This window comes from Sodalis sp. dw_96 (assembly GCF_018449575.1).
Classification (GTDB): Bacteria; Pseudomonadota; Gammaproteobacteria; order Enterobacterales; family Enterobacteriaceae; genus Acerihabitans.
Map to the genome: position 1 here is coordinate 1 of NZ_JAAVUT010000012.1, position 56,212 is coordinate 56,212.

General features: G+C 51.0%; 59 protein-coding genes and 3 pseudogenes (1 of these 62 cut by a window edge). 33 read left to right on the top strand and 29 right to left on the bottom strand.

Going from position 1 to position 56,212, the window contains the following annotated elements; genetic code table 11:
* Positions 1 to 808 (top strand): annotated as a pseudogene (locus HB631_RS17305) (hypothetical protein); the annotation flags it as partial.
* 1 nt (position 809) lies between these two features.
* Here the strand turns inward: HB631_RS17305 and HB631_RS17310 are convergent.
* Both HB631_RS17310 and HB631_RS17315 read right to left on the bottom strand, forming a co-directional pair.
* Positions 810 to 1,220 (bottom strand): hypothetical protein, encoded by a 411-nt coding sequence (locus HB631_RS17310; RefSeq protein ID WP_213992428.1) that lies wholly within the window; start codon positions 1,218 to 1,220, stop codon positions 810 to 812.
* Positions 1,217 to 1,441, bottom strand: a complete 225-nt coding sequence (locus HB631_RS17315; protein ID WP_213992429.1) for a hypothetical protein — start codon at positions 1,439 to 1,441, stop codon at positions 1,217 to 1,219. Before HB631_RS17315 ends, HB631_RS17310 begins: the two co-directional genes overlap by 4 nt.
* Positions 1,442 to 2,357: 916 nt before the next feature.
* Between HB631_RS17315 and HB631_RS17320 the strand changes: the two genes are divergently transcribed.
* The 7 genes from HB631_RS17320 (at position 2,358) to HB631_RS17350 (ending at position 10,696) form a co-directional block, all read left to right on the top strand.
* The gene (locus tag HB631_RS17320) at positions 2,358 to 3,512 is read left to right on the top strand and encodes a Fic family protein (protein ID WP_213992430.1); all 1,155 of its coding nucleotides are present in this window, start codon (positions 2,358 to 2,360) and stop codon (positions 3,510 to 3,512) included.
* 340 nt (positions 3,513 to 3,852) lie between these two features.
* Positions 3,853 to 4,800, top strand: a complete 948-nt coding sequence (locus HB631_RS17325) for a Gfo/Idh/MocA family oxidoreductase (protein ID WP_213992431.1) — start codon at positions 3,853 to 3,855, stop codon at positions 4,798 to 4,800.
* 392 nt (positions 4,801 to 5,192) lie between these two features.
* Positions 5,193 to 6,098, top strand: a complete 906-nt coding sequence (gene gnd / locus HB631_RS17330; protein ID WP_213992432.1) for a phosphogluconate dehydrogenase (NAD(+)-dependent, decarboxylating) — start codon at positions 5,193 to 5,195, stop codon at positions 6,096 to 6,098.
* Entirely contained in the window at positions 6,098 to 6,640 is a 543-nt protein-coding gene (locus HB631_RS17335) for an SIS domain-containing protein (protein ID WP_213992433.1), read from the top strand. Before gnd ends, HB631_RS17335 begins: the two co-directional genes overlap by 1 nt.
* 84 nt (positions 6,641 to 6,724) lie before the next feature.
* Positions 6,725 to 8,035: an MFS transporter gene (locus HB631_RS17340; RefSeq protein WP_213992434.1), complete on the top strand. Its 1,311-nt coding sequence runs from the start codon at positions 6,725 to 6,727 to the stop codon at positions 8,033 to 8,035.
* Positions 8,036 to 8,125: 90 nt separating this feature from the next.
* Positions 8,126 to 9,613, top strand: a complete 1,488-nt coding sequence (locus HB631_RS17345) for a gluconokinase (RefSeq protein ID WP_213992435.1) — start codon at positions 8,126 to 8,128, stop codon at positions 9,611 to 9,613.
* Between the two features lie 213 nt (positions 9,614 to 9,826).
* Positions 9,827 to 10,696 carry a MurR/RpiR family transcriptional regulator gene (locus HB631_RS17350; RefSeq protein WP_213992436.1) on the top strand — a complete coding sequence of 290 codons (870 nt, stop codon included), beginning with the start codon at positions 9,827 to 9,829 and terminating at the stop codon, positions 10,694 to 10,696.
* A 34-nt stretch (positions 10,697 to 10,730) separates the two neighbouring features.
* Here HB631_RS17350 and HB631_RS17355 read toward each other — a convergent pair whose 3' ends face one another.
* Positions 10,731 to 12,386, bottom strand: a complete 1,656-nt coding sequence (locus tag HB631_RS17355) for a UbiD family decarboxylase (protein WP_213992437.1) — start codon at positions 12,384 to 12,386, stop codon at positions 10,731 to 10,733.
* Positions 12,387 to 13,128: 742 nt separating this feature from the next.
* Between HB631_RS17355 and HB631_RS17360 the strand changes: the two genes are divergently transcribed.
* From HB631_RS17360 to HB631_RS17395, 8 genes are all read left to right on the top strand, one after another.
* Positions 13,129 to 14,052 carry an ABC transporter substrate-binding protein gene (locus HB631_RS17360; protein ID WP_213992438.1) on the top strand — a complete coding sequence of 308 codons (924 nt, stop codon included), beginning with the start codon at positions 13,129 to 13,131 and terminating at the stop codon, positions 14,050 to 14,052.
* 82 nt (positions 14,053 to 14,134) lie between these two features.
* A complete protein-coding gene (locus HB631_RS17365) occupies positions 14,135 to 15,019 on the top strand; it encodes an amino acid ABC transporter permease (RefSeq protein WP_255557079.1) in 885 nt (294 codons plus the stop codon).
* Entirely contained in the window at positions 15,016 to 15,780 is a 765-nt protein-coding gene (locus tag HB631_RS17370) for an amino acid ABC transporter ATP-binding protein (RefSeq protein ID WP_275955695.1), read from the top strand. The genes HB631_RS17365 and HB631_RS17370 overlap by 4 nt, the downstream gene beginning before the upstream one ends.
* A 47-nt stretch (positions 15,781 to 15,827) precedes the next feature.
* Positions 15,828 to 16,304: a hypothetical protein gene (locus HB631_RS17375; protein ID WP_213992440.1), complete on the top strand. Its 477-nt coding sequence runs from the start codon at positions 15,828 to 15,830 to the stop codon at positions 16,302 to 16,304.
* A gap of 37 nt (positions 16,305 to 16,341) precedes the next feature.
* Entirely contained in the window at positions 16,342 to 16,767 is a 426-nt protein-coding gene (locus HB631_RS17380) for a DUF3830 family protein (RefSeq protein ID WP_213992441.1), read from the top strand.
* A gap of 306 nt (positions 16,768 to 17,073) precedes the next feature.
* Entirely contained in the window at positions 17,074 to 17,232 is a 159-nt protein-coding gene (locus HB631_RS17385; RefSeq protein ID WP_213992442.1) for a hypothetical protein, read from the top strand.
* A 226-nt stretch (positions 17,233 to 17,458) separates the two neighbouring features.
* The gene (locus tag HB631_RS17390) at positions 17,459 to 18,127 is read left to right on the top strand and encodes an MFS transporter (RefSeq protein WP_213992443.1); all 669 of its coding nucleotides are present in this window, start codon (positions 17,459 to 17,461) and stop codon (positions 18,125 to 18,127) included.
* Positions 18,124 to 18,330, top strand: coding sequence for a hypothetical protein (locus tag HB631_RS17395; protein WP_213992444.1), 207 nt, complete (start codon positions 18,124 to 18,126; stop codon positions 18,328 to 18,330). Before HB631_RS17390 ends, HB631_RS17395 begins: the two co-directional genes overlap by 4 nt.
* Before the next feature lie 154 nt (positions 18,331 to 18,484).
* On the opposite strand, the gene HB631_RS17400 is transcribed toward HB631_RS17395, so the two are convergent.
* From HB631_RS17400 to HB631_RS17425, 6 genes are all read right to left on the bottom strand, one after another.
* Positions 18,485 to 19,672, bottom strand: a complete 1,188-nt coding sequence (locus HB631_RS17400; RefSeq protein ID WP_213992445.1) for a crosslink repair DNA glycosylase YcaQ family protein — start codon at positions 19,670 to 19,672, stop codon at positions 18,485 to 18,487.
* A gap of 611 nt (positions 19,673 to 20,283) precedes the next feature.
* Positions 20,284 to 20,574 (bottom strand): hypothetical protein, encoded by a 291-nt coding sequence (locus tag HB631_RS17405; protein ID WP_213992446.1) that lies wholly within the window; start codon positions 20,572 to 20,574, stop codon positions 20,284 to 20,286.
* A gap of 147 nt (positions 20,575 to 20,721) precedes the next feature.
* Entirely contained in the window at positions 20,722 to 21,993 is a 1,272-nt protein-coding gene (locus HB631_RS17410; RefSeq protein ID WP_213992447.1) for a HipA domain-containing protein, read from the bottom strand.
* A complete protein-coding gene (locus tag HB631_RS17415; protein ID WP_213992448.1) occupies positions 21,983 to 22,321 on the bottom strand; it encodes a helix-turn-helix transcriptional regulator in 339 nt (112 codons plus the stop codon). The genes HB631_RS17410 and HB631_RS17415 overlap by 11 nt, the downstream gene beginning before the upstream one ends.
* Positions 22,322 to 22,486: 165 nt before the next feature.
* Positions 22,487 to 23,305: an NAD(P)-dependent oxidoreductase gene (locus HB631_RS17420; protein WP_213992449.1), complete on the bottom strand. Its 819-nt coding sequence runs from the start codon at positions 23,303 to 23,305 to the stop codon at positions 22,487 to 22,489.
* Entirely contained in the window at positions 23,302 to 23,754 is a 453-nt protein-coding gene (locus HB631_RS17425) for a MarR family winged helix-turn-helix transcriptional regulator (RefSeq protein ID WP_213992450.1), read from the bottom strand. Before HB631_RS17425 ends, HB631_RS17420 begins: the two co-directional genes overlap by 4 nt.
* 716 nt (positions 23,755 to 24,470) lie before the next feature.
* Between HB631_RS17425 and HB631_RS17430 the strand changes: the two genes are divergently transcribed.
* From HB631_RS17430 to HB631_RS17440, 3 genes are all read left to right on the top strand, one after another.
* Positions 24,471 to 24,806 carry a DUF5375 family protein gene (locus HB631_RS17430; protein ID WP_213992451.1) on the top strand — a complete coding sequence of 112 codons (336 nt, stop codon included), beginning with the start codon at positions 24,471 to 24,473 and terminating at the stop codon, positions 24,804 to 24,806.
* A 279-nt stretch (positions 24,807 to 25,085) separates the two neighbouring features.
* Positions 25,086 to 25,658, top strand: a complete 573-nt coding sequence (locus HB631_RS17435; RefSeq protein ID WP_255557092.1) for a DUF6088 family protein — start codon at positions 25,086 to 25,088, stop codon at positions 25,656 to 25,658.
* On the top strand, positions 25,651 to 26,673 hold the full coding sequence (locus tag HB631_RS17440) for a nucleotidyl transferase AbiEii/AbiGii toxin family protein (RefSeq protein WP_213992453.1): 1,023 nt from the start codon (positions 25,651 to 25,653) through the stop codon (positions 26,671 to 26,673). The genes HB631_RS17435 and HB631_RS17440 overlap by 8 nt, the downstream gene beginning before the upstream one ends.
* Before the next feature lie 183 nt (positions 26,674 to 26,856).
* Here the strand turns inward: HB631_RS17440 and HB631_RS17445 are convergent.
* Together HB631_RS17445 and HB631_RS17450 are read right to left on the bottom strand one after the other, a co-directional pair.
* A pseudogene (locus HB631_RS17445) lies at positions 26,857 to 27,249 on the bottom strand (type II toxin-antitoxin system death-on-curing family toxin).
* Positions 27,246 to 27,467: a type II toxin-antitoxin system Phd/YefM family antitoxin gene (locus HB631_RS17450; protein WP_213992454.1), complete on the bottom strand. Its 222-nt coding sequence runs from the start codon at positions 27,465 to 27,467 to the stop codon at positions 27,246 to 27,248. The pseudogene HB631_RS17445 and the gene HB631_RS17450 overlap by 4 nt, the downstream one beginning before the upstream one ends.
* Positions 27,468 to 28,183: 716 nt before the next feature.
* Between HB631_RS17450 and HB631_RS17455 the strand changes: the two genes are divergently transcribed.
* The 3 genes from HB631_RS17455 (at position 28,184) to HB631_RS17465 (ending at position 30,672) form a co-directional block, all read left to right on the top strand.
* Entirely contained in the window at positions 28,184 to 28,654 is a 471-nt protein-coding gene (locus HB631_RS17455; RefSeq protein ID WP_213992455.1) for a GNAT family N-acetyltransferase, read from the top strand.
* Between the two features lie 918 nt (positions 28,655 to 29,572).
* A complete protein-coding gene (locus HB631_RS17460; protein ID WP_213992552.1) occupies positions 29,573 to 29,761 on the top strand; it encodes a hypothetical protein in 189 nt (62 codons plus the stop codon).
* A gap of 455 nt (positions 29,762 to 30,216) precedes the next feature.
* On the top strand, positions 30,217 to 30,672 hold the full coding sequence (locus HB631_RS17465) for a hypothetical protein (RefSeq protein ID WP_213992456.1): 456 nt from the start codon (positions 30,217 to 30,219) through the stop codon (positions 30,670 to 30,672).
* Positions 30,673 to 30,794: 122 nt separating this feature from the next.
* Here HB631_RS17465 and HB631_RS17470 read toward each other — a convergent pair whose 3' ends face one another.
* Positions 30,795 to 31,658 (bottom strand): YicC/YloC family endoribonuclease, encoded by an 864-nt coding sequence (locus HB631_RS17470; protein WP_213992457.1) that lies wholly within the window; start codon positions 31,656 to 31,658, stop codon positions 30,795 to 30,797.
* A gap of 127 nt (positions 31,659 to 31,785) precedes the next feature.
* Between HB631_RS17470 and rph the strand changes: the two genes are divergently transcribed.
* Positions 31,786 to 32,502: a ribonuclease PH gene (rph, locus tag HB631_RS17475; protein WP_213992458.1), complete on the top strand. Its 717-nt coding sequence runs from the start codon at positions 31,786 to 31,788 to the stop codon at positions 32,500 to 32,502.
* 47 nt (positions 32,503 to 32,549) lie between these two features.
* Entirely contained in the window at positions 32,550 to 33,191 is a 642-nt protein-coding gene (gene pyrE, locus HB631_RS17480) for an orotate phosphoribosyltransferase (protein ID WP_213992459.1), read from the top strand.
* A gap of 55 nt (positions 33,192 to 33,246) precedes the next feature.
* On the opposite strand, the gene slmA is transcribed toward pyrE, so the two are convergent.
* From slmA to coaBC, 3 genes are all read right to left on the bottom strand, one after another.
* Positions 33,247 to 33,843 (bottom strand): nucleoid occlusion factor SlmA, encoded by a 597-nt coding sequence (slmA, locus tag HB631_RS17485; protein ID WP_213992460.1) that lies wholly within the window; start codon positions 33,841 to 33,843, stop codon positions 33,247 to 33,249.
* Between the two features lie 157 nt (positions 33,844 to 34,000).
* The gene (dut, locus tag HB631_RS17490) at positions 34,001 to 34,459 is read right to left on the bottom strand and encodes a dUTP diphosphatase (protein WP_213992461.1); all 459 of its coding nucleotides are present in this window, start codon (positions 34,457 to 34,459) and stop codon (positions 34,001 to 34,003) included.
* The gene (gene coaBC, locus HB631_RS17495; protein ID WP_213992462.1) at positions 34,437 to 35,651 is read right to left on the bottom strand and encodes a bifunctional phosphopantothenoylcysteine decarboxylase/phosphopantothenate--cysteine ligase CoaBC; all 1,215 of its coding nucleotides are present in this window, start codon (positions 35,649 to 35,651) and stop codon (positions 34,437 to 34,439) included. The genes dut and coaBC overlap by 23 nt, the downstream gene beginning before the upstream one ends.
* 183 nt (positions 35,652 to 35,834) lie before the next feature.
* On the opposite strand from coaBC, the gene radC reads away from it, so the two are divergent.
* The 4 genes from radC (at position 35,835) to mutM (ending at position 38,056) form a co-directional block, all read left to right on the top strand.
* Positions 35,835 to 36,518 (top strand): DNA repair protein RadC, encoded by a 684-nt coding sequence (radC, locus tag HB631_RS17500; RefSeq protein ID WP_255557081.1) that lies wholly within the window; start codon positions 35,835 to 35,837, stop codon positions 36,516 to 36,518.
* Positions 36,519 to 36,756: 238 nt separating this feature from the next.
* On the top strand, positions 36,757 to 36,993 hold the full coding sequence (rpmB, locus tag HB631_RS17505; protein ID WP_132924257.1) for a 50S ribosomal protein L28: 237 nt from the start codon (positions 36,757 to 36,759) through the stop codon (positions 36,991 to 36,993).
* Between the two features lie 11 nt (positions 36,994 to 37,004).
* Complete coding sequence (gene rpmG, locus HB631_RS17510) at positions 37,005 to 37,172, top strand: 50S ribosomal protein L33 (protein WP_026738454.1); 168 nt, start codon at positions 37,005 to 37,007, stop codon at positions 37,170 to 37,172.
* Between the two features lie 74 nt (positions 37,173 to 37,246).
* Positions 37,247 to 38,056, top strand: a complete 810-nt coding sequence (gene mutM / locus HB631_RS17515; RefSeq protein WP_213992463.1) for a bifunctional DNA-formamidopyrimidine glycosylase/DNA-(apurinic or apyrimidinic site) lyase — start codon at positions 37,247 to 37,249, stop codon at positions 38,054 to 38,056.
* A 1-nt stretch (position 38,057) separates the two neighbouring features.
* On the opposite strand, the gene coaD is transcribed toward mutM, so the two are convergent.
* The 7 genes from coaD to HB631_RS17550 form a co-directional block, all read right to left on the bottom strand.
* Positions 38,058 to 38,540 (bottom strand): pantetheine-phosphate adenylyltransferase, encoded by a 483-nt coding sequence (coaD, locus tag HB631_RS17520; RefSeq protein ID WP_213992464.1) that lies wholly within the window; start codon positions 38,538 to 38,540, stop codon positions 38,058 to 38,060.
* Entirely contained in the window at positions 38,537 to 39,313 is a 777-nt protein-coding gene (locus HB631_RS17525) for a glycosyltransferase family 2 protein (RefSeq protein ID WP_213992465.1), read from the bottom strand. The genes coaD and HB631_RS17525 overlap by 4 nt, the downstream gene beginning before the upstream one ends.
* Entirely contained in the window at positions 39,314 to 40,582 is a 1,269-nt protein-coding gene (waaA, locus tag HB631_RS17530) for a lipid IV(A) 3-deoxy-D-manno-octulosonic acid transferase (protein ID WP_213992466.1), read from the bottom strand.
* A 131-nt stretch (positions 40,583 to 40,713) separates the two neighbouring features.
* Entirely contained in the window at positions 40,714 to 41,844 is a 1,131-nt protein-coding gene (locus HB631_RS17535) for a glycosyltransferase family 4 protein (RefSeq protein ID WP_213992467.1), read from the bottom strand.
* Positions 41,841 to 42,917 (bottom strand): putative lipopolysaccharide heptosyltransferase III, encoded by a 1,077-nt coding sequence (gene rfaQ / locus HB631_RS17540; protein WP_213992468.1) that lies wholly within the window; start codon positions 42,915 to 42,917, stop codon positions 41,841 to 41,843. Before rfaQ ends, HB631_RS17535 begins: the two co-directional genes overlap by 4 nt.
* Before the next feature lie 63 nt (positions 42,918 to 42,980).
* Complete coding sequence (locus HB631_RS17545; RefSeq protein WP_213992469.1) at positions 42,981 to 43,982, bottom strand: glycosyltransferase; 1,002 nt, start codon at positions 43,980 to 43,982, stop codon at positions 42,981 to 42,983.
* A 136-nt stretch (positions 43,983 to 44,118) separates the two neighbouring features.
* Positions 44,119 to 45,216 (bottom strand): glycosyltransferase, encoded by a 1,098-nt coding sequence (locus HB631_RS17550; protein ID WP_213992470.1) that lies wholly within the window; start codon positions 45,214 to 45,216, stop codon positions 44,119 to 44,121.
* A gap of 217 nt (positions 45,217 to 45,433) precedes the next feature.
* Between HB631_RS17550 and HB631_RS17555 the strand changes: the two genes are divergently transcribed.
* Both HB631_RS17555 and HB631_RS17560 read left to right on the top strand, forming a co-directional pair.
* Positions 45,434 to 46,387: a deacetylase gene (locus HB631_RS17555; RefSeq protein ID WP_213992471.1), complete on the top strand. Its 954-nt coding sequence runs from the start codon at positions 45,434 to 45,436 to the stop codon at positions 46,385 to 46,387.
* 130 nt (positions 46,388 to 46,517) lie between these two features.
* Entirely contained in the window at positions 46,518 to 47,504 is a 987-nt protein-coding gene (locus tag HB631_RS17560) for a glycosyltransferase family 9 protein (RefSeq protein ID WP_255557085.1), read from the top strand.
* 145 nt (positions 47,505 to 47,649) lie between these two features.
* Here HB631_RS17560 and HB631_RS17565 read toward each other — a convergent pair whose 3' ends face one another.
* The 7 genes and pseudogenes from HB631_RS17565 to envC form a co-directional block, all read right to left on the bottom strand.
* Entirely contained in the window at positions 47,650 to 48,825 is a 1,176-nt protein-coding gene (locus tag HB631_RS17565) for an O-antigen ligase family protein (protein ID WP_213992473.1), read from the bottom strand.
* Complete coding sequence (locus HB631_RS17570; RefSeq protein ID WP_345945720.1) at positions 48,812 to 49,489, bottom strand: sugar glycosyltransferase; 678 nt, start codon at positions 49,487 to 49,489, stop codon at positions 48,812 to 48,814. The genes HB631_RS17565 and HB631_RS17570 overlap by 14 nt, the downstream gene beginning before the upstream one ends.
* A 249-nt stretch (positions 49,490 to 49,738) precedes the next feature.
* Positions 49,739 to 50,686: pseudogene (gene rfaC, locus HB631_RS17575) on the bottom strand (lipopolysaccharide heptosyltransferase RfaC); the annotation flags it as partial.
* Complete coding sequence (gene rfaF / locus HB631_RS17580) at positions 50,686 to 51,732, bottom strand: ADP-heptose--LPS heptosyltransferase RfaF (protein WP_213992476.1); 1,047 nt, start codon at positions 51,730 to 51,732, stop codon at positions 50,686 to 50,688. The gene rfaF and the pseudogene rfaC, both read right to left, overlap by 1 nt.
* Before the next feature lie 28 nt (positions 51,733 to 51,760).
* The gene (rfaD, locus tag HB631_RS17585; protein WP_213992477.1) at positions 51,761 to 52,693 is read right to left on the bottom strand and encodes an ADP-glyceromanno-heptose 6-epimerase; all 933 of its coding nucleotides are present in this window, start codon (positions 52,691 to 52,693) and stop codon (positions 51,761 to 51,763) included.
* A gap of 83 nt (positions 52,694 to 52,776) precedes the next feature.
* A complete protein-coding gene (locus HB631_RS17590) occupies positions 52,777 to 53,652 on the bottom strand; it encodes a divergent polysaccharide deacetylase family protein (RefSeq protein WP_213992547.1) in 876 nt (291 codons plus the stop codon).
* 49 nt (positions 53,653 to 53,701) lie between these two features.
* Positions 53,702 to 55,003: a murein hydrolase activator EnvC gene (gene envC / locus HB631_RS17595; RefSeq protein WP_213992478.1), complete on the bottom strand. Its 1,302-nt coding sequence runs from the start codon at positions 55,001 to 55,003 to the stop codon at positions 53,702 to 53,704.
* Between the two features lie 249 nt (positions 55,004 to 55,252).
* Here envC and HB631_RS17600 point away from each other — a divergent pair, with 249 nt between their 5' ends.
* The 3 genes in view from HB631_RS17600 to secB are tightly spaced (at most 59 nt apart) and all read left to right on the top strand, a layout consistent with a single transcriptional unit that may run on beyond the window.
* Positions 55,253 to 55,684 carry a rhodanese-like domain-containing protein gene (locus HB631_RS17600; RefSeq protein WP_213992479.1) on the top strand — a complete coding sequence of 144 codons (432 nt, stop codon included), beginning with the start codon at positions 55,253 to 55,255 and terminating at the stop codon, positions 55,682 to 55,684.
* A gap of 22 nt (positions 55,685 to 55,706) precedes the next feature.
* The gene (grxC, locus tag HB631_RS17605; RefSeq protein ID WP_213992480.1) at positions 55,707 to 55,958 is read left to right on the top strand and encodes a glutaredoxin 3; all 252 of its coding nucleotides are present in this window, start codon (positions 55,707 to 55,709) and stop codon (positions 55,956 to 55,958) included.
* 59 nt (positions 55,959 to 56,017) lie between these two features.
* Positions 56,018 to 56,212 carry the beginning of a protein-export chaperone SecB gene (secB, locus tag HB631_RS17610; protein WP_213992481.1) on the top strand. Its footprint extends 276 nt past the window's final position, so only the first 195 of its 471 coding nucleotides appear in the window; the start codon lies at positions 56,018 to 56,020; its stop codon lies beyond the right edge, outside the window.

Sequence of the window (56,212 nt, forward strand, 5' to 3'; positions counted from 1 at the left end):
AGTGTTTTTGGATGCGATTTCGGAGAGTGGCGCCAGTACCTGTGCTTGTAACAGGGATATCACTCTTGATGAGCTGTGCGCCATTGCGCCTGACGCTAATAAAGGCATACTCGAAAATTATATTCAAGCCTTCAACAACGGATTTAAACAATATGGAATGAACTCTTGTAGGGAAAAAGCACATTTTCTGGCGCAGGTTTGTCATGAAAGTGGCGGATTAAGGCTCACTAAAGAGACTCATGGTGAGAAAAAAAGTTATGCGCCATGGTATGGGCGGGGGTTAATTCAATTAACTTTTCAAAGTGCCTATCAGGCATATGGTATTTCAGTCGGTGAGGATTTTATCTCTAATAGTGCTTGTAGGGATAAATTACTTTCGTCTCCCCACTGTGTTACATCTGCCTTTTGGTTTTATATAAAATATGATAACAAGAAAATAAACAAATACGCACAAACTGATGATTTCAATATGGTAACGGCGCGTATTAATGGAGGGTTTAATGGATACAAAGATAGAGCCAATTATTTTAACAAAGCTGTTGAGGTACTTCGGGCCCAACATATGAATATTTTAATGGTTGACGGAAAATTCCAGTTTGAGAGCAGTGCGATTTATAATAATCGAGTCTATGCGTACAGCTGGGGGGCATATCACGACCCTAATAGAAAGGAAGCAGTAGGTACAACGAAGGATAAAAGCGAAGCTCTTAACGCTTATCAGCGTGCGTTGTATCTATATGAAAATTCGGGAGATGTTGAAAAAATTTCTAATATAAATAATAGGATATCATTACTAAGTAAAATATAGGCTAATGTTCGTTTTTCCAAATTTCAAATTTATTGTTATCTTCACCGAATGAACAATAGATCTCTTTTATGGGTATTTTTTTATTCGAAAATGTAAATAACTTGCTACTCGGCTCGGCCTGATTTGCTGTGGTTTTAAATGAGCCGAGATTATATTCGACCTCTTTAACATGGAATGATATGACATTATATTCAGGAATTTTTTTTATACTCTTTAAATATCTTTCTTTTATTTGCTTTATATCTTCATCGGAAAAAAATATTAAGCTGTTTATTTTAAGTTCCAGTTTGTTTCCAAATTCTTGCGCTGATATAGAGTCTCCTTCATCCGTTGTACAAAAAAATAAAATATTTTCATTTGCAAAACAATTTGTAGTTATGATCATTAACATACCTAGAATACTTTTTTTCATACAAATGCCTCATCATTCTGATAAAAATCATTGTATCTCGATTTTTCAATTTTTATTGAGTTACTACCTTCGATGTTCGTGCCAGCCTTTTCCATGTTCCATCCCCCACGAATCAATGGGCAGCGCCCCGGTTGTTTCCACTGGCCCCGCTTATCTCTAAATGCGATATGACTATCTCGGTGTAAAGCGCTTAGAAATGTAGAGAACTGCTCCATGTTCATACGCCATATTCCTTCCTGCGCATTTGAGATCTGTAATTTTCCTAATAGACTACCGTCAATAATCAGCTCGGGAATTCCGCGGGGATCGTAGCTATCATCATCCGAAAAGTCCGCGAAGATGATCTGATTTTTTACGCTTGTAGCCGCACTCGCCTCCCTGGGATTGTTTAATGATATAATTATGTCACTTGATACAAAAATCTCTTGTCCTTTTTGTATCGTTTAATCAAGTCTAGCCTCAGTCTGCACCCTAGTTCAAGGTTTATCCTGGATAATTTTATATATCCTTATTCTATTGTTTTCTTTTATATATTTAAATAGTTAACAAAAAATAGAGCAATCCTGACTAGGGTAAATACCCTTTCAAGTTATGCTTTATGTGCATTATAACTAATCTTGATCATGTACTATTTGTTTAAATTAATGATATTAATTACCTGCTATTCTCGGGCTTTGCCATCGATGCGGTGACGGCGATGCAGATTTACAGCGCGATCTTATCGGTTTGAGCCTGGCGAATGCTACCTTTCATCGGTTTTGTCCGATTGTTTATGCCCCCTGGCTGCACCGCAGCATTCCAGAAACGCCAGATTGGCAAACGCCAAAAACGAGCGGTCAAAACGAACCATAGATGACATCTTTATCAGGCAGTGATCACCGCCTCTCGCGGAGGCGCTGCCGTCTGATGGTGCGCAAGAAGCTTTCCGTTATGGCTGAGGAAAGACTTAAGCTCCTGATCCGCGGTAGCGGATTTGTCGCTATTATGAAGATTTTTCTGACAAAAACGTAACCTTCTTATTTTGTTACTATAGTGATAATTCCCATTAGAAACTAAAATAAGAATGTAACTAATTTTAAGTTAGGGCTTAAGTTAAAATAAGAATGTAACTAATTTTAACTTCGTTAAGGAGATCCTATGCAACGCGGGCTAACCGGTCATTATGTTCCCAGCATAGCGGGCAGCGTCAGCTGTCAGGCATTTATTCCCCACGCGCTGCCGCCCTCGCCGGCGCTGCAAATCGATAGCAAATTGCAAAAAAGGGTCAATGATGCCAACCGTGCATTGGGCCGCCTGGACGCTATCGGCATGTTGCTGCCTGATACTAAGCTTTTTCTCTATAGTTATGTGCGCAAAGAGGCCGTTATGTCCTCGCAAATAGAAGGGACACAATCTTCCTTAAACGACTTGATGCTGTTTGAGATGGAAGGCTCTCCTGGCGTACCCATGGATGATGTGCAGGAGGTGTCATGTTATGTAAATGCACTTTATCTTGGCGTCCAGCGTATCAATGAAGGATATCCGATTACATTTCGATTGCTCACAGAAATGCATCAGGCTCTAATGACGTCTGGCCGAGGCCTCAGCCGCGGACCCGGTGAATTCAGGCAAAATCAAGTTTGGATTGGCGGCCATAGGGCCGATGAGGCCGCTTTTGTTCCTCCACCCGGCCACGCTTTGGGCGAATGTTGGAGCGAGTTGGAAAAATTTATCAATGATCAACCCGAGGCAACCGATCCTTTGATCAAAGCCGCTTTAGTCCATGCTCAATTTGAAACCATACATCCCTTTATGGATGGTAATGGCCGTTTGGGTCGTTTGCTGATACCGCTAATCCTGGTGGAAGCTAAGGTTTTGCAGCAGCCGTTGCTCTATTTATCCGTTTTTTTTAAAAAGCACCGCCATATCTATTATGAGCGTTTGCAGCAGACAAGAATAACCGGAGATTGGGAAGAATGGTTGTTGTTTTTTGTCGATGCTGTTGCCGCTACAGCGGCTCAGGCTATTGAAATGACCAAAGAACTTAACCTGCTGCATATTGAGCATAAGGCATTATTATCCGGTCTCGGCCGTTTGTCGGGGTCAGCTAATCTGATTTTGGATGCTTTCTTCGAGTACCCCATTGCCAGCATCAGTAAGCTGGTTGAGCGAACCGGATTGACCGCCGCCACCGCAGGTAAGGTGTTAACCGTTTTGGAAAAGGACCAGCATTTAATCGCCGAGATTACGGGCCATAAACGGCATCGTGTCTATGCATATCTTAAATATCTTGAGGTTTTGAATAAAGATTGATTTCATTGAAAGGAAAGGTTTACATAATAATTCAATGCTAATTTAATGAATTATCAGTTTACATAATAAATACTTATCCAACAAAACCATTTGTGTTTGTGTCGTCTTGGTGCCGGTCTTCGCAGCGATGAAAAATGCGACGGCGCTCGATAAAAAGTCCTCACCTATATGATAAATAATTTAATTGGTACAATAAATCTGCATAAGCTGTCACACCATAAGTCATACATTTGAACTACCATAGGCGATGTCGCGCCGGCCTGCTGAAGCGGTGTTCAGAGTCATTCTATAAAATCATTATTTATCAATTAAATATAACTTAGCATGTGAGGGAAATCAGATGACTGGTATCGTAAATTGGGGCGTGCTCGGTTATGCCCGTATCGCAAGACTTTCCGTTATCCCGGCCATCGGAAGAGCGGCTAACGCCCGTCTGTTAGGGGTAGCCTCGCGCAACGCAAGTGAATTGCCTGCCAAAGAATGGGAACGGACCTATGACAGTTATGATGCCCTTTTGGCCGATAAAGACATTCAGGCGGTATATATCCCATTACCCAATTCACTGCATAAACAATGGGTGATCAAGGCGCTGAAAGCCGGCAAGCATGTGCTGTGTGAAAAACCCTTGGGGTTAACCGCTGCCGAAGCGCAAGAGATGCAGCAGGTGGCCGAAGCGCACCAGAGGATTTTGATGGAAGCGTTTATGTATCGCTACACCGATCGCATGCAGGTGGTGAAAGAGATATTGGATAGCGGCGTTCTGGGTGAACTTCGCCATATCAATGCTTCTTTCCGCTTCTTGCTGGACCGGCCCAACACCATTAAAGCCAACCCTGAGCTGGGCGGCGGCGCACTGTATGATGTCGGTTGTTATCCGGTCAATTTTGTCGGCATGGTCACCGGACGCCTGCCGCTGCGTTGCAAAGCAATAATGGAAACAGAGCAGGGCGTGGATAACAACCTATCGGCCCTCCTGCAATACGATGATGGATTGATTGCCAATATTCATTGTGGGTTTAACGCTTTTTCACGTATTTATGCGGAAATCATCGGCACCAAGGGAATGCTGCGGATCGATAATACCTTTTTGGATGATGCTGGCGAAGTCTATTTACACCAGGCGGAAGGCGTGCGCGCCATTCCGGTGGCGGAGTCGGACCGTTATAAGGCGGAAATCACCCATTTTTCCGATGCCGTGCTTGATCCCTCCGCGCCTCTGTTATCCCTGGACGAGAGCATCATGAATTTGAAAGTCCTGGATATGATCAGAAAAGATATGCAGCACTGATAAAATAGTGAGTCATATGAGCATGAGGCTGATATGACTCTATAAAAAGCCGTCATGATTATTTTTCCATGTGCGGCTTGTCTGCATTGTATTGCTATCTCGTCGCCAGACGATCTCGCTGGGCTGTTGTCTCGTCATCGCGGCCGCTGCGCAAAATAGCGATAGACCCGTCATACTTCAATTCTGTTTTTTAATTTCAATTTTTTTATGAAAAAAACTAAGAGAAAATAATGAGACATTGATCGCATTTAAATAATAGAAACGCAGAAGTTCGTCCGCAGATATTTATTTACAGAAATGAAACTTAAGTTGAAATTTATTTACTTCTTTACTTGAAAGGCAACATCGGAGTAACGTCAAAATAATCTTGCGGGCGAAGAAAAGGATGTGTCATGAAACTTGGTTTTATTGGTTTGGGTAAAATGGGCGGGGCCATGGTTCGGCGTTTAAACAACGCCGGTCATGAGGTGGTGGCGGTGGATATGAATCCTACCGCGTTGGAAGAGGCGAAAAATCATAATATTATCGTTTGTCCCAGCATTGAAGAGGCCCTGACTTTATTACCGCTTCCCCGCACGCTGTGGATAATGACCCCGCCGGGCGATGCCACCGAGCGGGTCATTTCCACCCTTAAGCCGCTTTTGAGCAAAGGAGATATTGTCGTCGACGGCGGTAACTCCGATTTTAGGGACACCCTTCGCCGCGCCCGCAGCCTGGGGGAGAACGGCATTATTTTTGTTGATGCCGGGGTCAGCGGCGGGACGCAAGGCGCAAGGGAAGGGTGTGGTCTCTTGGTGGGTGCCTCCGAGCGGGTATTTGAATATCTCGCGCCTCTGTTTGAGGCATTGGCCGCTAAGGGCGCCTGGGCGCGAGTCGGCAATAACGGCGCGGGCCACTTCACCAAAGCCGTTCATAACGGCGTGGAATATGCCTTGATGCAGGCTTACGGCGAAGGGTATGAGTTATTGGCGGCCTCGGATATTGACGTCGATGTCCTGGCGACCATGGAGGCCTGGCAAAACGGTTGCTCCATTCGTTCCCATCTTTTGGAAAAACTCATTGAAGCATTAACGCCGGATGTTTCCCTTAAAGACGTGAAAGGGTACGCCGCCGATTCCGGCATGGGGCGCTGGACGGTTGAAGAAGCCATCAGATTACGGGTTCCTACGCCGACCATCAGCGCCGCCTTGCAGGCAAGGTTCCGCTCGCAGCAGGAGGATTCCCCGACGATTAAAAGCATTGCCGCCCTGCGGGGTGTTATTGGCGGTCATGCGGTTAAAAAGAGTGAGGATAAATAATGTCTCCCTACGGCGTGAAGGACAGAATCAGAGCTATCGTCTGCGAACTCGACCATATAAGAGGTACCCTGGATGCCGAACAATTAAATCACCTGGCGGATCTTATCCATCAAACATCCCGGGTATTTTTTAGCGGCCAGGGACGCTCGGGCCTGATGGTAAAAGCTATTGCCATCCGCCTGATGCATATCGGTATTAATGTCTATGTTGCCGGGGAGAGTAATACGCCCGCCATGGAAAAAAATGAATTATTAGTGGCGGTTTCCTCATCGGCGAAAACCACCGTGACGCTCTCCCATATTGCGGCGGCCCGCAAGGCTGGGGCGAAGGTGGTGCTGGTCAGTTCCACGCCCGCGCCACAGATTGAGACGGATTTTCATATCCTGATACCGGCTAGAACCGAGGTGGCCACCGAACAGCATGCAGGGTCGCTTTTTGAACAATCTCTGTTAATTGCCGGCGATGCCATTGCCTGGCGTATTCAACATTTGCGCGGACAAACAGACGCCGACCTTAATAAGCGGCATGCCAATTTGCAATAAATAATATTTGAACGTTTTACCAACCCTACCCCTGAATATTATTCGGGGAGATGTCTTCAAAAAAAACAATATCAGGAGGATATCTTGAGCCAGATCATATCCCAAAAAAATACTCTGCCTGCTGTGACACCGATCGAAGAATCCACCTTGAAAAAGATGCGTTGGAGGCTCATTCCTTTTTTACTTGTTCTGTATGCTATCGCTTATTTAGACCGTACCAATATCAGCTATGCCGCGCTGCAAATGAACGGCGAGCTTAAAATAACCGGTAGCCAATTCGGTATGGTGGCCAGTATTTTCTTTATAGGTTATTTTATATTTGAAGTGCCTAGCAATGTGGCTTTACATAAATTCGGCGCGCGAAAATGGATTGCCCGTATATTGATCTCTTGGGGATTCGTGGCGTTCTTGACCGCTTTCGCCACGGGAATTTATCACTTATATATATTACGTTTCTTGTTAGGCGCGGCGGAAGCCGGTTTTTTCCCGGGTATCGCCTTTTATTTGACGTACTGGTTCCCGCGCCGTCACCGTGCCGGCGCCATGGCGACATTTTTCCTGGCGCAAATCGTATGCAATTGCCTGGGCGCGCCCCTGAGCGGGATTATTATGGACCATATCCACTGGCTGAATTTCTCCGGCTGGCGTTGGATGATTTTACTGGAAGCCATTCCCGCCATACTGCTCGGCATCGCGACTTTTTTTGTCCTCAGCGATACCCCGCAGGAGGTTAAATGGCTCTCCGCCGATGAGAAAGCCTGGGTTAAAAAGGAGTTGGAGATTGAAGCGGCGAACTCAACGACTCAGCCATTGCATTGGTGGAAAATTCTGGGCAATAAACATATTCTTTATTTAGCCATTACCTATGTCTGGATTGTCATGGCCATTTACGGCATTACTTTCTGGATGCCCACTCTTATCAAAGGTTTCCAGGCGCATTTTTCCAATACCGTTATTGGTTTTCTGGTGGTGATCCCGACCGTGGCGGGGGGAGTGGCTATGCTTATCAACGGTTGGCATTCGGACAAAACCATGGAGCGGAAGTGGCATGTGGTTACGGTGATTCTTATCGGGGCCGTGGGCATGTTTTTATTATCCATTACCACCAATACCTGGTTTTCCATGCTTTGGCTATGCCTGATAGCCGTCGCCGCTTATGGCTATATTGCAGTGTGGTGGACCATCCCGACGGCTTTCTTGTCAGGTCTTTCCGCCGCTGTCGGCCTGGCCGCCATTAACTCCGTGGGGAATCTGGGCGGCTTCTTCGGCCCCTGGATCGTCGGCATGCTGGTGGACTGGACCGGGACGCCGCGGGCTGGTTTGTTATTCCTTTGCGCTTCCTTTGTGATTGGCTCGGTGATGCTGGCCTGTTTCCGGCCGCCGGTAAAGTCTTAAGGAGGCCGGATGACGCACATCACTCAATTTGTGATTGGCTCGGTGATGCTGGCCTGTTTCCGGCCGCCGGTAAAGTCTTAAGGGGGCCGGATGACGCACATCACTCAACATGTATTGGCTATCGACATTGGCTCGTCTTCGCTCCGTGCGGCCCTGTTTGACGTCAATGGTCGCCAAAGCGGGCAATGTATTCGTCGGAGCTACAGTCTGGATACCGACGCCATGGGCAAGGCAACTCTGGATGCCGATGCCCTGTTTGATGACCTGTTCGATGCCCTGGATGAGCTGATGTCTATTACGCCGGAACGGCTGGACATTACCGCGGTGGGCATCAGCACCTTTTGGCATAGCCTGACGGGAATAAACGATAAGCATGCCGCCACCTTTCCCATTATCACCTGGGCGGATGGCCGCTCCGCCCATGAAGCCGCCGCGTTGAAATATTCCGGCATCGCCCGACATCTCCATTCCGTGACGGGATGTCCGGTGCACTCCAGCTATTGGCCGGCGCGCCTGCGCTGGCTGGCGGCTCAGCATGAAACGGCTTTTGACGATACCCGTTATTGGCTATCCGCCGCCGACCTGCTGTTTCTCCGCCTTTTTGGCCGCATCGGCACCTCTATTTCCATGGCCTCCGGCAGCGGGTTGTGCGATCTCAACCAAAAAACGTGGTCCCGGGAAGCCATGGGTATCGCCCGCATCCAACCGACGCAGCTGCCGCCTATTTCTGATGATCCGCAGCGGGGATTGCTATCACCCTGGGGAGAGCGCTGGCCCCGGCTCGCCGTCATCCCCTGGTATCCGGCATGGGGCGACGGCGCCTGTTCCAATATTGGCGCCGGGGCGAATAATCTTGATTCGTTGGTATTGATGTTGGGCACCAGCGGATCCATGCGGGTGGTATGGCCGGCGGACAGCGCGACGCTGTCCGATGCGGGGCTGTGGTGTTACCGCGTCGATGACCGACGGTTCGCCGGGGGGATGGCCCTGTCGGAAGGAGGAAACGCCGCCGCCTGGGCCAATCGGTTACTGGATAAGGAAACCGGAGAAAATATTGATGAACGGGTGGCGAACCTGGAACCGGATGCCCATGGCCTGTGCGTGTTGCCCTATTTTTTGGGTTCCCGCAGTCCGCAGTGGTCAGAAGGGCGTACCGCATCTATTACCGGTATCACGGCGGCCACCACGCCGGTGGACATCTATCGTGCAATGCTGGAAAGCGTCGGTTTACGTTTTGCCTTCCTGAAAAACCGGCTGGAACGGGCATGGCCGGGAAAACGGCGCATTATCGCCACCGGCGCCGGATTTTTACGTTCTGCCGTTTGGCCGCAGATTGTGGCCGATTGCCTGGGGGAACCCATCGATGTCTCGGATGTGGAGGAGGGATCGTTGCGCGGGGCGGCACTGCTGGTGTTGGAAAAACAGGGCCAGATTGGCAAGATTGAATTTCCGATAAACCGGACGGTTTATCCCAATTCGAGCGCCCATGAAAAGTATAAAATCGCCCTTGAACGGCAGGCGGATTTTGATAAGCATATGATTGGGATGCTGCAACAGCGATTGGACGAATTGCGGTAACGTTTTTTTATTCAAAAACTGGTGTTGAGATATTTGAACACCGCTTGCGTCTACTAAAAACGCTTAATGACCGTACTGCTGCAAAGGCGCCTGTATGCTTAAGAAAGCGATCACATTAACTTCAGTTATCTTTTTCTATACTGACTTCTATAAAGTTGCGCGCGCCTTCCTAACCCTGTCTCAAGAACATGAGCACAACACGAGCGGTCCTTCATGAGTGACATTCTGGTGCCTTTGGAAAAAGTTCGTTTGCGTCTTGAAACCGTCCGTTCCTCATTGACGCCCTCCGAGCGAAAACTGGCGGATTACATCCTGTCCCATGCCGACAGCGCCATTCATTGCACTATTTCTGAGCTGGCCACGGCGGCGGAAGTGAGTGTCGCCACGGTGACCCGGTTGGCGCAAAACAGCGGTTATAGCGGTTTTTCACAGCTGCGTGTGTGGCTTGCCAAGGACCTGGTATTGATTCCGCCTCCCGCCTCGGGAGAGGCGTTAAAAGTCAGCGACGAGGTCGGCGTCATACGGGATAAGCTGGTGGCGGCCACCACCCAATCCATGAACGATACTCAAAAGATGCTAAATACCGATGCGCTGCTGGCGGCGGCGCAGTTTATCGCACAGGCCGGCAGAATTGATATCTACGGTATCGGGGGAAGCGCCACGGTGTGCGTTGACTTACGGCATAAATTTCTCAAGCTGGGGCTGCCGGTGGCCTGTTATTCCGATAACGATCTGATGATGATTTCATCGGCGGGACTAAGGAGCGGCGATCTCGCCATGGGTATCAGCCATACCGGCAGAAGCGAACCGGTGGTGGCGGCAATCGGCAGCGCCGCACAGGCCGGGGCCACCACCCTGGCCCTTACCCATGATCCCTTTTCACCGCTGGCAAGGCTGGCGGACCTGACCTTGACCTACTCGGCCAAAACCACGGTGTTTTCCAGTGATTCCATGACCGGCCGTCTTTCTCAACTGATGATTACCGATATCCTTTATACCATTATCGGTTATTCACATTTTGAACGGATTTCGCCGTTGGTCCGTAAGGCGGATAGCCAAGCGATAAAGCGCAGAATAAATTGAGCGCATATACGGCGGCTTTAGGTAAAGATCGCGCCTATTCATCGGACTTCTTGTCGGTTTCAACCAAGCGCGCCGGCGTCTCCGGCGTCAGTCCGCCGCGCCGCCGTTGCCAGGTATTCTCGCCATTTTTCGCCCACTCCCCCGCGACGGCGTTGCGGGCGAACCCCTGCCATATATCATTCCAGTCGCCCAAGGAATAACCATACCAAGGTGAGCGCGGGGTCAGGGCGGGCAGGTTGAGCTCCCGCCACAGCGCCTGCGCCCGTTCCATATATTCCCGTCCCGGCAAGGCGAGGGGCGCCATGGGATATTTCAGCGTCGCATCGATAAGCAGGGTGGAATCGGCATGGGCCGGTCCCGATTTGGGGGAATGCCCGCCGGAACGGTAGGGTTCGATATGCACGTCTTCGATGGGATTGCAGCGATAGGCCAGGGACCACATCACCGCGTCGGTATGTTCCGGCTCAATATCTTCGCTCACCGCGATAACCATTTTGCCGCTATCGGCCTGACGGGCGGCGGTGCCCTGTAGACCTCTCCAGATTTCGCTCTTGGGAGTGCTGTTGGCAAACTGGACAAAGATGATCGGCCGCAAATTGCTCAGCGGCTCATGCATCACCACCCGCAGAGCGCTTTTAATGGACAGATGGTCGCGCAGATGGTTCAGGAACAGAGGTTCCAGGGCCAGTTTCTTGATGACGCTGGATTCGCTGGGAGAAACCTGGCTTATCATGGAGGCGAACACGGGCGCCCGCCGGTGGGTAATGGCGGTCACCTCCATGGACATATTAAAGTCCTCCAGGGCAACGTAGCCGTTACTCTCGCCAAACGGCCCTTCGGGCTCAAGCAGATGGGTATCGATAAATCCTTCAATGACGATTTCCGCATCGGCGGGGACTTCAAGATCAACAGTTACCCCCCATGCGGTTCTGATTGCCGTGCCGGCGAGGGCGCCGGCCACCGACAGTTCATCCTGATCGATAGCCAGCTTCTCCGGGCCGGTATACATCACTACCGGCGCGGCGCCGATAACGATGGCGCAGGGCATGCGCTCTCCCCGATCGCGGTATTTACACCAATGGAGATATCCGCCGGCGCCACCGATGCGCGACGACATCCGCACCCCAAGACGATTTGGGCTCTTCAGGGCGGCCCGATAGGTGCCGATGTTGCGTACCCCGCTATCGGGATCGGCGGTGATGCACAGGGTAGCGGTAAGATACGGCGCGGCGTCGAAGCCCGGCGTGGAAATCGGCACCGGCAGCGCCGCCAGACCCCCGCCGGGCCGCCTGAGTTCATCACCCTTGATGACGACCTCCTGGCAAGGCGGCGCAGTGACCGTAACCGGCGGGATGGGATTTTTTATGGCATTGAGCCAGTCAGCGCCGATATCCTCTATCGCACGACCAATGCCCAACGCATAAATGTGCGGCGATGCGGCAAATGCGCCCACTGCCACCGGCATATCGTAGCGGCGGCCGGTGGAGTCGACGACGTTGGTAAAAAGAAAGGCCCGGCGATCGTCCTCGGCGATACCGCCGATAAACTGGCAACGAACCAAAGGATGCAGCTCGGTATCCTTATTGATCGGACGATCGATGCGAACAAGCAGGCCCTGGGCCTCAAGATCCGCAAGGTGGCTCTGGAAATCGGGACTCACCGTCTTACTTCCTGATTCTGCACCATTCATATCACAATGCTCAGTTAGGGGATGCGTAGGGGGGACATGGTTTTTAAAACACGAGTGGCGATATATTCGCCAAAATTGCGCCGAGTCTGCATGCTGCAACGGAATCTCACTGAACGCAATATGTCGTTCCCGCTGATATGTAAGCGTATGTCATAAGCCCGGCTAGCGTAGCAAGGGTCTCCGCAGCCATTTTGTTCATATTTGGTGCCAATCGATGTATTAACGCACTATTTTGGGGCATTTATTGCACAGTTTGGCGATGCAGAGCCGGTTAAACCCAGTCATAGAGGGCAGTTTCACGTTGGCATACCTCTTGCTTACATAAGATTGTATAGACAGGATTAGTCAATCGACTCCAGGGATTTCAGTTAGCCGCATTTACAAGCAGAAGGCGGCAAGATTGGTAAACCGGTATACCGATTAGTGAACTCTAACCCTGACATCGAAGAGGAAGAGAGATGAAAAAGTTTAAATAGGATGTGAAAGCATTCCGTAGATGGAACAAAGATATTTTCTCAATCATTAATCCAATTTAATGAGGGATAGCGGTTTTTATAATAAATCATGAAGATATTTCTATTTCCTGACTTGAGGGCATTACCGGTATGCCTTGGCGTACGTTATTGCGTGAAGCAATGATGTGGGAATTAATGGGAATTTTGCCTTCTGATAGAGACATTGCAGTGAAGATGTTTTGGTGAAACGTTTAAATTAAACTCGAATTCCAAGTGAGAATAAATGTATGAATAAGTTTAGTACAACGGCGCTGGTCATTTCATTATTGTGTTCTTATAACACCTTAGCCGAAGGTATCAACAAGGAAGTTGTGGGTTCCGGTATCCCGGCGTCAAAGGCCAATAAAAGCCTGCATGACCAACTGCCGCAGTCCATACGTGAAAGCGGCGTAATTACGATTGCCACGGATGCTCATTATCCCCCATGCCAATCCTTCGCGAGCGATAACAAAACCATTGTTGGTTACGAGCCCGATCTGTGGAATGCCATCAGCCAAAAGCTGGGTATCTCTTATAAAGTGGACTCTATTGCTTTTGACGGCCTGATCCCGGGTGTGCAAAGCAGCCGATACGATATCGCATCTGAATGCATCTCGGATAATCTGGAACGCGAAAAGAAAGTCAATTTTGTGGTAGATGCCTACGCCACCGGCGCTGTTTATACCCTGCAGGAAAATAAAACCATCACTTCAGATCCGAAATCGGTTTGCGGTATGACGGTAGGTATTCAGCAAGGATTCGATTTTACCAAGGTCGTGAACGACGTCATGACGCCACATTGCGTCGCGGCCGGTCTGCCCAAAATTACCGTGAATGAATATCCTTCGGGCGAAGCGGTGTTACTTGCCTTATATTCCGGCCGGGTGGATTTCGTTTTGAATAACCTGGCGGCGGTAGAATCCATAAAGGCTGTGGCACCCCGCCCGATTCGTATCGAGACCAATCCTTTACTGCCGAAATATTATAACGGCATGGTGGTTGGCAAAGACAATATGGCTCTGGCGAAAGTCCTGCTGGCCGCGCTGCAAGAAGTCAAGGCCGATGGTTCCTATGCCAAGATCATGGCGAAATGGAGCATTTCTCCGTTGGCGATTGAAGAGCCAGGCATTAATTTAGCCGCCTCTAAGCCCTTGCCGGATCCGAAACCATAAGATATCGAGTGGCTATCTTTTATTGATGGTCATAGTACTTTGCATGAAATGATTGAGTGAACATATCGTTATGAAATTGAGTATGACGAAGTACGAGAGAAATCATATACAGCATGATGAGCTGATCATAGTACCCAGAAAGAGTAACGCTAAGTATCTTTCCATTGCGGTATCTTTGCTCATCGCTATTTTTTTAATTGACGGGGTCATATTCAATACTCGGTTCGGCTGGGATGTGGTGGCCCATTATCTCTTTTCTCCCACCATCCTGAGTGGACTGGTTACCACTTTGTGGTTGACGGTGGTATGCATGGTTCTGGGTATCGCGCTCGGCATTATCCTGGCGGTATGTCGATTTTCCGATATTTCCATCGTGTCCAAACTCGCCCGACTGTATATTTGGTTTTTCCGCGGAACCCCCGTTTTGGTTCAACTGATATTCTGGTATAACCTGGCGGCGCTGTTTCCCAGTATCAATCTCAGCGTGCCGTTTCTGGATATTGTATTTTTCAAATTTCCCACCAACAGCGTGATTACCCCTTTTGCGGCGGCCATTCTGGGCTTGGCCCTGAATGAAGGGGCCTATATGGCCGAAATCGTGCGCGCCGGCATTGCGTCGGTGGACGACGGGCAGGAAGAAGCGGCCAGGGCGCTCGGCATGACTCGCACCAGGCTGATGTTCAGAATTGTATTACCGCAGGCGATGCGCACCATTATTCCCCCCACGGGTAATGAAACCATCGGCATGTTAAAAACTACCTCATTAGTCAGCGTAATCTCATTATCCGATCTGCTTTATTCGGCGCAGGGAATCTATTCCAGAACATTCGAGACGATCCCACTGCTCTTGGTGAGCTGTTTCTGGTACCTGCTGCTGACGTCGTTTTTAAGCGTGATGCAGTCGCGCATCGAGCGCTATTACGGACGCGGTATTTTGTCCTCCGCCGCTAACAAGGGGAGATCATGAGCCCATTAATGGTAGAGGCCGTGAAGGTGGCCAAAGAAATTGATGACCAATATATATTGCAAGACATCAATCTTTCCGTTGCCAAAGGGGAAGTCATAAGCTTGATTGGCCCCTCGGGGTCAGGAAAGTCGACGCTCCTGCGCTGTATCAATCATTTGACCAAAATTTCTTCGGGTTATCTTACGGTCGACAATGAGTTCATTGGCTATCGCCGTGAAGGCAAATATCTTTATGAGTTGAGCGAGGCGGAAATTTCCGGCAAACGTTCAGAAATAGGGATGGTGTTCCAACGCTTTAATCTTTTTCAACACAAAAACGTGCTGGAAAATATTATCGAAGCCCCGGTGCAGGTCAAAAGACAATCTGTTCGCGAGGCGTCGGACTATGCCAAGGAATTACTGAACAAAGTGGGCCTTGCCCATAAGGAACTGGCTTACCCCGCACAGCTTTCAGGGGGACAGCAGCAGCGTGTGGCGATTGCCCGCGCGCTGGCCATGCGCCCTAAGCTGATGCTGTTCGATGAGCCGACGTCGGCTCTGGATCCTGAATTGGTGGGTGAGGTATTGGAAGTCATGAAGTCTCTGGCCTCTGAGGGCATGACCATGATTGTGGTCACCCATGAAATGAGTTTTGCCAGAGAGGTTTGTGACCGGGTGGCATTTATGGATCAGGGAACCATCATTGAATGCGCTCCGCCCCAGCAACTGTTTGATAACCCGGCCAGCGAACGCGCCAGGGAGTTTTTGTCACATGTACGTTAGGCGGCAACAATCATGATTGTTGTTTTTATCGAGAATAGGAGTGAGTTATGACTTTAGATGAAGCTATTCATCACTTTGAAAGTGAACGCCAGAGAATTTGGCTGACCAGTCCCGACGATGTCATGGCGCTGGGCAGAGGTGAAATTCCGCGCAGAACCGGTGCCCGGGGACAATATCTCAGTACCATCATTTTCGCTGAGGGTGAAACCCGTACGCTGGCGGATGAGATGTTGTGGGGGATTATCCGCGTGGCGGAAGATACCCAGGCCGACCTGAAAACCCTGCAAGCCTTGATTAAACAAATTATTGGCTATAAGGCTGACTTCTTTGACTTCGTCAGTCTGCCGGAAGCGGCCGAGGTCACCAAAATTTACGTGGACACAGCGATCAATTGTACCAGCATTGATGAACTGCTGCGTCTGACCTACGCCATGCTCAGCTACGCCAACCGGTTACATATGTGGGTCGATTTTATTCTTCCCTGGGGACTGGGAGATGGCTTCCGTCGTAAAAAAACGGCCTGATTAAATTTACATCGCTTAGAAACAAGGAATTAAGATAATGAAATTGAAAATGGCAGTAGCCGGCGTAGATGTTTGTACCATCGAAGTGTGGGAAGACAAAGTGCCTAAATTGGCCAAAGAGCTGCGGGAAAAACTCCCGATGGTCACCATGCTGCAGCATGGCAAATTGATTGGCGATATGGTGTTCTTCACCCTGCCAATCGTGGCGCCGTGGGAAAACCGCTATCTGACGCAGGAAGTGGGTAAAGAACGGCGCGAAAAATTCGGCAGCAGCGCCGGCTCGGTCTGTTTTTACAGCCCGCGTCAGCAATTCTGCGTGGTGTACGGCGATGATACGGCGGATGAACCGTTACCTATTTCGTATATTGGCGAAGTGATTGACGGCAAACTCGAGCTGAAAGTAGCGGGCATAGAAACCTGGTTCGATCAGGGCCGCACAGTAGAACTGCGGATAATCGAATAAGCTACTGTTTATTGCGTTAACAGATGAGAGTGATTACGGCATTTGACCGTGATAGCAAATGATTGGGACATCGGTTAAGACCGGTGTCCCTCCTCTAAGTTTTTTTGATATGTGACAATTATCGTAAAAATAACTCTGCCAATGTTGCATAGTGTTAAATAGATCGCAAAATAAATTTGTGTTAGCTCACTCTATGACTAAACTCATTTAAGTGAGTGCGATTAAATGCATAGCATTGACATCAAGCTAATTAGCAATTTAATTCATAACTCATCCTGAAATTTTACGTAATATATTGGAGTTAAAATGGCTATATATCAAGAAGGTAAGAGAGCGTTTGCTCCAACAAAAGAAAAAGCGCCTGCAAAAGAGAAGCCGGCCGAAAAAGCAAAGGCATCCGATAAGGATAAAAGTGATGATAAAAAAGGCGATAAGTCTAAAGGAAAAGGCGGCACTAAGAAATAATGACTTATAGACCACGCCATATAAGGCATACTAAGGGCTGATTAGGTATATCTTAATCGGCCTCTTTTTTAGATAGCCATTTTTGACCCCTTATAGGCATACCTCTTCCTGAATTAAACTCTTGTTAATCCATACCCTTCGAACAGTTTTAAACATAGCTCTAAGCCTACCTCTAATTTTAGGCGGGTCAACTGGTATGGATCATCAGGGGGCTAATACATAGGGCATGGGCGCGGCGTTATTTATCCCCGCATCCTTTGCGCTCATGCCCTTTATCTGGCCGGATAACGCACCCAGGCAACGTGTTATCGGCCTGTTTGGCGCCATCGTTTCCCTTGCCGCCGCGGCGGGACCGGTATTGGGCGGTTTTCTTGTTAATTATTTCGGCTGGCGCAGCGTTTTTCTGATCAATATCCCCATCGGACTATGCGGCCTGCTGGCGGCGTTTCGTCTGTTGCCTCGGGTTCACGGCGGCCGCGAGCGGGCTTTTGATATGGCGGGACAAGGACTCGGTATAACGACGCTGGCCGCCTTAAGTTATCTACTGATAGAACTGCCTGTCCTGGGATGGACCAGCAGCTTAATCCAACTTGCCGCAGGTATTTTCCTGGCGGGCGCGGTCGGTTTTATCGTGGTGGAAAGGCGCTCAGTTTCGCCGCTGATCCCGCCATCCCTGTTTCAGGATTCCGGATTTAATATCGCCAATTTTACCGGCATGATGATTAACGTATGTTACTTCGGCGGCATCTATGCCCTGAGCCTGGAGCTGCAGCGCCATGTGCATTTTTCCCCTTTGCGCACCGGTATGGCGCTGCTGCCGCTGGCGGTCTGCCTGATGGCCGGCAATATACTCTCCGGTAGGCTGATGGCGCATTGGGGGGCAAAAAACAGATGATCATCGGGTTAATGCTAAGCGCCTGTGGCTATCTCGGCATGCTGTTTTTACACGATCGCATCACCCCCTTGGTGATTATCGCCATGGCGTTATTGGCCGGTGGGGCCGCGTTTGTCGTGCCGCCGATGACCTCCACCGTCTTGCACCGAGCGCCCCTTGCGGAGGTGGCCACCGCCTCGGCGGTGAAAGTACGCTTACGTTAAAAACCCAAAATTCGTACATGACTTTATATGCTTCGATGTTCGTTAGCAGAGAACCAAGGTAGTCTATCCGCAGGATGTCGGTTTTAGCGCTTCTTACCGGTTGCTCATTCATGCAATCTCCTTTGGATGGCGGAGATGCCAGCTCAACCCTCGCCTATTCCGCGATGGGCAGGGCCGAGAAGAGAGGGTGGACGGCCGCTGCCTGGGCAATGGCCAGACCTGATAATCCGAGCCATAACGCCATCAGGCGAAGCTCCCCGATAAGCCGTTCCACCGTGTATTGCGGCGCGCCGGGCTCAATGTGCGCTCGCTGGACCTTAAGGGTGCCGGTTTTGCGATCCGCCTTCAGGTCCACGCGGGCAACGATCGCGCCATCCAGCAGGAAGGGCAGCACGTAATAGCCATGCTCGCGCTTGTGGGCAGGTGTATAGATTTCGAGGCGATAGCGGAAACCGAATAACCTCTCGGTTCGCGGACGGTGCCAAATGAGCGGATCGAAGGGCGACAGCAGCGCCGCGCCATCGAGCTTGCGGCCGGCGCGGGCATCTTTGTGCAGATAGGCCTGTTGCCGCCAGCCACGCACTTGCACAGGGATGAGGGTTCCCTCTTCCACCAACTGTTCGATGGGCAGCCGGGCGTCCGGCGCGGGGATGCGATAGTAGTCGCGAAGGTCGTCTGCCGTCGCAATGCCCAGGGCGTGCCCAGAGCGCGCGATTAGAGCTCGCCGGGCATCAACGCCGCTTGGCGTGGGGAGTTGCAGGATAGCCCGTGGCAACACCCTTTCTGTGAGGTCGTACACGCGCTCAAAGCTGCCCCGGCGGTGTGTCGAGGCCAACAGCCCCGCCCAAAACAGCCATTCCAGCGCATGCTTGGCGGCACTCCACATCCACATGCCCTTTGCGGCCCGGCTGCCTGCCACATCGGATGCGGCCAGCGGCCCCTCTGCCCCGATGCGGGCAAGCAGGGCATCGGCCTCACCCCGTTTCTCCCCGGCAAAGGGCTCGAGTTGTCGCCACACCCCCTGACCTTGAAGCGCCCGGTCCATACGCCAGCGCAACAACGGTTGGCAGTCAATGGGCAGCATGGACGCCTCGTGCCCCCAATATTCGAAGAAGCGCCTGGGTCTGGCTGCCGACAGCGCGTCGAGTAACGCCGGTTCGTAGGAACCCAAGCGTGAGAAGAGCGGCATATAGTGCGCGCGCACAAGAATATTCACACTGTCGATCTGAAGCAGGCCGAGCCTTTCCACGCCCTTGCGCAGCTGCGCCGCGCCGACGGCCTGGTGGCTGCGCATCCCATTGAAGCCCTGCGCCGTAAGTGCAATACGGCGAGCTTCGGCCACGGAGAGTTCCGCCTTCAGAATGGCTCTCCCGCTGGGGTGGAGGTAAGTGTGCGCCCGTTGGCGAGCCGGTTTTCAATTAGATAGAATGGATAGGCGAAGGCCATCTTTTTCTCCGGTAAGCGTTGCCTTATTAAAAATGCGGTATCGTCGTTTTTGACATCCTCCCCGCCCTAAGGACGAGGCTTTACGGTACACCGTGTAAAACGCTTCAACGTTGAGCTGAGCGGCGGCTGTGGTAACGATGCGCAAGCGTTTTATATTAAATACATTAGCTTGCATCATGTACAAGAGGAATTTTTATCAAGGCGTGGATCGTTTTGAACCAGCAAGCACCGGCAGTGGCATTCTATTGACGGGTAGCAGCGTTATCCGGTCAATTTCATAACCATTGAAAGCACATAGAGCCGATGAACGGAAGCATTAGCTGAAGTTGTGCCATGCACGGGCGCCGATGGGAACATTACTTGATGTTAGACGCATCTGGCTTAGAAATTTCAAGCCAGATGTCACTAGACATATACTTGTTTAAATACCTTACAACGTTAAGACCAGGCTTAAACAAATACAGATGCAGTAAGTTTTAACACGCTAAGACGGGAAGCTTTGAGACATTATTTTTTGAAGACTTCAGCATGAACGGTTTTATGATCCGACTCGTGACCTGACCTATCGACAATGAGATAGAAGCAATCACGTGCTTTTACGTTGCCCGATGCCCAACATTTTTTATTTGCTTCTTTTGCCAGTTTTTTATGGCCTATGGAAGGTGTGCCCGTCTGCGTAAGAGACAGATCGCCAATTTTGGTGTAATTAGCGGACTCTTCGCGGGTAATCTGCTTTGCCGCAAAAGAAGAGGCAGAGAACAGAACGGAAACGGCCAGTATGGAGATAATGTATTTCATTGCCTATCCTTATTTTGATAATAAATTGGCGAGGTTTAAAATTTAGTTCTTAACTCATTAAGGAATAGCTGAAATCCGTGGAAAGTCAATGCGGGCACGGAATTGCCGGATTTTTAAGTCGCAGGAGAAACAGTCAATTCAACAGACTTATGCCAGCTGTGATATGGGCTTCGGCGTACCTTCAAAAATAAAAGGGTTGAGAAACATTCGTTCCCAAAACAGTTTGCGATCTACTTGGCTTAATTCGGCTTCATCGCAAATACTTGCCCAGCGCACACGTACGGTTTCGATGTGATGCGTTATGATTTCACCGGCTTCGATTTTGCTAAGCAAAAACTTCGGGGCCGCATCCAGGCAAACGGCAAGATTGCTCAATCTGTTATCGCCGATGATCAGCATCGCTTGCGTTGCCTCGTTACCTGTCCGATTTTGTGGGCAGATATCGTAGGCCGGTGTGAGTTTCAGAACTTTGCCATCCCAGAATGCAGCGTGGTTCCGGGCATGATCGTCAGTGTTGCCACAGATAATATTGAAAACCAGGCGGCCGAACAACTCGCGCAGCGTTGCTTTGGGCTCATCGAAGCGTTGACGGATGATATCTGAAAGTTCTTCATAGCTTGCATATCGCGCCATCATCTCATCCAGGCCGAAAAGGGTCAGCGCCGAGACCATCATTCGGCGCTGCCAGCCATCGTCAGCCTTCGAGCGATCAAAACGCTCGATGAGGATAACATCCTTGCCTGCCACATGGCGAAAGTGCACAGGGGCTACTTGCAAGCCAACATCCGCAGCCAGCCGCATGGCGATGTATTCGGCTTTAACAACATTGTAGGTATCAGTCGAGGACGAGAACTTTGCGATGAATTTTCGGTCTTCAGCTTCAATCATGGCTTTCGGTCGCGCGCCTCCCAGAGAACTCCCATGAAAAAGAGCCTGATCAAGATCTGGCGTCAGCGGCACACCGTTCTCCACCATTTCTGCTGCACTCATCAGTTCTGCAAGAGAGGCGGCCCGGGCGGCGCGCGGTATATATACTGACGGCGATGCCTGAAAATCGAGACCGCCAATTCTGTCCGAACCGGATTCAATAAGATATGTCAGTTCATCCAGCATACCGCTGTCCATGTCCTTGGCGCCCACCAACCGATTAAGAATGACACGACGCCCCCATGCGTCAGGCGCCGCATCGCGTAGTGCACCCGCCAGGTTCAGCCCCGTCGCAGGCGGAATGGCGCCACGCATTAACGGCAGCTCAGGCTCATAGATCGGTATGGCATTGTTACGTTCAAGGTAGCTGCGGCCATAGTTGAAGATGAGCCGGTCGGTTTCTCGGCTCAGCAGGCCGGCAACCACGGGCTTCGTCTCCCCAGGTAACCAGATCCAGACATAGGTCTCGTCTACTGCTTTTCTAGAAGTCATCCTTCACCACCTTCTTCGGATGATGAACAGCACGGGGCAGAAGTGAGAGCGTTTTCTCCGCGTTTGCTTTATGCACAGCCATCATTGATTGATCTGACGAGAAAAGGGGAACGCCGGCGATGGCGGCAAGTTCAAAAACGGCGCCAATCGCGCATCCCATATCACCTTCTTCGGCGCGATAGACCAGTCCGCGCGAGACGCCTGCTCGCTCTGCCAATTCTTCTATCGTCAGTTCACGCTCGATCCGCGCATTGCGGATCATCAACCCGAGCAACCGAGCCGCATCGCGGCTATAGCGGGAGTATGTACGAGTGAAGGGTTTAGCCATGGTCATGATCCTGTTTCATTAATGAGGCGTGGACCTTAGTTGTGACCTATTTATAGAACATAATGGGGATGAGTTTGAATAAAAGCAAGCAACTTGTTCTATTAATGGGGCATACTAGATGGTTATGCATCATTAATGAAATAGCAAGACGTGAAACATAAGGCCTCAGAGCGCGCCTTCTCGGGCGGCTTGCCAGGTCGTCGCTACCTCGGGCCGGAATCCCAGGCTCTGCGCCAGGGATCCGTCCAGCACTCCCGACCAGGGATGGGTCAGTGGTGTGGCTGCCGGTTCCATCGGTGCGCCGATGATATTGCAGAGCTCGAAGATAGTCATGGGCGCCTCATCCACCGTGTTCAGGATCCGACCGTCAAAAGCGCCATTTAGCGACATCTTAACCAACGCGGCGATGTCGCGATGGTGAATCATGCTCAGCCGGTTGGCGGGATGAAGCTTCAGGAGCTGCGCGATATGCGGGATCTGCCGCAAATGACCGTCGCCGTCGCCATAGACGAAGCCAAACCGCAGGATAGACCACTCCAATCTACTCTCCCGCAGCAGCTTCTCGGCCGCCACTTTGCTGGCCGGGTAATCGCGTTTTGGCGCAACCTCATCATCTTCCAAGGCGGGTCGCAGGCTGTCCTCGTTGTAGACCAGGCCGGTGCTTGCCATGATTAACCGCGCCTTTGGCGCATCGGCATTGACCGCCGCAATCAGATTGCGCGTGCCTTCAAGATTGGCGGCCCAGATATTTTCGGGCTCGGGCGTGCGCAGGATGGCGGCAAGGTGGACTACGGCATCCACTCCCTTCACCGCCGCGGCCAGCGAAGCCGGATCGAGGATATCGCCCACTGCCGCCGTCACGCCCAAGGGGACGGTCTTACCGGCGCGGACCAGAACGCGGCAGTTGATTCCCGCTGCCACAAGCCGGGGCAGCAGGCGGGTGCCCACCAAGCCGGTACCGCCGGTGACGAGGATAGTCATCATGATTTGTTTCCTTTCTGCAGTAGGTTATTCAGCCGTCCGGTGCAGGTGCTCAGCACGCGCACGACGGTGGCGAGATCGTCCTCGGGGATACCCGCGAAGGCGGTTTTCAGAATGAGATCGATAGGGTTGGGCAGAGCCTGCCACAGAGCCCGTCCGGCGGGGGTCATCGACAGCAGTTTCTGGCGCTGGTCTGAAAAGTCAGTTGTCTGCTTCACAAGCGATTTGCGTACCAGTGCGGAGACGACCCCGCTCAGCGTGGCTTTTTCCACCTGCAAAAGCGCCAGAAGCTCGCGCTGCGCCATCGGTCCATCATGAACCAAATGCCATAAAACGTACCACTGCGTCGAGCCAAGGTCGTAGGGCCGCAAAGTCACCTCGATCACCGAACGGGCCGCAAGATGGTATTTCTTGGCCCAGGCTCCGGCAGAGTTGTGTTTGGTGCTGTCCATCCGATGTCTCCATAGTTCGCTACCAAACGATTATAGTTCGGTAGCGAACTATGTCAATTACCCTCTTTGATGTTCTTTAAGGATGGCTCTGGACAATGGGTAAGGAAGCCACGTGTGAGTGATCTTTATATCTTTCATTGCGTAAAGCCTCGTCTATTCATGTAATTAACGCGTTCATGATTCATGAACAAAGAGAAGGTGTGAACAGATGAGAGAAGAGCACTTGCTGTCTGAGGCCGTGGAGAACCTGTCGACGGGATTTCAGTTCCGGTATGAATGCAGGGAAAGATCGTGGCCCTAACATTAATTAAAATATAATTTATCATATTCATGAAGTGTTGATTCAACCAGTAATTTGTTTATGCAATAAATATCTGTTAAACAAAGCTATTTCTCTGCTGAACTTGCTTCATTTTGTATTCGAAATTTAATATTATTCCTTTGCTGTCGATAAATCGGCAGTCGGGATTTGCAGCCCGATGAGCTCCATGGCGAACGCGCCAGCGTATTTTTATTATCTCAAAAGCTTGATCAACCTGTTTTTGTCGTATTAATCCGTTAATATGTATGGCAGCAAACAATGGTAGCTCAAGCGGGGCAACTTTCGGGTTGACTGGGATTCATGGAGCCAGGACTGCAAACCCTGTTTGAGCTACCACCCAAGAGATTTGCAGCTCAGGTGGTAGTAACGATGGTTACTCCATGGAGATTGTTTTATGAATACCGCCATTCTCACCACCGAACTTCGTATTGCCCTCTATCGTCGTGTTGCCGCACTGGCTTATCAAAATTTTTGCTTTTCCAAAGGGGTAAGCAAACCATTGGCATTGGATACACTTGAAATTAAAATCGCTTGGCAAGTTGAAGCTGATCATATAATTGAATATGGCTTGGAACACGGCCCGGAATACGCCTGTGAGTTTTTACGTGATATGGTTGTCCCTGATTTTCTTACCGAACCACCACAATTGACGGAGTGGGGCATCGAAGCCATGGAATTAATCGTGAATAGCAGGATTGATGATATTCCTGAAAGGAAGGTACTGCATTAAGCCAGGGCCTTGCTGGCCGAGCAACAAGCTGATTGGATATTTCTAAGTCCATGTTTCTCTGACTGGGAAAACGTAAAAGAGCTCAACGGTACATTTTGTATCGAGCTCTTTTCAGTTAATTTAGCTTTCAAATAATTCATTTTTAATTAGCGCCTTAACCCGTTTCCAGCTAGTAACATTGCTGATACGGCTACCTTACTTGTTTTCAATATGTCAGAAAATAATGTATACTTCTGACATATGGAGGCAACGCTTATGACCACATTACCCGAATCTATCATGCTGCAGGCAAAAGGCCTCCTGGAAGGCGGGGTACTGTCGCCTAAGGAATTCCTACACCTAGGTAGCCGGGCGGCGGTTGACCAAGCATTCTCCAGGCTGGTCAAAGCAGGTAAGCTTTTACGTGTAGCGCGAGGCACCTATGCGGTTCCTATTTCCGGCCGGTTTGGGTCTCGCGCGCCTTCTCCGGAGAAAATCATCAAGGCGATGGCAGAGCAAAGTGGTGAGATAGTCGTTGCCCATGGTGCCAGTGCCGCCAACGCGCTGGGGTTGACGCAGCAGGTGCCGATCCGGGAGGTTTATCTCACTTCCGGGCGAACCCGTAAGTTGATGTTAGGCCGTTCGGAAATACTCGTGAAGCATGCCCCGCGCTGGATGTTAGCCTTGGGCTCAGGGCCGGCGGGTGCGGCGGTACGTGCTCTGGCTTGGTTGGGACCGACCCATGTCGGCGAGTCTCTGATATCGCTGCATAGTACCCTTCCAAGCATAGAGTGGCGTGCCCTGGCAGCTTCACGGGCGGCGCTACCGTCCTGGATGGCCCAGGCAATTGGTAAGGAAGCCTCGCGTGGCTGATTATTTTTTTGACCTTTCTGAAGATGACAGGCGTGAAGCAATGGAATATGTTCGCTCGCGAACAGGTCGTCCAGTCCATTTGCTCGAAAAAGATGTGTGGGTAGTATGGGCTTTAAACGCATTGTTTGAGTCACCCTTATCCTCTGATTTAACCTTCAAAGGCGGCACATCATTGTCGAAAGTCTACAAAGTTATTGATCGTTTCTCTGAAGATCTCGACCTCACATATAATATTCACAAGCTGCTCGCGGATATGGTCGATGATGGCGGTAATTTACCCGCCAGCCGTAACCAGGCCAGCAAATGGACAAAAGCTGTGCGGCATCGTCTACCTGTGTGGATTAAGGAGAGTGTGCAGCCAGTTATCGAAGCATCGTTGGTACGAGACGGGCTGGATGCGAAGGTCGAAATTAGTGGAAAGGATAACGATAAGTTACTTCTACATTATCCCGCTATTGCCAAAGGTACCGGCTATATTACCCCCGTTATCACGCTGGAGTTTGGTGGGCGTGCCACTGGCGAACCTCACCACGTAATGCCAGTAGTCTGTGACATGGAAGGGCATTTATCGGGAGTGTCATTTCCAGCGGCTTCACCATTGGTCATGAGCATAGCGCGCACATTCTGGGAAAAAGCCACTGCGGCACATGTCTATTGTGCACAAGGCCGCATTCACGGAGAGCGATATGCGCGGCATTGGCACGATCTTGCCGCAATCGCGCGCAGCCAACATTTTACCGATGCCGTTACCGATCGCAATGTCGCGAAATCTGTCGCTCAGCACAAATCTTTTTTCTTCATAGAGAAGGATGCTGGTGGTGCAGTTATCGATTACGCCGGTGCGACGCAGGGGTATCTCAACATTGTCCCTGATGGCAAAGCTCGCGATGCCCTTGCGGAAGATTACGCAGCGATGTTGGATGATGATGTGATGGTTGGCGACGCAATGCCTTTCGACCAACTGATGAAAATGTGCAGTGACGTTGAAGCCAGGGTCAATGAAGCAGCTAAATAGGCATCATTCTTAAAAAAACTATCCGGTTGGCGTTGTTATTTAACGGGGTGCGAGTGGGCTATAAAGAATTTGACGAAATGTATCTGAATGTTGAGTAAAGGGATATGCGCTTTGATTTTTTAGAAACTTATTAATCAGACTTTTCACTAAGTACACGCTTAATTACACAGAAAGCTGAAGTGCTCAACGAGATGAAGCACTAATATCCGCTAATGCGCGTAAATGCTGTGCTAACTGAGAAACGGTTTGCTCGCCGGTAGCAGCCTCTACCGTCAAATTTTCCAGCATAACGTCGTTATCGCGGATCGTTATGCCATTGCGATAAAGAAACGTCATCGTAACGAAAAAGGCTGTTCACTTGTTGCCGTCATTGAAAATATGACCGCGAGCGATTGCCACCCAGTATGTGGCGGCCAGCTCAAAAATGTCCGTTATCCCTTCATAGTGGCAGCGGTTCTGTACCCGGTAGATAATGGCGTCCGCCCGACCAGGGTCAGGCATCCCAATAATGCCCGGCAAGTTTTGCAATATTCGATCGTGGAAAGCGACAACGTCCTGTGCGCTCACCCAATTCATCGGTTAGTCAGCGCCTCTAGGGTACGGCCATGGCGTTGCATGATGTGATCAAACTCCGCATCCAGTTTGGCATTCTGGTAAGCTTCGAATTCCGCTTTGCTGATCACCACGGCGGCACTGCCGTCCCGACGAGTGATTTCAACCGGCTCGCCATGGGTTGCAGCATCCAGCACATCTGAAATATTGGCCCTGGCTTGGGTTGAGGTATACGTAAGCATGCTGTTTCTCCTGAGATGTACATATCAAATGTACACATCGTATGTCCTCTTTTCAATCATCGGCATGAAAATCATCGCTGAGTTATCCACTATGCCGAGATTATCATGCTGCCATTTCGTTTAAAGGAAGCCAGACTGAAAGCGAAGTTGTCGCAGTAACGGATTGGCTTTTGCCGGTGTGATTACAGAGTGGCTTTATCGTTACATATCAACACTGAACTGCTTAACGCGATGACTCTGTATTGCCCAGCAATATTCGTAAATACTGTGCTAGCTGAGAAATGATTTTATCGCCGGAAGCGGCTTCTAACGACAAATTTTCCTGCTTATCGTATTTATCTGAGCGATATGCCGTTACGATTGAAAAACGCCCTCGTAACCAAGAAGGCTGTCCGTTTGTTGCTGTTATTAAATATATGACCACGGGCAAAGGCCAACCAGACGTGGCGGCTTATATTCATTGGGAACAGACAAAAATGGTATCCTGCTGAGCCCGTATTGAGTCCGGGTGAGGCCCATGAAAGCCAGTATGTTTGCGGCTATTGAACGACATTGATATTCAGCGTAAAAGTGACTTTATGCAGTGGCCTGCAAGATTATTCTAGCTGACAAAACTTATTTAAACAAAGTATCGTGTAATCAGATCAAAAAAAACAATAAAAGTTGTTATTCCTCACAAATCAGGCAAAAAATGCAAAACGAGAGGGACTGATAAGATGTTTTACATCGCCGAAAGAAAGGATGTTGCCACCATCGCAGAAATTGTTCGGAAGACAATAACCACTACATATCCGAAATATTATCCAGGTGGCGTTGTTGAATTTTTTTTGAAGTATCATTCTACAGACAATATCAGAGGTGCCGTTGATGCTGGAGGGGTATATATTCTTAGCACTCAAGGAAAGGCAGTCGCCACAGGAAGCATTAAAGCTAATGAAATATGCAGGCTGTTTGTATTGCCATTATTTCAGGGCAAAGGACTGGGCAGTTTCATGATGGACAAGCTTGAGACATTGGTGTTCGGTTACAGTGAAGAAATCAGACTGGATGCATCTTTACCTGCCTGTGGCATGTATCTCAAGAGGGGCTATAAGCCCGTTTCTTTTGAGTCGGTCCTGACCACATATGACCATCGGCTATGTTATTTTATTATGAAAAAGCAAAAAGATAATTGCCCTAGCGTCTAATGAAACCTGAAGCTGGCTTTATTGAGGGACGTAGCCCAGATCAGACATCCCTATAACATCCGGCAAGCATTTATGTACACAAACGGGAAGCTAAAATGCTTCACTAAATGAATCAGATTTGTCTACGTATGTCCATAAATACTGTGCCAAACGGTAAAAAATTCTTTTCGCTGGTAACTGGAATCACCGTAAAACTTTCCAGTATATGGCCGCTACCACCGATTGGCACACTATTATTATAGAAAACAGCCACAATAACGAATAAAGCCGTAAGCGCGTTGCCCTCGTTGGAAATATTGATCAGAACGACAACCACTTAGCATGGCACGACCAGGAAAATATACCCTCATGCAACTATTCCTAATGCGTATGGATTTAATGGTAAGCGTCGCGTTGCTTGGATAAAATAGCTGCATATACTGGTCGGGCAGCTTATAAATAGAGTGTTTTCCGATAACGTTATGCTTCGATGTTGATTGTATAATCGCTTTCAGCATTCCGGTAAAAGAGTTTTGACACTATAGGGAACCATTAAGGAATCATTGAGACCCAACATGCCATTATACTCCTTCACTATTATTCCTTTGCTGTGAACCTAGGACAGAGAGTGGGCAACGAAATGCCGGTCGGATCTTTCAGGTCCGATCACCCACGATTGGGGAATGGGATACCGAAGCGCGCCGACGGTAGAGTTGGTGTGATCGCTGAACTATGTGACCGGGGTGGAGAAGGTGATGCAGGATATTGCTACTCATGCGTCGCATAACACCTACCAGCTGCAGGGGCTAGTGTTAGTTAAGAATGGATCCCGCCCGGGCTTTTTTCGACCAAAGGTTATTGCTAACGGGCCGGCCTTAGCTTAATCTTAACTTTAAGGTAAAAGCTGTGGCGTTGTTGCTTGTAAAGGGGGATTGATTCATGAAAAGTTTGCAGCGTGGATTATTTACGAGGCCTTCATCGAAGCAGTCAATTGGCTACATGCGCGTTGTCGGCCAAGGTGGTGCATACATTCCTTCTGAAGAGATAGCACAATTACCAGAAGTTAAAGATATGCAACGTATGGCTGCTGAAATAGTCAAAAAGGATTTAGCAACTTTAAGGAAGTGATAATTGCTAGCATTGCTACTTATTCCCATTTTAGTGAATGGCTATATTATTATAATGGGTGATCCATACCATTATTTTAGATTACATAGATATGATGGACAACTTCTTTATCTTAAGGTTGCTGCAAATGGCACCTATTGTCTGACTTCTCGGTCCTTGTCGCATTTTTTGTAAAATGTACATTTCCCAATATTCATATGGTTTATTTATTGACGGATAATTTCAAAATCACTAAAAATTTTAATTCAGATAGGATCTATGCTTGGTTGATCATTTTATCATTATCAAGTATTTTATCTGCAATTCTATGGGTGAGCTTCGTATGGTTTGTTAATGTTACATGTGGTATATTTTATAAAAGGAATATTTATGGTAAGTTAAGTTAAGTTAAGTTAAGTTAAGCAGCAAATGCTAGAGTATTGCGACAAACCATAATTTCAGGCTCTTTGGATTCAATGTTACTTGATGCAATGGAATCTAGCCCAAAGAAGCCAGTATTAATAAATTTATCATCACGAAAGGTTTATGTGGGTATCATAAACGGACTTGAGGAACCAACCGAAAATGAAGGTCCTAATAATTATATTTCATTTTTTCCTTTAATGTCTGGATTTAGAGATAAAGATACCCTTCTTATTAATTTCACAAATTTTTATCCTGGTGAAATAACTGTAAAATCGTTGCCTACTGTTAAAACACGAAAAAAAGAAACCGTTCAGGATTTGAATATCATTGTAGGTGTAAATGAAATATCTCATCTTTCTTGGTTCGATTTTAAAATGTATAATGCAATCAATGACTCAGCTGCTAAGGCTGACAAAAAAGAAACTATAAGATTCGCATATCTAAAAAGTTTTACTAAAACAAACTACCGTACCGATAAGAAAAGCACGTCTAACCGCTCTTCATAGCGATAGCGCCGATCGCTTGGGGATGGATTTTGGTGGATTGAGGTGAAACGTAGTAGAAGCGGATGGCGACAAAAAAGCCCTGAAAACAGGGCATTGTGTTAATCAGTGGATATGTGCGGTAATCACTCGATATTCTGTATCTGCTCCCGCATCTGCTCAATCAGTACCTTTAACTCAATGGCCGACGTTGTCACGCTGGCATTGATGGACTTCGATCCCAGCGTGTTCGATTCCCGATTAAATTCCTGCATCATAAAATCCAGGCGGCGGCCGACGGCTTCTTTTTTAGTGAGGATGTTGTAGGTTTCTTTGACGTGGGCTTCCAGGCGATCCAGCTCCTCGGAGACATCGATGCGCTGGGCGAGAAGCACCAGTTCCTGCTCGAGGCGATTGTTCTCCAGCTGAACCTTGGCGTCTTCCATTTTGGCCAGCAGGCGTTCCCGCTGCCACACCAGGATATCGGGCATTTGCTGACGCACCTTGGCGACTTCGGCGCTGACATTCGCCAAGCGCTGCTCAATCATCAGCTTCATTGCGGCGCCTTCGGTTTCACGCACCAGGATAAAATCATCCAGGGTCTGATCCAGGGCCGCCAGCAGTTCGGCGCTTATGGCGTCTAAATCCTGTTCTTCCGCCGCCATAACGCCGGGCCAACGCAAAATTTCCATCGGGTCTATTTCACCCTCGTCGCTTTGCATCTTGACCCACTGGGCGGCTTCCACCAGCTGCTTCGCCAGGGCTTCGTTCAGGATTAACGCGCTTTGCATGTGAGGATTAGCCTCAAAACGCAAATTGCATTCAATTTTACCGCGGGTTAGGCGATTGCGGGTGCGTTCACGAATGGCCGGTTCCAGCCCGCGAAATTGTTCCGGTAACCGGATATAGGTTTCCAGATAGCGTTGATTGACAGAGCGTAACTCCCAGGTGGCATTGCCCCAGCTGCCCTTGATCTCACGTCGGGCGAAAGCGGTCATACTGCGGATCATAAACATACCCGTCCATTAAAAAAGATGGGGGGATTATAGCGTCGCATGGGCGAGCATGATAGGCATAAGGCGCCGAAGACCGTATAATGCGCAGCCAATACATGATTTACCAGCCCGGAGAGACCCAATGCGTCCAGCAGGCAGAGAAATACAGCAAGTGCGCCCCGTCACCATTACCCGCCATTTCACCAAACATGCCGAAGGTTCGGTGCTGATTGAATTCGGCGATACCCGGGTGCTTTGCACTGCCACGGTGGAAGAAGGCGTGCCGCGTTTTCTTAAAGGGCAGGGACAAGGCTGGGTCACCGCCGAATACGGCATGTTGCCCCGGGCAACCCACACCCGCAACGCTCGGGAAGCCTCTCGCGGCAAGCAGGGTGGCCGGACCATGGAAATCCAGCGTCTGATAGCCCGCTCCCTGCGCGCCGCGGTGGATTTAACCAAACTCGGCGAATATACCATTACCCTTGACTGCGATGTACTGCAGGCCGACGGTGGTACCCGTACCGCGTCCATTACCGGCGCCTGCGTGGCGCTGGTGGATGCCCTTAACGGCATGGTGAGAGAAGGACAGCTGAAGGCCAGCCCCTTCAAGGGTTTTGTGGCGGCCATATCGGTGGGTATTGTGGCGGGCCGTGCGGTGTGCGATTTGGAATACGTGGAAGATTCCACGGCGGAAACCGACATGAATGTGGTGATGCTGGAAGACGGCCGGATGATAGAAGTACAGGGTACCGCCGAAGGAGAGCCGTTCAGTCAGCAGGAGCTGCTTGGCTTGCTTGAACTGGCTCGCGGGGGTATCGAAACCCTGATTCAGGCACAGAAAGCGGCGCTGTCGGTATAACGAAGTGGGGCGGCGCGAAGCCGTCCTATGGGCAGGAAGGAGTGCATATGAAAGACTACCAGCGTGAGTTTATAGAGTTCGCGTTAAATAAACAGGTGCTTAAATTTGGCGAATTTACGCTGAAGTCAGGGCGCAAAAGTCCCTATTTTTTCAACGCCGGTCTTTTTAACACCGGCCGCGATCTGGCGCTGCTGGGCCGTTTTTACGCCGCCGCGCTGGTGGATTCCGGGATTGATTTCGATCTGGTGTTCGGGCCGGCTTATAAGGGCATTCCCATCGCCACCACCACGGTGGTGGCCCTGGCGGAGCACTATGAGCGCGATGTGCCCTACTGTTTTAATCGCAAGGAAGCCAAGGATCACGGTGAGGGGGGCAGCCTGGTGGGCAGCCCTTTGCAGGGTAATATCATGCTGGTTGATGATGTGATTACCGCCGGCACCGCCATCCGCGAATCCATGGAAATCATCGCCGCTAATAAGGCCACCCTTGCCGGGGTATTGATTTCTCTCGATCGGCGGGAAAAGGGCCGTGGGGACATTTCGGCCATTCAGGAAGTGGAGCGGGATTATCACTGCCGGGTGCTGGCTATCATTACCCTGGACGATCTTATCGATTATCTGGAAGAAAAAAACGAGATGGCCGATCATTTGGCGGCGGTGCGCGCCTATCAGCATCAGTACGGCGTGTAAGGTGTGCGTTAATAGCATCAATGCGGTGTAAAGATGTTGCCGCTCCGGGCGGCATTTACTTTAACTGAGCCAGCAGCAGCGGCCAGCGCGCTTCAAAGTCCTGCGTCGGCAGGTACTTGAACTCGGTGCGGACAAAACGCGCCAGCAATCCCTCACAATAGGCCAGCAGTTGACTGGCCAGCAGGGCTTCATCACTTTCAAACCCTTGGCCTTCACGCAGCTTGCGCTCCCGCAACACCTGGCGCAGCTGCACCTCTATGCGTTCATAAAGCTGATTGATGCGGCCCTGCAGCCTGTCCTGTTCGAACATCAGGGCATGGCCGGTCATGATGCGCGTCAGGCCGGGGTTGCGTTCGGCAAAACCCAGGATCAGCTGCAGAATCATGCGAAGACGATTGAAGGTTTCCTTTTCATCCTGCAGGATAAGGTTGATACGGCTGCTCAAACTGTCTTCGATAAATTCTATCAGGCTGTCGAACATACGGGTTTTACTGGGGAAGTGGCGGTAAAGCGCCGCTTCCGACACCCCCACCGCCGCCGCCAGTTTAGCGGTGGTAATCCGTTGACTGCCGTCGCTGGATTCAAGCATCTGCGCCAATGCCTGAAGAATCTCCTCGCGGCGATTACGCTTCTTGTTTTTTTGTTCTGTCATACCTAACGGGTCCCTGGGTAATAAATATCAAATTGAATCAACATCAGGCATCGGCCGTAACATCACCCTGTGAGACGGCGTTAAAATGAAAAACGTGGATTATCGATGCCGGGGAAGGCTTGCCTGTTAACGCCTCCGTTAACGCTTCCATCAAGGACTAGTGGCGTCCGGAATGACCGAAACCGCCTTCACCGCGCTCGCTTGCGGTAAAATCATCCACCAGGTTAAATTCCACCTGCACTACGGGTACGAAGACCATCTGCGCGAGGCGCTCGCCCGGTTCAATGGTAAAGACCTGCTGGCCACGGTTCCACACCGAGACCATCAGCGGCCCCTGGTAATCGGAATCGATGAGTCCCACCAGGTTACCCAATACTATGCCGTGCTTGTGTCCCAGCCCGGAACGGGGCAGCACCACCGCCGCCAGCGACGGATCGGCGATATGAATGGCCAGGCCGGTGGGAACCAGTGTGGTTTCACCCGGCGCCAAGACCACGGCGCTATCGAGACAGGCGCGTAAATCCAGGCCGGCGGAGCCCTCGGTGGCGTAGGCCGGCAATGGAAATTGTTCGCCGATGCGGCGATCAAGGATTTTAACGTCGATTTTTTTCTTCATAACGGCTGACAATCTCGTCGATTAATTGTTGACCAAGCACGGTCTTATCGCTTAGCGGTAAAAGGGTGTCACCGTCCTGCCAAAATAAATGCAAGGAATTGGTTTCACTGTTAAATCCCTCGCCGGGGCGGGATACGTCGTTGGCGCAAATCAAATCGAGATTTTTCTTGATGCGCTTTTGCCGGGCGTATTCTTCCATATTCTGTGTTTCGGCGGCAAATCCGACCACATACGGGCGATTTTTGGTCATGGCCCCCACCTCAGCCACAATATCAGGGTTTTTTATCATTTTTATGGTGATTTCGTCACCCTGGGTTTTAATTTTTTCATTGGCGGTTTGTATGGCGCGATAATCCGCCACCGCGGCGCAGCCGATAAAAATCTGCTGTTGCCCGATATCATTCATCACCGCGTCCTGCATCTCCAGCGCGCTGGTGACGTTGACGCGCCAAACGTTGGCCGGGGTAGGTAAATCCACCGGACCGGTCACCAGCGTGACATGGGCGCCCCGGTCCGCCGCCGCCTTGGCAATGGCGAACCCCATCTTGCCGGAGCTGTGATTGCTGATGTAACGCACCGGATCAAGGGACTCACGGGTGGGGCCGGCGGTCACCATGATGTTGAGATGTTCCAGGCTGCGGTCGACGGTAAAATGACGGCGCGCCCGGTCCACCAGCTCGAGGGGATCCAGCATCCGGCCCGGGCCAACGTCGCCGCAGGCCTGGCTGCCGTTATCCGGACCCCATAACAGTACGCCGCGGGCCGCCAGTGTCTGCAGGTTGGCCTGGGTGGCGGTTGCCCGGTACATTTGCTGGTTCATGGCCGGCGCCACGGCGATGCGGGCGGAGGTGGCGAGGCAAATCGTGGTGACCAGGTCATTGGCCATCCCCGCCGCAATGCGGGCCAGCACATCGGCGGTGGCCGGGGCCAGCAGGACCAAATCGGCCCATTTACCCAGTTCTATGTGTCCCATCGCGGCTTCGGCGGCGGGATCCAGCAAATCGTCGGCTACCGGATGACCCGAAACCGCCTGCAGCGTCAGCGGGGTGATAAACGCCTTCGCCGCAGGCGTCATGACCACCCGCACCTCGGCGCCTCTGTCACGTAAACGACGCACCAGTTCAGGGCTCTTGTAGGCGGCGATGCCGCCGCTTATGCCAAGTACAATATGCTTGCCGGCAAGTTCCGTCATCTCGAATGTCCACTTGAAAGCTTGAGTAGGAAACATTTTATCATAACCCTTCGGTTAACCGTCATTTGTCTCTTTGAGGCAATCCATCGCGATTTGCAATGACTGCCGTAATTTTTCTACCTGCCCGTCGAGCAAGTTTCCATCGGATGTCATGATAGGCGGCCAAAAGGAGGGGGCAAGGTTATGGCGAAACGAAACAAAAAGGCGTGGCCCTATGGAATGGCGCCCAGGGAAAAGTTAACCTTGTTCGGGCCGTCGGCGCTGTCCGACACGGAGTTATTGGCGTTGTTTCTGCGAACCGGCCTGCCGGGGTCGCATGTCATTTATCTCGCCGAAGAATTAATGGCCCGGTTCGGCTCGTTGGATAAACTGATGTCCGCTGACCGCAAAACCCTGTGCGCCACGAAAGGGCTGGGCATATCCAAATTTACCCAGCTGCAGGCCATCCGGGAGATGGCCCAGCGGTATTACGGTTCGCACCTGATGCGCGAAGACGCTCTGACCAGCCCGGATATCGCGCAGAATTACCTGCAGATTTTACTGGCGCATCGAGAGCGGGAGGTTTTCGTGGTGTTGTTTTTAGATAACCAGCACCATCTCATAAAACACATGGAGTTATTCCACGGCACGGTGAACAGCGTGGAGGTCCATCCCCGTGAAATCCTGCGCGAGGCGCTTAAAGTCAATGCGGCGGCGATTATTTTGGCGCACAATCATCCTTCCGGTAGGGCCGAACCCAGCCGCGCCGATCGCGAAGTCACCGAACAGGTAGTGAAAGCCGGCCTTTTTCTGGATATCCGTGTACTGGATCATTTGGTCATCGGGGCCGGGGAGTGCGTCTCTTTTGCCGAAAGAGGGTGGTTGTGAGCCTTATTCTTGCGATCCGCCGGGATCTTTGCTTGCGCGGGACTTGAGCACTTGCGCTTCAAAGCGTATACTACGCCACCTTTGAGAATCTTGGGTGTAGCGTTGAGAGCCTATCTCAGCAGGTTCAAACCTGTTGAAAGTCTCTCCTCAGTGAATGTGCTGAGATGGGCTCTAAAGCCTGACGAGGCGGCTGACACCTTTTTTTGAGCTCGAGCTGATTGATTTTTGGAGAATAGACATGTCCCGAGTCTGCCAAGTTACTGGCAAGCGCCCGGTGAGCGGCAACAACCGCTCCCACGCAATGAATGCGACCAAACGCCGTTTTCTGCCTAACCTGCACTCTCACCGTTTTTGGGTTGAGAGCGAAAAACGCTTTGTTACGCTGCGTGTATCTGCTAAAGGTATGCGTGTAATCGACAAGAAGGGCATCGAAACGGTTTTGACCGATTTGCGTGCCCGCGGTGAAAAGTATTAAGGAAATGAATCATGGCTAAAGGTGTTCGCGAGAAGATCAAGCTGGTTTCTTCTGCTGGTACTGGTCACTACTATACCACCACGAAGAACAAGCGCACCAAACCGGAAAAATTGGAATTGAAAAAATTCGATCCGGTGGTACGCCAGCATGTGATTTACAAAGAAGCTAAAATCAAATAATTTTAGCGAGTTGCATAAAAACCCGCCTTGGCGGGTTTTTTTTGCCTGATGTTAACTGAGAAAGGGTGGCGGACATGCCAGAGTTACCCGAGGTTGAAACCAGCCGCCGGGGCATTGAGCCTTGGGTTGCCGGCCAGAGGATAGTCCGGGCGGAGGTGCGAAATGCGCGTCTGCGCTGGCCGGTATCCGGCGAAATCATCGCACTGCGCGACGCCCTGGTGGTCAGCGTGCAGCGGCGGGCAAAATACCTGCTGTTGGAGCTGGATCCGGGCTGGATCATCATCCATCTGGGCATGTCGGGCAGCCTGCGTGTCCTGCCGCAGCCGCAGCCGCCGGAAAAGCACGATCATGTGGACTTAATCATGAGCAACGGCTGCATTATCCGCTATACCGACCCTCGCCGCTTCGGGGCGTGGTTATGGAGCGACGATCTTAAAACCAGCCGGGTGCTTTCCCAACTGGGGCCGGAACCCTTGAGCGACGAGTTTAACGGTCAATGGCTGTTCGACAAGTCGCGAAATAAGCGCACGCAGATTAAACCCTGGCTGATGGATAACAAGCTGGTGGTGGGAGTAGGGAATATCTATGCCAGCGAGTCGCTGTTTGTGGCGGGCATCCTGCCGGTCCGGCCGGCCGGTTCGATAACCGTTGCCGAGGCGGAACTGCTGGTGCGAACCATCAAGGCGGTATTACTGCGCTCCATCGAGCAGGGCGGCACTACCCTGCGTGATTTTCTGCAGTCGGACGGTAAACCGGGCTATTTTGCACAGGAATTGCAGGTTTATGGCCGTGATGGCGAGAGCTGCAGGGTGTGCGGTACACCTATTCAAACCGTCAGGCTCGGGCAGCGGAGCAGCTTTTTTTGCCCCCATTGCCAGCATTAAATCAGGGATGAAGCCGTAGTTTCACTTCTTTCGCGATGGCCGGGGGCAAGAAATGATCCACATCCCCGCCGTGCAAAGCCACTTCTTTTACCAGGGATGATGAAATATATGACCATTCCTGGTCCGGCATCAGGAAAACACTTTCCAATTCCGGCATCAAATGCTGGTTCATCTTCGCCAGCTGCATTTCATATTCAAAATCCGAAATCGCCCTTAACCCGCGCACCAGGATATTGGCGTGCTGCTGCCGGGCGAAATTGGCCATCAAATCGCTGAAACCCACCACTTCAACGTTGGTTAAATGACGGGTAACGTCTTTTGCCAGCGCCACCCGTTCTTCCAGGGTGAACAGCGGCTTTTTGCTGGGGCTGAAGGCGATGGCCAAGATGACCTGGTCGAACATTTTTGCGGCTCGGGTCACTAAATCCAGATGCCCGTTGGTGAAGGGATCGAAGGTTCCGGGATAAATGGCCTTAGTTGTCATAATGCATCCCTCTTGGCACGGCTCAACGCCCATAGGGCGGTATATTTGTTAAAAGTATACTGTGCGTTCACCACCGACAGCAACCAACCTTGTTTACCGTCGAGGAAGCCGGCCCGCAGCAGCCAGGTCTTGATAAAGGCCCCGAGGGTGTGTCCGATGATGGAAATAAAGCCGCAGGTTTTATGCTGGCGGTGACGTTCCAGCGCCCAGGCTTCCGCGTACTGCAATTGCTTGCGCTGGAATGCTATCAGGTCTCGGCAGGTCAGGTGCTGCAGGTGACCCCGCAGGGTGATGACGTTGGCCTGCCGGCTGTCGAGGGATTCATGTACCGGACTGTCGTTATAACGGTAGGCTTCACGGGCATAGAGCCGCGCTACTTTGTCTGGATACCAGCCGCTGTGGCGCATAAATCGGCCTAGGAACAGGTTAGAGCGGGCACAGCTGTAAACCGTATCCGGCGCCGGATGGCGCAATACCTCTTCGATGGACCGGCGCAGCTCGGGAGTGACCCGTTCATCGGCGTCGAGCATCAAAATATAATCCCCGGCAGCGTGCTCCTGCGCCCGCTGGCGCTGTTTGCCGAAGCCCGGCCAATCCGGTGCCGAAAATACCCTCGCACCGTGCTGCTCGGCTATTTGGCGGGTTTGATCGGTGCTTGCGCTGTCCAGCACCACGATTTCATCTGCCCACGCCACCGATGCAAGGCAATCGGGCAGCAGCTCGGCTTCGTTATGCGTGATGAGGACCACGGAAAGACGTTTTACCGTCGGCATCTACTGGCTCCGCTGTGGCAAATAAGGCTCCAGCAATTGTAGCAGCCGTTGCAGTGCGCCCTGGTTCTGATGCAATACCTCCACCGCGTGACGGCCGTAATATAACCGGTAATCCTCATCGGTGAGCAGGGTTGTGATTTCTTTCACAAGCGTCGGGACATCAGTCACGGTAATCAGGCCGCCCGCTTCGGCCAGCTTGCTGCATATATCCCTGAAATTAAAGATGTGCGGCCCCATCAACACCGGGATGGCGTGGGCCGCGGCCTCCAGGGGATTGTGACCGCCCCGTTCCACCAGACTGCCGCCGACAAAGGCGATATCGGCAATGCCGTAAAGCAGCATCAGCTCGCCCATGGTATCGCCGATCACCACTTGCGTACCTGGCGAGGGCACATCACCGGAGCTGCGGGTGGTAAGGCTGAAACCGGCTCGTTGGGTCATCTCTTTAGCCACCGGAAACCGCTCCGGATGGCGTGGAACCAAGATCAGCAATAGATTGGGAAAGTCGGCCAACAGTTGGCGATGCGCCTGTAAGAGCAGGCTCTCTTCCCCTTCATGGGTACTGGTGGCGATCCATACCGGGCGATGAGGCGCCCATTGGCGGCGCAGTGTCAAGGCCCTGGCCGCCAGCTCGGGAGTGACCGAAATATCGAATTTCAGGCTGCCGGTCATCGCCAGTTGATTACGTTTTAACCCCAATGACAAAAAGCGCTCGCCGTCTTCCGCGTTTTGCGCGGCGATGAGCGTGATTTTTCCCATGATGCCGGCGGTAAAACCGCCGAACTTTTTATAACCGGCGGCGGAGCGGGCGGATAATCGTGCATTTGCCACCACCAGGGGAATTTTTCGCCGATAAAGCGCTTTGATGAGATTAGGCCACAGCTCGGTTTCCATGACGATCACCAGCTTGGGATTGACCTGGTTAAGGAAACGATTCATCGCCCCCGGCAGGTCATAAGGCAGGTAAACGTGATGCACATCTTTGCCGAACGCGGACTGAACGCGCTCGGAGCCGGTGGGGGTCATGGTGGTGACGGTGATGGGTAAAAAGGGATAACGGTGGCGCAGGGCCCGCACCAGGGGAATTGCGGCCAATGTTTCACCTACCGAAACCGAATGCAGCATAATGCCGCCCGGTTTGACTTTACCTTGGCAAAACCCGTAGCGCTCCGCCCAACGCCGGCGATAGGCCGGCGCTTTTCGACTGCGCCATAATAACCGGATCCATATAAAGGGCTGAATAAAATAGATGATTACGTTATAGATCATTATAGTTAGCTATTGTAAGGGGCACGGCGACCGATGTGCTGAGTTAGTTTTTAACCAAATAATTAGAATCGTATGGTAAGCGCATTCATGCTAACAGATAAGTGGCTATCCCTCATTGATATCCGGTGCTTTTAATCTCCCAGCAGTTGCCGGTACAGCTGAGTCAGCTGACTGGACAACCGGGCGGGCGTGCACTCTATAACCCGTTCGCGGGCGGCGAGGCCCATCTCGGGACGCCGATGGCGTAACGGGACGGCGTTCACCCATTCTGTAAGCGTTTTCAAATCCAGCGCGTCGCAGACATATCCCTCGACCCCCGGTTCGATAAACTCGGCGCCGCCGCAAGTCTCGCTGGTAATCACCGGCAAGCCGCAGGCCATGGCCTCCAATATCACGTTGGGGAACGGATCGTACAGCGTCGGCAGAATCAAACCGTCTGCCGCGTGATAAAAGGGTAACACGTCCTTTTGTATACCGACGAAACGGATGCGTTGCCGGCACCCCAGGCTGCTGGCGTAAGCAAGATATTTGGCTTGATGCTTGTCCTGGCCCACCACAACCAGGTAACGATCGGTGGCGGCTATGGCTGCGATGGCCTGTCGCAATCCTTTGCGCTCAAAGCCGGACCCGACATAAATCAAGGTACAGGCTTCCTCCGGCAGGGAAAGCCGCTCACGGGCCATCCGGCGTTGCTCAGGACCTGACGGGTAAAAACGTGACGAATCTATGGCGTTGTAAATCAGGGCGAATTTATCCGGCGGCACCTGATAACAGCGGATAATGTCATTCATCACCATGGCGGAGTTGCAGATGATTTTTTTCAGCGAGGCTGAATGAAACATCGCTTCTTCCGCCCCGAGCACGTAACGATGATAGCCGCTCATGGAGGTCAGCCACTGCTGCCACGGCGTGTCGATGCGCGCCCGCTGCTCAAGCCATACCTTGTGAACGCCGTCGCCGGCGCGAAATACGTCGCACCCGGCGATACGTTCATGGCTTTGCACCAGGTCGAACCGTTCACGTTGCCAGCACCTTTTTGCCGCGTCGGCAAAACCGCGCTCCCGGGAGATGCGTCCCCATTTGGCCGGATTGCAAATATGAACATGCCAATCCGGGCGCGGCTCCCCAGACCATTGCCGGGTCAGTATATTCAACTCAAGATCTTCGCTGTCCAGGGCTTCCAGCGCGCGGGAAATAAAACGTTCCGCTCCGCCGTCGGGACGGTATTTTTGCCGGACAATCGCCAGCCGGATTTTTTTCATGACAGATATCCCCGTGCGGCCTGGAGGACGGCATCCACCGGTATGGCGCTCAAATAACGTTGTTCAGTTTTTGTATCGATGTCGTCCGGCGACGGCAGCTCTGCAAAATCGCCGGCCCAGATGACGGTGCTGTTCTCACTCCAGGGCCGCCAAAAAGTCAATTTGGTGGGGCCGAACAGGGCGACGCAGGGCGTATTCAACGCGGCCGCCATATGCATGGGCGCCGAATCGACCCCGATAAACAGCCGTGCACCGTCAATGACAGACGCCAGCTGCGTTAAGGTCAGTTCCCCCGCCAGGGAGACAACCCGGGGATTATGGCATAAAGACAGAATATGCCCGATCATATCGCGCTCGCTTTTATCCGGCGCGGCGGTCAGTACGATGGGTAAATCTTGTTCCTGCAGCGCATCTATCAGTTCCGCCACCTTTTCATCATCCCAGCATTTATAGCCCCAGCGGGAGGTGGGCTGTATAACCACATAGTCACCGGTGATGCCCCGGGATGACAGCAAGGTTTGACGATGGGCCTCATCGGCAGGGGAGTAATACATCGACGTGCCACGGTCGATTAGGGGAATATCCAACGGTGCCAGAATGCTGAGATTTTGTTCGACGGTGTGCAGTTGGCCGTGGTTAACGGTGGAAACCAGCCGGTTATGGGCCTGGCGCCAAAAAAAAGATTGCCGCTTCGGATAATCGAAACCGATCCGCACCGCCGCCCCGCTGAGATAAGTGATTATCGCGCTGCGCCATTGGTCGGCCAGATTAATCACGATGTCATAATGCCGCGATCGCAGGGCTTTTATCAACGCGGTTTCCTGGTGGATTTGATGTCTGACGCCCTGTTTTTTCCATAACCGATCGATGACATGGATTTGTGTCAGCGCCGGATGATAGCGCAGGATGGCCTCGGTTTCCTTGTATAACAGTATATCGATTTCAGCAGCGGGATACTGCCGGTGCAGGGTATTGATAACCGGTGTGGTCAGCAACATATCGCCGTGATGGCGTAGCTTAATCAGGAGAATTTTTTTAACGGGGATCGGTAATACGTTATGAGATATAGGCATGTTGTCTGACCTAAGAAAATCCAGCGTTGATTTTAGGTCAAGACAGGGCGGGAGAGAAGCGGATTATCCAGGCTTACGCCAGGCATATATTCTTCGCAGCCACAGCATAAGCTGATACCACTGTTTTATGCCGCGGGCATTGCGAATCATGCGCTTATGTGTGCCGCTGGCGAAAATATCATTAAGGATAAGCTGCCTGGCCACCGGATCCGGCTCTCGACGCACCGCATGGCAAACGGATAACGCCTCATGGGTCACCTGCAAATGAAATTCACGGTACATTCTCACCTTGCCATGGTACCGGTGGTTAATATCCTCCAGTAATTCGGCAATGCGAATGTAATGACGCTGATATTCGACATTTTTCATGCCAATTCTTTTTTGATTACTGATGGATTGGTCATGAATATAATAACGATACAGCACTTCCTGTGTGTACCTCACCCGGCGGGCGTTAAACATCAATTCCGTGGTCCATGGAATATCCTGATGATGTAAACCAGGCACAAACTGCAGGTCAAGCTGCTTTATCAAGGAAAGCCGGTAAATGCCCAGCCAGACCACATGTAAATAGCGTCTGGTGGCCAGGGCTTTATGCAACCAGGTCGGACCGTCTATTACGCCGGTGGAGGTTAACCGGTCGAGGGGAATCAATGTTTTGATTTCCCCGGACCCCATAAAATACCGCTCGCCATTGCATTGTGCCACGTCCAGGTCATCTTGTTGCGCCATGTCCACTAATGTTCGGTACAGTTCAGGATAAAGCCGGTCGTCCGCATCGGGGAACGTCACATATTCCCCGTGGGCTATGGCCATGCCGGCGTTACGCGCCCTTGAAACACCGCCATTGGGCTGGTTGATGATAATAATATTTTCATAACGCTCGGCATATAACCGTGCAAGGGCGTCGGATCCATCGGTGGAGCCGTCGTTAACAATTATTATTTCCAAATCTTTAAGGGTTTGCGCTACCAATGACCGCATAAAATCTTCGAACATCGCCCCGGCATTATACAACGGAACGATAACGCTGAGCTTACGTAGCGGCTTATCGTTATTTAACATTTTGCAATATTTATCTCTGGCAACACCCACTGTCCAAATTGGGCACTGTTAAATTCTTACTGAATAATAACATAAGCTGATGTTTTGAGAGCGCTGATTTCCCCCGCGCCTGGCCGCGCCTACCACAATTAACCTATTAACCCTCGGCTAATGCGGCATATTTCCGGCAAATGGCGGCGATACTATAGGATTCCAGCGTACGGGGATCGATTAGAGGAGGGTTTTTATAAATTGTAAGAATTTTTTCCGCCAGGGATACATCGTTCATTTCCGCCAGGCCACGGGCCAGATCTCCGGTTAATATTTCGGCGGGACCGCCGGGGCAGCGGGTACTGACTACCGGCGTTTGGCAAATCAGCGCCTCCACCAAGACATTACCGAACCCTTCGCTGTCGGAGCAGAGAATCAGTACGCGGGCATGCTTGATATAAGGATAAGGATTCGCGGTAAAGCCTCTGAATATCACCCGGTCCGCGATATTCAATTCTCTTGCCAAGGCTTGCAGGGCGCTCAGCTCCCTGTCACTGCCCTGGCCCATAATCATCAGAGGCGATTGAATGCCGGTACGGGCATAGCTTCTGAGCAGCCGGTCATGGCGTTTGTGGGGATGTAATCGGCCCACATGAATAAGGTAATCCTGTCCCGCCATATCGCAGGGTTCAGACGCCAGCCGGAGAATGTCTTCGATATCGAACGGATTATTGATGACCGCCGATTTAGCGGGAGTCACGGCAAATTCACCGGTCATATCTTCCAGAACCGCGCGGGAGACGGCGGTAATATTGCGATGTCGATACACCCGGCCAATCTTGTAGCGCTTGATGGCGCGGGAAAACCCTTTGCGATGGCCGAGATAAGAGGGGGAAAACATGCCATGGAGGCAAAACCAGACTTTTTCAGGATCAAGTGCTTGGCTGCGGGCCACGATGCGGTCGGTTTTATGCAGATGGGAAATGACCAGATCGAATTTACCCTCCCGCTGCTCGGACTGGATAATGGCCGAATCCAGTTTTTTAGCCCGGCGGGAAAGTTCGGTAAGCTTACGCCAAGGAACGCGGCACTCATCGACGATGGCTTTATAATCGATTCCGGCGGGTAGCGTATAATCGCAAACGGAACGTAATGAAAATAGGGAGATGCGATGGCCGTCGGCCAACATTCCCTGAGCGAGGGTCAATAATACTTTCTCAGCGCCGCCGCCCGGCAACCCGTCGATGATCATCAATACACGCATGCGTTCTTATCCCATTACCTTGCCAGGTTCATTTAAGGTGCGATCCTACCCTAAGGCAACGATAAAATCCTGCGGGTGTTGACCATCTGTTTCCTTTTGCCATGGACATATTGCCAATGCATTTGCTCTAATGTCCAATGGGGCTTGATTTTCGGGGTTTGCCCTCTCGGCATCGGCAGCGTAACATACCGAACTCTGATTTCCAGGGATTTTTCAAATGAATCAACCCGCATTTATTATTACGATTGATACGGAAGGCGATAATCTTTGGCGCAATCATGAGCAAATTCTGACCAGAAATGCGCTTTTTTTGCCCCGGTTTCAGGCGTTGTGCGAAAAATTCGGTTTTAAACCCGTCTATCTCACCAACTATGAAATGGCGATGGATAATGAGTATGTTGAATTCGCGAAAGATGTCATCGCCAGGGGCCACGGCGAGGTGGGCATGCATCTGCATGCATGGAACAGCCCGCCGTTAGTTGATTTAACCGGTGATGACGGGCGGCACAAGCCTTATCTGATTGATTATTCAAACGAAATGATCATCGCCAAAGTGCGGTTTCAGACGCAGCTGCTGGAAGAGACATTCCAGACTAAAATGCTCAGTCATCGCGCCGGGCGTTGGGCGCTGAATGAGTTCTATGTAAAAGTATTGATTGAAAACGGCTATCGCATCGATTGTTCCGTCACGCCACGGGTCGATTGGCGTCGTTCTCCCGGCGCACCTCAAGGCCGGGGCGGAACAAATTACATCGGCTTTCCCGATCAGGCCTATTTCATCGACCCGGAAAATATTGCCGCTGCCGGTGACTCTCCGTTACTTGAAGTGCCGATGAGCACCCGCTACAAGCACCCAGGCTGGGTCAATACCGTCAAGACGCTTTATGACACTCTCAGGGGCAAACAACGCACGCCGTCGGTGCACTGGCTGCGCCCTCAAGGCGGTAACGTGGCAAATATGCAATTGGTGGTTGATACCATGCTGGCCCGAGGAAGCGATTATGTGGAATTTATGCTGCATTCATCCGAACTGATGCCCGGCGGAAGCCCTACTTTCACCGATGAAGCCGCCATCGAGCGGTTGTATGCGGATATGGAACAGCTGTTTGAGTGGTTAAAAGGACGTGTCGTTGGCATGACATTGGCAGAATTTTACCAAAAAAAGACATGAGCCTCGAGAAATGAAGAAAAAGAAAGTTTTCCTGATTTATATTTTACTGAGTATTTATAATAAATTTTTTGGGCATTTAAAAGAAAGCAAAACGTTAAATGCAGCTTCTGAATTTAACCGTATCGCTATAATGTCTACTACCGCATTAGGTGATCTTTTATTCAATACACCGGCCATTCACGCATTACGTAAACGCTATCCTGCAGCTCATTTTACTTTGGTTTCAAGCAATAAGAACAGCGCCATGGTGGAAGGCAGCCCCTATTTCAATAAGATAATCTATTGGGATAACAAAATTAAGCATGCCTATGGCGTGATTAAACAATTACGGCAATCCAGGCCACAGCTGACTGTCATACTTCATTCGCATATGCCCTACGATGTGCTCATCGCCGTGATGGCGGGCAGCCATTATATCATGCGTGACAATTATGCGACGGATTCGCAATTACTGAATCCCTTGTTGGCGGCTTTTTCAGGAAAATTTAACGGTCATATCATTTCACGCAAGTTAACGTTGCTGAACATTCTGGGATGCGATACAGGCGACACCAATATGCATATACCCGTGGATTTCGAGCGTCTGGAAAAAATTCCCCATCAAATCAATATCGGCTTCCAAATGGGGGCATCGGAGACTATCCGGCAATGGCCTATTTATCGTTTTACCGAGCTGACCCGGTCTATTCTTGCCCTTAATTCGGCAATGGCTCAATACCGTATTACCCTGATCGGCAGTGGTAAGGAAACGGATCTGGCTGATGCGTTTATGGCGTCGTTAACCACCGATGAGAGACAATATATCGTCTCACTGGTGGGAAAAACCAGTCTGAAGCAGCTGCTATCACACATTGCCAATTTGGATATGTTGGTGACCGGTGATACCGGACCATTGCATATCGCGGTTGCCCTGAACGTCAAAACGGTCAGCCTGTTCGCCACGGCGAATCCCCACCATACCGGGCCGCTGCAGTCGTTGGAATTGCACAAGATTATCTATGTTAAAGATCGATTGGATGCCGGGGAGTCTGCTCCAAAGGATTTCCCGTTGGCGATTATCTCCGCCGATGAGGTGTTTTCCGAAATCAAAAAGCTGGCCTCGCCTAATATACCCTAAATCATTCGAGTTGCAGGAAGGCGGCGACACACCGACAAATCTGCCTGGAGCAGAATTGAACGCTGCCTACAGCGGCCAGAGGGGCCGAGTATTGCCAACGCACCTGCAGGTTGAAGTATGACGGGTATAAGCGGGTTAAGTATCCTCAGCAAGTTTTTTCAACCGGCGGGCTGAGTATAATCGCCAGGGGAAACCAAAATAAATACCATGTCACGCCGGGGTTGCTGACGACAAACATGCCTTGGGTGGTAAAGAAAAAAATCATAAACAGAAATAACGAAGCTTCAAACCCCTGCCGATGGGTCAAATGTTTTTTCGCCATGCAGAGGCCATATGACAGAACACCCCCCAGTAAAAACAATCCGACGACGCCGCCCTTTAGCAGAGCGGAGAGATAGAGGCTATGTGTGGTCTTGACCGGATCGTTAAGACTATTGATAAAATTTAGTTCTTTGTTGAATCCCCAGCCGAAAAAAGGATGTATTTTCACCATATCCAGGGTATGCACCCAAATGCCGACACGAATGAAGCTTTGCTGGTACGCGGTCTCAAATCGGTTAAATAAGATATACTCAAAATTCATCATTACAATGAACGATGCCAGCATAATGATGAAAATCAGAAAAATAACGATATGATGCTTTCGAATAGCCGGTTTCAATAATAAAAGAGGCAAAAGCGAAACAACGAATGAGAGCAATGGTCCTCGGCTCTGTGTCAGGATAACACCAATAAACAAAAAAGGTATTGGCAGGTAGAACCACTTGTTATTTGTATCCCTGATCGTTATCAGACATAAAAAAATCCCAAGACAAAAATAGCCCGCCAGGTCAATAACATTTGATGGTGAAGCGAAAAAAGAAACTGTTAACCTATTGGTGAGGATAGTCGGCTTATCAACGCAATAAAAAATTAAGAACAGTAGAACCAGAATCCCGGCCAACGCGAAAAGTAACGCCCCGTTTTTTTTTCCATTGAGGCAAATTTGGCGATAAATGAATAAAAAAGCCAGTAGATATAAAGAATGAGTTACGGCTGAGGTAAAGTCCCTGGGATTATCCGACCAAAGTGTACTGAGGCAGAAGTAGAGCAGAAAGCCTGCTGTGATGAGAAAACCTTTTTTGAAGGCAGTATCCTTGAGAAAAATTCCCACCAATTTTTTCTTGTCGGTAAAAAGAGTTATTACCAGCAGTATAAGGGACAGATGAAATAAATTATTGACCTTGCTATAACCGCAAAATATTGCGCTAAACATTAAAAACAATTGATAGAAAAATATATAATTTTTTTCGGAAAATTGTTTAATCCTAATGGACGTCATAAATATCGACCTTTTCAAATATATCATTACCCAATGCACTGTGTTTGGAGAGATTTTTGACGGTAATGCCTTTCTTCTTCAACACAATGCTGGCATGCCTAAAGGCGGGTTCTATCAAATTGGTGAATTTCTCATCGAGAAAACAGGGCAGCTTATTCTTTTCATTCTCATAAAAACGCGGTTGAGCAAAATTATTCATGTCCAGGCCGGCGACATATACCGTCTGAAAGCCCATAAACGCCACGATTTGCAATGCCCAATACACAACTGTACCGGCATCAAAAATCCCGCTGCGGATGTCATTGTTGAAGGCGATATGCTTGTGTTCGGGGCAGATTGACACTTCTCTGGCGTTGCCATAAGTATCCCAAATTTGACCCGGTATCACTTTACGTTGATAAATCTTGTAACAAGCGTCTTCAATTATCACCACTTTGCATTGTATTTTTGATGAGGTAAATGCGTTGATGATTTTAACCACGCCGTGCAAGGTGGTAAACAGTGTGATAGCGGGATTGAATATCACCCCTTTTACCATCTCGAGTTTTTTATCGATAAAAGTCATATCAACAATGACATAAAATTGAAAATCTATTTTATCCTTCAGAGCATAAGCCCCGTTGACACCCATTATCGGCATCGCGGGGATACGAGAAAAATCCATATCCTTGATGGATGGCCCCGTGGCGGTGATAAGGATGTTTCCGGCATGCTGTCCCTTGAATGATGAGAGTTTTCGCATTGTTACCGATTCACCCCGATAGCGCAGTGATGTTATCTCACCGGTGGGCGCACGGGTTATTTTCACGTACGGCCATAAATTCTCATTGTGCCTAAAGGCCCGTGATCGCGTATACCGGTAGATTTGCTTAAAAAATGTACTCATTTTTCACTCAATATCGTCAAGCAATTCTGCAATATTAGCGGGTTTAATGTCTTTCATGTAATGACTTCCGGCAGGTGCTGTCACAAAAATCTGATTCTTACCATAACTGCCAATCAATTTGGGATCGGTGGGGCCATAAAGTACGATATTGGGACGGTCTAACGCGGCAGCCAAATGACTTAACCCTGTATCAACCGAAACCACCGCTTTTGCACCGGCCAACACCCTGGCAACTTCACTAAGTGTAAGTCTTGGAAGTACTTCAACATAAGGGAAATTTTCTGAAAGTCGTACCGCACGCTGAAATTCCGGCTCCGAACCCCAGGGTAATTTGATTTTGAGGCCGCGAGCCGCCATCAAACCAATTAATTCACGCCAGTGCGATTCCGGCCAGTGTTTTTCCGCCCGGGTGGTGGCATGTAAAAATACCAGGTACGGTGCGGCGGCCGGCTGATCCGGCGGAGAGCTGAAATGCCCTGCGATGGCATAATCGCCTTTTACCGGCGGAACCTTATAACCCAGGCTGATGGCGAAGAGTTGGCGGATGCGCTCTACGGCGTGCTGACGGCGGGCAACGGCATGACGTTGGTTATAAAACCAGCTGGCGAAAGGTTCGCGCGCGCTTTTACAGTCCAGGCCGTGCTTTTCTCCCCTGGCGACGCGGGTGACCAGGGCCGCGCTTTTGATCAGTCCCTGGGCGTCAATCACCCGGTCATACTGCTGGCGTCGCAAGAGCTTTTTGAAGTCGCAGCGCTCCTGGCGGGCAACGTTGCCGAACCAGTTTTTTCGCCAACGCCTGATGGCCACCGATATCACCTGTTCCACTGCCGGATGCCAGGACGGAATTTGCGCAAAACTTTCTTCCACTGCCCAGTCGAAACGAATGCCGGGTAGGGCGTGCATGGCGTCCGTCAAGGCGGGCAGAGTATGCAGGATATCCCCCATGGAAGAGGTTTTGACGATGAGCACCCGCATCAATTTTCCTTACCGGCGGCAAGGAGGGTATTGAGTTCGCCCATGACCTGTTCAGGCTGGATATCAATAAGACTCTGGTGATAACCCTGGGCGTCGTCGCCTTTACGTATCCTCTGGTAGCCGGTAATCAGCCGTATCACCCGTGCCCGGCGGGAGAGCGGCGGGGTAAAATCGGGACTGCTGGGGCCATAGAGCGCCACCAATGGCCGATCCAGCGCGGCGGCCACGTGCATCAAGCCCGAATCGTTACTCACCACTGCCCGGCAGGCGGCAATCAGGGTAACGGCCTGTTCAAGGGATGTGGCGCCGGCCAGGTTCCGGCAATAAGGCCTGTCGTTCACCGGCAGCAGAGCGATAATTTCATTCCCCGCCGGCTGGTCTTTCGCCGAGCCGAAAAGAACGGTTTGGTATCCCCTGTCAATCAGCGATTTTGCCAGGGAGGCATAATGGTAATGAGGCCAGCGTTTGGCTGGCCCGAACTCCGCGCCGGGGCAAAAGCCCACCAGGGGACGGCCGTTATCCAGGCTGAAATTTTTTACGGCAGCCGCGGATTCAGTTTCGCCGACCCGTAGGCGCGGCCACGGCAAGGGTTGTGGTAACTCCTCAGCCGAGCGGATGGCTCCGGGATAAGCCAGTGCGACATAACGCTGAACCATCAGGGGAAATGCGGTTTTATCCAATACCCGCAAATCGTTGAGCAGCCCGTAGCGCATTTCGCCGCGCCACCCGGTGCGTTTCGGGATGCCGGCAAAAAAAGGCACCAGGGCTGACTTGAAGGAGTTGGGCAATATCAATGCCCGATGATAGTGTTCATCCCTCAGTTCCCGTCCGAGCCGGCGACGTTCCCAGAGCTGCAGCGCTCCATGGCCGAGAGGCATGGGCAGCGCCCGGCGCACCTCCGGCATCCGATTAAGCAGCGGACGACACCAGGCCGGCGCCATCACGTCTATTTCCGCTGCGGGATGAAGATCCTTTATGCTGCGATACAAACTTTGCGACATCATCATGTCGCCCACCCAGGATGGCCCGATAATCAGTATTTTCATGCCGCCGATATCTTCCCTTGCGCTAATTTCAACGGGTGCGATTGAGCCAGGCCAAATAGGTGGACACCCCTTCGGCTACTGTTTTGAATGGCTTATCGTAACCCGCGGCGCGCAATTGGGTTAAATCGGCTTGTGTGTAGGCTTGATAGCGGCCTTTAAGTTTCTCGGGAAAATCAATATATTCAATCTGGCCTTTTTTATGGAAATCCAATACCGCATCCGCTACCGCCTGGAATGACTCGGCCCGGCCGGTACCGCAATTAAAAATGCCGGAAACCCCGTTTTGCCAGAACCACAAATTCACCTCGGCGACGTCGCCGACATAGATGAAATCGCGTTTGAACCCCTCGCTGCCGGAAAATAATTTAGGATTCTCACCGGCGAGGATCTGGTTGTTAAGATGAAAAGCCACGCTGGCCATACTGCCCTTGTGTCCTTCACGGGGTCCGTAAACATTGAAATAGCGGAACCCGCAAATTTGTGAATCCGTCTGCGGCAACAGGGTGCGCACATACTGGTCGAACAAGAATTTAGAATAGCCATAAACGTTTAGCGGCTGTTCATACTGACGCTGTTCGATAAAGTTTTCCGTCCTGCCGCCATAGGTCGCGGCGGAAGACGCATAAAGGAAGGGAATCGTCCGTTCAAGGCAATAATGCAGTAATTCCTTAGAGTATTGATAGTTGTTGTCCATCATATACTTCCCGTCCCACTCGGTGGTGGAAGAGCAGGCGCCTTCGTGGAACACCGCTTCTATATCGCCGAAATCGTCGCCGGCGATGATACTGGCGATGAAATCCTCTTTATCCATGTAATCGGTGATATCCAGGTCCACCAGATTGACAAATTTGGTGCCGTCCTTGAGGTTATCCACCACGAGGATATCGTTATACCCGACATTATTCAGAGACTTAACAATATTGCTGCCGATAAACCCGGCCCCACCAGTGACGACTATCATGGATTAACCCTTGTTTAATCTTGGCGGAGCAGGCACTGCGTCTGCCCCTTTATGGCTCTTAGCATAGCATTTTCGGCGTAAGCTTAATATCCGTCCGGCGCGGAACTGAACCAATGCTTAATCTGTATCACCCACGGCGTCTGATCCAAACTCGAATATATCACCTGGAACATCACATCGGCGTAAACCGGCGGCGGAGCCTGCTTCACGATACATTGCGGAATGCCCCTAAACGGACGACGGGGCCGGACAGGCGCCGGTGACGGCGCGGGGACGGGTGATAAAGCATCGTTCAGCAGCGAGCTGGGAGCCACCAGCACGATATCCGACGGCAAGGCCGGCAACATCTGCTGCAGCACTTTGACGGTATTCGGGTGAGGGTGGCCGATGGCTATTGCAAAGCCGTTACGGCGTGCCAAGGCTATGGCTCGGTTGAATTGCCCCCGGATGTCGTCTTCGTTGGCGGTGTCGTCCAGGAACACATTGCGTTTGATCACCTTGACCCCGGTGCCGGCCGCCGCCTGGCGCGACTGGCTATTCCCGATGGTCATGCTATCGAGAAAATAAAAGGGATAATGACTCAGCACCTGCATGACATTCTGCATGCCGTTCAGGTTGGAGGTCATGGCGCTGCCCATGTGGTTGTTCACGCCGACGGCATAGGGAACTTTGCTCACCGCATCACGCACGATGCGGGCAATCTCATCCCGGCTCATGTCCGGGCGCAACGTGCCCCGTTCCAGGGGCTGCTTGCTCAATGGCGCCATCGGCAGATGGATCAGGACCTCCCGCCCCTGAGCGTGGGCCTTGCGGGCCATTTCCGCGGCGTAGGGCGCGTTGGGCAATACGGCAATGGATATGGCGGTGGGCATGGTCAACACTTGATTTTCATTTTGCGGACGATAGCCAAAGTCATCAATGACAATGGACAGCCTGCCGGCAATAGCGAATATCGGCATACCAAGCAGGAGCAGGAGTATCAGGGCCGCCAGTTTTTTTAACAACACGCTATCTTCCTAACCATGGCAACGGGTTGACCGCCTGGCCACGACGACGAATTTCGAAATAGAGGGCGGAGGTATCCTGCCCGCCGCTAGTGCCCACCAGCGCGATGGGCTGGCCGGATTTAACCTGATCCCCCACCTTCACCAGGGCGCTTTGGTTGTAGCCGTAAAGACTCATATCCCCTTGGCCGTGTTCAACCACCACTACCAGGCCATAGCCTTGGAGCCAGTCGGCCATCAGTACGCGGCCGTCGGCAATGGCTTTGACTTCGGTACCTTCCGGGGCGGCGATAACCATGCCCTTCCAACGAAGCTCACCTTGCAGGGATTCACCGAACCGGTGCAGGGTCCGGCCCCTGACCGGCCACATGGCTTGCCCGGCGGGCGCACCCAACCCGCCGGTACGGGAGATAAGCTCCCGTTCGCTGTCGGAAGGTTTATAGGTCGCTCCCTGACGTTTAGCCTGTTCCTGCCGTTCCCGAACCTGCTGCGCCTCGCGTTCTTCCCGCTCGGCACGGGCTTTGGCTTCCCTTTCGGCGCGGGCGATATCGTTTTGCAGGCGAGTTTCGTTTTGCCGCAGTTCGTTCAGGCTCAGCTGATCCTGATGAATGGAAGTGTCCAGGGCGGAGAGCGTTTTCTTTCTCGCTTGACGGGCGTTTTCCAGCGTTTTCTGCTCCGATTGCTGCTGTCGCAACAATGTTGCCTGCCGCAGCTGTTTTTGCTGCAGATCGGTTTTCTGGGCCGCCAACTGCTGCCGGGTCTGTTTGAGATCTAGAATGGATTTTTCCCGCGCCTGATTGAGATAGCTGAAATAGGCCAGAATCCTTTCGCTGCGCTGGCTCTCCTCTCCGCTTAATATCAACTGCAGGCCGGAGTTGCGACCCTGGCGGAATGCCGCGTCCAATTGTTGAGCCAGCAGCTTCTGCTGGGCCGTCTGACGCCCTTGAAGCTGCTTGATGGATTGGCTCAAGCGGTCGATATCCGCGGTTAACGACGCCAGCGTGCCTTGTGTCTCGCGCAGGGCCCGGCTGGATTGGGAAATGGACTCTTCCTGTTTTTTCAGCTGACTTAGCAACGCGCCGCGCTGTTGTTGCTGTTGCCGAACGCTTTTTTCTTTCTCGGCGATGTTTTGCTGCAGGGTTTTAAGCTGTTGTTTATTGTTGTCGTCGGCATGTCCGGCCACAGGCAATAACATTACGCCAGCATAAAACAGGCTGGCGTAAACATGTCGCTTTAACGTAGAAAAATGGCCTTGGCCGCCGTTTTCCCTGATATTCACTCTTTTCAACGATGCCTTTCCCCTCATTGATAAGATTATTTCACGTTGAACAGCGGCTTACCAGTTATCTATGGCGTAATTCCGTGCCCCTGCGCATCGGCACGCGCGTGTAAGAGATATAATTAAGCGATAAAGCCCACCCTTTTTAGCGACATGGGGCGCAATGTGGTTAGTTTCTTCTTTCCGGCCATGTATATTGGCTGAATTTGCCGTAATGCGAGGGTATACTCGAAGCCTTTACTGCGTGGCCACAACTCACGGGAGCTTTTACACCCCATGCAAGAAATTATGCCGTTCGTTAGCGATCACCCCATGCTTTGTCTGGCCTGGGTCGCTTTATTGATCGCCGTTATCGTAACAACGCTAAAAACACGTTTTTCCAAGGTGAATGAAATTACCCGCGGCGAAGCCATCCGTCTGATCAATAAGGAAGATGCTGTTATAGTTGATCTGCGCGGCCGGGATGACTACCGTAAAGGGCACATTGCCAACGCGTTGAATCTCACCTCGGCCGAGGTTAAAAACGGCAGTCTTGGCGAGTTGGATAAAGCCAAAACGAAACCGGTTATCGTGGTATGCGCAACCGGCACCACGTCGCGTGAACCGGCGGAAAACCTGAACAAAGCAGGCTTTGAACGGGTTTATGTCCTTAAGGAGGGCATATCCGGCTGGAGCGGAGAGAACTTGCCCCTCGTACGGGGCAAGTAAGACAAACTTGATAGGGGGAACCATGGCCAATATTGAAATCTATACCAAATCGACTTGTCCATATTGCCATCGCGCCAAGGCTTTACTCACCCGCAAGCATGTCGTATTCCAGGAAATACCCATTGACGGGGATGCGGATAAACGGGAAGAAATGATTAAACGCAGCGGTCGTAACACGGTTCCACAAATTTTCATCGACGGACAGCATGTGGGTGGCTGTGATGATTTACACGCACTAGATGCGCGCGGCGGATTGGACCCCCTGCTTAAATAGGCCGGGAGGCAGACGCGCGCACGGGTGCATGAAGCAAAATTAACCAAAGGGTTTTTTTAATGTCAGAACAAAATAGCACCGAGATGACGTTTCAGATCCAGCGCGTTTATACCAAGGACGTCTCTTTTGAAGCACCTAACGCACCGAAGGTTTTTCAGCAGGAATGGCAGCCTGAAATCAAACTGGATCTCGATACCGCCTCGACCCAGTTGGCGGAAGGTATCTATGAAGTGGTATTACGCGTGACGGTGACG

Excerpts from the sequence above, each read along its gene's own strand:
- HB631_RS17310 (WP_213992428.1), bottom strand. The coding sequence starts at position 1,220 with ATGAAAAAAAGTATTCTAGGTATGTTAATGATCATAACTACAAATTGT.
- HB631_RS17315 (WP_213992429.1), bottom strand. The coding sequence starts at position 1,441 with ATGAACATGGAGCAGTTCTCTACATTTCTAAGCGCTTTACACCGAGAT.
- HB631_RS17320 (WP_213992430.1), top strand. The coding sequence starts at position 2,358 with ATGCAACGCGGGCTAACCGGTCATTATGTTCCCAGCATAGCGGGCAGC.
- HB631_RS17325 (WP_213992431.1), top strand. The coding sequence starts at position 3,853 with ATGACTGGTATCGTAAATTGGGGCGTGCTCGGTTATGCCCGTATCGCA.
- gnd (WP_213992432.1), top strand. The coding sequence starts at position 5,193 with ATGAAACTTGGTTTTATTGGTTTGGGTAAAATGGGCGGGGCCATGGTT.
- HB631_RS17335 (WP_213992433.1), top strand. The coding sequence starts at position 6,098 with ATGTCTCCCTACGGCGTGAAGGACAGAATCAGAGCTATCGTCTGCGAA.
- HB631_RS17345 (WP_213992435.1), top strand. The coding sequence starts at position 8,126 with ATGACGCACATCACTCAACATGTATTGGCTATCGACATTGGCTCGTCT.
- HB631_RS17350 (WP_213992436.1), top strand. The coding sequence starts at position 9,827 with ATGAGTGACATTCTGGTGCCTTTGGAAAAAGTTCGTTTGCGTCTTGAA.
- HB631_RS17355 (WP_213992437.1), bottom strand. The coding sequence starts at position 12,386 with ATGAATGGTGCAGAATCAGGAAGTAAGACGGTGAGTCCCGATTTCCAG.
- HB631_RS17360 (WP_213992438.1), top strand. The coding sequence starts at position 13,129 with ATGAATAAGTTTAGTACAACGGCGCTGGTCATTTCATTATTGTGTTCT.
- HB631_RS17365 (WP_255557079.1), top strand. The coding sequence starts at position 14,135 with ATGACGAAGTACGAGAGAAATCATATACAGCATGATGAGCTGATCATA.
- HB631_RS17370 (WP_275955695.1), top strand. The coding sequence starts at position 15,016 with ATGAGCCCATTAATGGTAGAGGCCGTGAAGGTGGCCAAAGAAATTGAT.
- HB631_RS17375 (WP_213992440.1), top strand. The coding sequence starts at position 15,828 with ATGACTTTAGATGAAGCTATTCATCACTTTGAAAGTGAACGCCAGAGA.
- HB631_RS17380 (WP_213992441.1), top strand. The coding sequence starts at position 16,342 with ATGAAATTGAAAATGGCAGTAGCCGGCGTAGATGTTTGTACCATCGAA.
- HB631_RS17385 (WP_213992442.1), top strand. The coding sequence starts at position 17,074 with ATGGCTATATATCAAGAAGGTAAGAGAGCGTTTGCTCCAACAAAAGAA.
- HB631_RS17390 (WP_213992443.1), top strand. The coding sequence starts at position 17,459 with ATGGGCGCGGCGTTATTTATCCCCGCATCCTTTGCGCTCATGCCCTTT.
- HB631_RS17395 (WP_213992444.1), top strand. The coding sequence starts at position 18,124 with ATGATCATCGGGTTAATGCTAAGCGCCTGTGGCTATCTCGGCATGCTG.
- HB631_RS17405 (WP_213992446.1), bottom strand. The coding sequence starts at position 20,574 with ATGAAATACATTATCTCCATACTGGCCGTTTCCGTTCTGTTCTCTGCC.
- HB631_RS17410 (WP_213992447.1), bottom strand. The coding sequence starts at position 21,993 with ATGACTTCTAGAAAAGCAGTAGACGAGACCTATGTCTGGATCTGGTTA.
- HB631_RS17415 (WP_213992448.1), bottom strand. The coding sequence starts at position 22,321 with ATGGCTAAACCCTTCACTCGTACATACTCCCGCTATAGCCGCGATGCG.
- HB631_RS17420 (WP_213992449.1), bottom strand. The coding sequence starts at position 23,305 with ATGATGACTATCCTCGTCACCGGCGGTACCGGCTTGGTGGGCACCCGC.
- HB631_RS17425 (WP_213992450.1), bottom strand. The coding sequence starts at position 23,754 with ATGGACAGCACCAAACACAACTCTGCCGGAGCCTGGGCCAAGAAATAC.
- HB631_RS17430 (WP_213992451.1), top strand. The coding sequence starts at position 24,471 with ATGAATACCGCCATTCTCACCACCGAACTTCGTATTGCCCTCTATCGT.
- HB631_RS17435 (WP_255557092.1), top strand. The coding sequence starts at position 25,086 with ATGCTGCAGGCAAAAGGCCTCCTGGAAGGCGGGGTACTGTCGCCTAAG.
- HB631_RS17450 (WP_213992454.1), bottom strand. The coding sequence starts at position 27,467 with ATGCTTACGTATACCTCAACCCAAGCCAGGGCCAATATTTCAGATGTG.
- HB631_RS17455 (WP_213992455.1), top strand. The coding sequence starts at position 28,184 with ATGTTTTACATCGCCGAAAGAAAGGATGTTGCCACCATCGCAGAAATT.
- HB631_RS17460 (WP_213992552.1), top strand. The coding sequence starts at position 29,573 with ATGAAAAGTTTGCAGCGTGGATTATTTACGAGGCCTTCATCGAAGCAG.
- HB631_RS17465 (WP_213992456.1), top strand. The coding sequence starts at position 30,217 with ATGTTACTTGATGCAATGGAATCTAGCCCAAAGAAGCCAGTATTAATA.
- HB631_RS17470 (WP_213992457.1), bottom strand. The coding sequence starts at position 31,658 with ATGATCCGCAGTATGACCGCTTTCGCCCGACGTGAGATCAAGGGCAGC.
- rph (WP_213992458.1), top strand. The coding sequence starts at position 31,786 with ATGCGTCCAGCAGGCAGAGAAATACAGCAAGTGCGCCCCGTCACCATT.
- pyrE (WP_213992459.1), top strand. The coding sequence starts at position 32,550 with ATGAAAGACTACCAGCGTGAGTTTATAGAGTTCGCGTTAAATAAACAG.
- slmA (WP_213992460.1), bottom strand. The coding sequence starts at position 33,843 with ATGACAGAACAAAAAAACAAGAAGCGTAATCGCCGCGAGGAGATTCTT.
- dut (WP_213992461.1), bottom strand. The coding sequence starts at position 34,459 with ATGAAGAAAAAAATCGACGTTAAAATCCTTGATCGCCGCATCGGCGAA.
- coaBC (WP_213992462.1), bottom strand. The coding sequence starts at position 35,651 with ATGACGGAACTTGCCGGCAAGCATATTGTACTTGGCATAAGCGGCGGC.
- radC (WP_255557081.1), top strand. The coding sequence starts at position 35,835 with ATGGCGAAACGAAACAAAAAGGCGTGGCCCTATGGAATGGCGCCCAGG.
- rpmB (WP_132924257.1), top strand. The coding sequence starts at position 36,757 with ATGTCCCGAGTCTGCCAAGTTACTGGCAAGCGCCCGGTGAGCGGCAAC.
- rpmG (WP_026738454.1), top strand. The coding sequence starts at position 37,005 with ATGGCTAAAGGTGTTCGCGAGAAGATCAAGCTGGTTTCTTCTGCTGGT.
- mutM (WP_213992463.1), top strand. The coding sequence starts at position 37,247 with ATGCCAGAGTTACCCGAGGTTGAAACCAGCCGCCGGGGCATTGAGCCT.
- coaD (WP_213992464.1), bottom strand. The coding sequence starts at position 38,540 with ATGACAACTAAGGCCATTTATCCCGGAACCTTCGATCCCTTCACCAAC.
- HB631_RS17525 (WP_213992465.1), bottom strand. The coding sequence starts at position 39,313 with ATGCCGACGGTAAAACGTCTTTCCGTGGTCCTCATCACGCATAACGAA.
- waaA (WP_213992466.1), bottom strand. The coding sequence starts at position 40,582 with ATGATCTATAACGTAATCATCTATTTTATTCAGCCCTTTATATGGATC.
- HB631_RS17535 (WP_213992467.1), bottom strand. The coding sequence starts at position 41,844 with ATGAAAAAAATCCGGCTGGCGATTGTCCGGCAAAAATACCGTCCCGAC.
- rfaQ (WP_213992468.1), bottom strand. The coding sequence starts at position 42,917 with ATGCCTATATCTCATAACGTATTACCGATCCCCGTTAAAAAAATTCTC.
- HB631_RS17545 (WP_213992469.1), bottom strand. The coding sequence starts at position 43,982 with ATGTTAAATAACGATAAGCCGCTACGTAAGCTCAGCGTTATCGTTCCG.
- HB631_RS17550 (WP_213992470.1), bottom strand. The coding sequence starts at position 45,216 with ATGCGTGTATTGATGATCATCGACGGGTTGCCGGGCGGCGGCGCTGAG.
- HB631_RS17555 (WP_213992471.1), top strand. The coding sequence starts at position 45,434 with ATGAATCAACCCGCATTTATTATTACGATTGATACGGAAGGCGATAAT.
- HB631_RS17560 (WP_255557085.1), top strand. The coding sequence starts at position 46,518 with ATGTCTACTACCGCATTAGGTGATCTTTTATTCAATACACCGGCCATT.
- HB631_RS17565 (WP_213992473.1), bottom strand. The coding sequence starts at position 48,825 with ATGACGTCCATTAGGATTAAACAATTTTCCGAAAAAAATTATATATTT.
- HB631_RS17570 (WP_345945720.1), bottom strand. The coding sequence starts at position 49,489 with ATGGATTTTTCTCGTATCCCCGCGATGCCGATAATGGGTGTCAACGGG.
- rfaF (WP_213992476.1), bottom strand. The coding sequence starts at position 51,732 with ATGAAAATACTGATTATCGGGCCATCCTGGGTGGGCGACATGATGATG.
- rfaD (WP_213992477.1), bottom strand. The coding sequence starts at position 52,693 with ATGATAGTCGTCACTGGTGGGGCCGGGTTTATCGGCAGCAATATTGTT.
- HB631_RS17590 (WP_213992547.1), bottom strand. The coding sequence starts at position 53,652 with ATGCCGATATTCGCTATTGCCGGCAGGCTGTCCATTGTCATTGATGAC.
- envC (WP_213992478.1), bottom strand. The coding sequence starts at position 55,003 with ATGAGGGGAAAGGCATCGTTGAAAAGAGTGAATATCAGGGAAAACGGC.
- HB631_RS17600 (WP_213992479.1), top strand. The coding sequence starts at position 55,253 with ATGCAAGAAATTATGCCGTTCGTTAGCGATCACCCCATGCTTTGTCTG.
- grxC (WP_213992480.1), top strand. The coding sequence starts at position 55,707 with ATGGCCAATATTGAAATCTATACCAAATCGACTTGTCCATATTGCCAT.